This is a genomic window from Flavobacterium sp. RSP49 (genome assembly GCF_003968735.1).
In the GTDB taxonomy this organism is placed as follows: domain Bacteria; phylum Bacteroidota; class Bacteroidia; order Flavobacteriales; family Flavobacteriaceae; genus Flavobacterium.
On record NZ_RYDN01000021.1, the window covers coordinates 1 to 54,464 of the forward strand.

Here is a 54,464-nt window from a genome sequence, read left to right on the forward strand (position 1 = left end):
TTCAATCGAAGATATTTTCAAGATAAAACAATGGAAAGACTAATCATTGCTGGAGTTAATCATCAATGGAATGAATTGTAGGCAACTAAACGGACAAGCATAAAAAATTAAAATCCAGTTGTTTTTTAACTAAATCAGCATTTTTTACTTTAACGTAAATTTCATCTCCTAATTGTAATAATTTTCCAGAAGTTGCACCAGTAAGTGCGTATTGTTTTTCATCAAAGGTGTAATAATCGTCTTTTATATCCCTGATTCTACACATTCCTTCACATTTATTTTCGATAATTTCTACATAAATTCCCCATTCTGTCACACCGGAAATTACACCCAAAAATTCCTCGTCCTGATGATCTTGCATGTATTTGACCTGCATGTACTTAATAGAATCACGTTCAGCATTAGTTGCTAAACCTTCCATTGTGGACGAATGAACGCATTTTGTTTCATACGTTTCTTCATCTACTGATTTACCTCCGTCCAGATAATGTTGCAACAAACGATGCACCATCACATCCGGATAACGACGAATTGGTGATGTAAAATGCGAATAATAATCAAAAGCTAAACCATAATGTCCTATGTTATCTGTAGAATATTTAGCTTTACTCATACTTCTAATCGCAAGGGTATCAATTAAATTTTGTTCTTTTTTACCATTTACATCTTCCATTAATTTATTTAAAGCTTGTGAAATAGAACCTTGTTTAAAATCAATTTTATGTCCAAACTTAGCAATAACAGCTTGCATTGCAAAAAGTTTATCCTCATTGGGTTCATCGTGAATTCTGTAAATAAACGTTTTCTTTTGTTTTCCAATGTATTCCGCTACTTTTCTGTTGGCTAAAAGCATGAATTCTTCAATCAGATGATTGGCATCTTTCGAAACTTTAAAATAAACGCCTTGCGGTTCACCGGCTTCGTCTAAATTAAATTTCACTTCCACTTTATCAAAAGTAATAGCTCCTTCAGCCATTCTTCTTTTTCTAAGAATTTTAGCTAATTCATCCATTTTTAGCGTCGCAGCGACAATTTCTTTCGAAACTTGATACGAACTTGCCGTGATCGAAATTTCTGATGGAATCACATCGTCTTTGGTCTCTATGATATACTGCGCTTCTTCATACGCAAAACGTTGATCAGAGTAAATTACCGTTCGACCAAACCATTGGTTGATAACCTCGGATGTTTCGTTAATTTCAAATATAGCCGAAAACGTATATTTTTCTTCATTTGGTCGCAACGAACACGCAAAGTTTGATAATACTTCGGGTAACATTGGCACTACTCTATCTACTAAATAAACTGATGTTGCTCTTTGATACGCTTCATCATCCAGGATTGTTCCTTCTTGTAAATAATGCGAAACATCAGCAATGTGAATACCAATTTCGTAATTACCATTTTCTAGTTTTTTAAATGAAAGTGCATCATCAAAATCCTTCGCATCTTTTGGATCAATTGTAAAAGTCAACGTATCTCGCATATCGCGACGTTTAGCAATTTCATTTTCTTCTATTGAAGTATCAATTTTTTGTGCAAACATTTCTACTTCAATAGGAAACTCTGACGGCAAACCATATTCTGCAAGAATGGCATGAATTTCTGTATCGTGTTCCCCTGGTTTTCCTAAAACTTTTATTACGGAACCAAAAGGACTATCAGCTCTGGCCGGCCAATCTTCAATGTGTACCAAAACGACATCACCTTGTTCGGCCTCGCCTATTTTATCCTTTGGAATAAAAATATCGGTATACATTTTTGGATTTGCAGTAGAAACAAAAGCAAAATTAGCTTGAATGTCAATTACACCCACAAAATCTGTTTTATTTCTTTCAAGTACTTCAATTACTTCACCTTCGGGTCTTTTTCCTTTTCTGCGGTTGTATACATACACTTTGACAATGTCTTTATCTAAGGCGTGGTTCAAGTTATTGGTCGGGATAAAAACATCTTCTTCCATTTCAGCACAAACAAAATAAGCTGTTTTACGGCTTGTCATATCAATTTTACCCTCGTAATACTCCTTACTTTCTGCTTTTACTAAGTATTTACCCGGCTCTGATTCTATGATTTTGTTTTGCGAAGCCAGAATCTTCAAATCTTTTATAATTTGATTTCTGCTTTCGGTATCATCAAGCTCAAGTTTTGCTCCTATCTGTTTATAATTGAATGCTTTATTAGCACTTTGCGATAATATTTTTATTATTTTTTCAGAGAAATCTTTCTCTTTTTTTATCGGCTTTCTTAGTCTTTTACTCATAAATCGGTTCTTAAAAGTCTAAAATTACAAAGAAGATATCATATTACAGATTTTACGGATTATATTTATTAAAAAAATAACTTTCGTATCTTTATAAAAATTGAAAAAATGGAAGATTTCAAAATAATTAGAACCTTTAATTATTCACATGAAATTGTGGTACTAAAGCATTTATTAGAACAGGAAAAAATCAACTATTTTTTCGAAAATGAAACGTTGGTTTCCATCGATCCGTTTGGCAGTTTTGCTTATGGTGGAATTAAACTTAAAGTTCATATTAATGATTTTGAAAAGGTTCAGGAATTATTAGATAACCTGAATACAAAACTGACTATTGTTTAAATCTAAAACAGTACTTTTTTTGAAAGTTGTCAACATCTATTATTTTAAATAAAAAGAAAAATTAAATTTAAATTATTTTTTGGTTGTTATTATAGCATGTTAATAGTGGCAATAAATTTATTTTAAAAATGGTTGAAATCAAGTTTAAAGATGTTATTAAGAGTTATTAACATACTTATTTTAAGATAAAGTATTAATTTTAAAGTCTTTTTATATTTTAATTAACAATGGTTGATAATATAAAAACTAGTGGTTTTGTAAATAACTCACACAACACTATTTTGTTGATAACCCACTTTTTAATATTAATAACTATTCTAAAAATTAACGAAACTAAATTAGGATTTAAAAACTAGGTTTTGGATTACTTATTTTTTAGATATTACCCAAAAATAGTTCTAAGATTCTATCTTAAGTTATGAACATAGTACGTTAATTTAAAGTTAACTGAATATCAAGCAATTGCATTTCGTTATTAACAATGTAAAATTTTAACATTTATAATACAAAATTTATATTGATTTACAACTATTTATGGATTAAAAGGAATTATTAATAACTGTTAATTAAATAAGGATCTGATAGTTACAAAATAAAATATTAAATTCAATTTTAAAGGTATATTTAAATTGAATTTATCAAATAAATAGAACTTATTTAATTCATCAGAATAGATTACTTTATTTAAATTTGCACAACATTATTTAATACATAGTATATGAAAATCTCCATAGGAAACGATCATGCAGGTCCGGAATACAAAAAAGCAATTGTGGAAATGCTTCAAGCAAAAGGACATGAAGTAACTAATTACGGAACAGATTCAGCAGCAAGTGTAGATTATCCAGATTTTGGTCATCCTGTTGCTACAGATGTTGCAGAGGGAAAAGCTGATTTTGGAATTGTTATTTGCGGGAGTGGCAACGGAATTTCTATGACAGTCAATAAACAATCTAAAGTTCGTGCGGCTTTATGCTGGATGAAAGAAATAGCAGTTTTAGCTCGTCAACATAATGATGCTAATATTATTAGTATTCCCGCTCGGTACACTTCAATTCCACAAGCAGTAGAAATGGTTGAAGCATTTTTAAGTACTGAATTTGAAGGTGGAAGACACCAAAATAGAGTAGATAAAATTTCTTGCTAGAATTTAATTATTCCAAAATTATACAGTCCAAAAAGGATTAAAATTTGAATTACTATAATTCCGTAAAACCTCAAAAGGAAGCTTTCTTTTGAGGTTTTATGTCTAAATAGAAGCATTGCTAAACCGGAACCAATTGTTCCGCCAATAACGCTTGGCAGCAACAAATTAAGTTCTGAAATGCGTCTTTTTTGATTTACAGCTAGCTGTTTGTCAACTGCTATTATTGAAAAAGCAACCAAATTAATGAGTGCAAAATACCAGAATAAAAAAGACATAAATAATAAATTTTGACTCAAAGATACTATTTTAGTAACATGATTTTATAATCTTAAATTTAAAATGACTAACATACAATTCATATCAAAAGTCGTTGCCACTGCAGCAATAAACATTCAAAAAACAGTACAATTATTACAAGAAGATTGTACTATTCCTTTCATTTCTCGCTATCGAAAAGATACAACAGGAAATCTGGATGAGGTACAAATAGAACAAATTGCAAAGCTTCAAAAAGAATACGAAGTGATTGTAAAACGTAAAGAAGCGATTTTAAAATCGATTCAGGAACAAAATGCGCTCAGTCCAGAATTAGAAAAAAAAATACAACAAAGTTTCGATTTACAGGAATTGGAGGATTTTTATCTCCCATTCAAAAAGAAGAAAAAAACCAAAGCCGATGTGGCTAGAGAAAATGGATTGGAACCACTAGCCAAAATCATTATGGCGCAAAATAATGATGATGTCGATTTTATTTCGACAAAATATTTGAACGAAAAAGTAAGCAATGAAGCAGCAGCTCTACAAGGCGCCAGAGATATTATTGCTGAATGGATTAATGAAAATAGTTATGTTCGAAAGCAACTCCGACGATTGTACGAACGCAAAGCCATTATTACGACTAAAGTGGTAAAAACAAAGAAAGAAGATGAAAAAGCACAAAAATTTAATCAATATTTCGATTGGTCTGAGCCGTTGACTAAAACACCTTCACACAGATTATTAGCCATGTTCCGTGCCGAAAATGAAGGTTTTATTAAGGTTAAAGTAGAAGTTGATATTGATGAAGCGTATGTTATTATTGATGCGTTAGTTTTAAAAAGTGAAAATAAAACCACACCGCACGTTCAATTAGCTATCGAAGATAGTTACAAACGATTGCTGAATCCGGCGATTTCAAATGAAACTTTGCAAGAAGCTAAAGTGAAGGCTGATGCCAATTCTATTCAGGTTTTTGCGAACAATCTTGGACAGTTATTACTGGCGCCGCCGTTGGGTGAAAAACGAATTCTGGCGATTGATCCCGGTTTTAGAAGCGGATGTAAAATTGTTTGCTTGGACGAAAAAGGAGATTTGTTATACAATGAAACTATTTATCCGCATGCGCCTCAAAAAGAGGAAGCGATGGCGATGAAAAAAATTCGTTCGATGGTAAATTCGTATAAAATTGATGCTATTTCAATAGGAAACGGAACGGCTTCGCGTGAAACCGAATTCTTCATCAAGAAAATAACTTTCGACAAACCGGTCCAGGTTTTTATCGTTTCAGAAGCGGGAGCATCGGTGTATTCTGCCTCAAAAATTGCGAGAGATGAATTTCCGAATTATGATGTCACCGTTCGAGGTTCGGTTTCTATAGGTAGACGACTAAGTGATCCATTGGCCGAATTAGTAAAAATTGACCCGAAAGCCATTGGCGTAGGCCAATACCAACATGATGTGGACCAAAACAAGTTGAAAGAAGAATTGGATAATACAGTGGTTCGTTGCGTGAATTCAGTTGGGATAAACATAAACACTGCGAGCAAGCATTTATTGAGTTACGTGAGCGGAATAGGAGAGAAGCTGGCTGAAAATATAATACAATACCGCTCGGATAACGGTCCTTTTACGGATAGAAAACAACTTAAAAAAGTGCCGCGTTTGGGTGAAAAAGCGTACCAACAAGGCGTTGCTTTTATCCGAATTTCGAATGCAAAAAACCCATTGGATAATTCAGCGGTTCATCCGGAAGCCTATGGAATTGTAGAAAAAATGGCTAAAGATTTGAAATTGACGGTGCGTGATTTGATTGCCAACAAAGAGAAAATAGCTTTGATAAAACCAGAAAACTATAGTACACCAGAAATAGGTTTATTGGGATTGAAAGACATTATCAAGGAATTAGAGAAACCAGGATTAGACCCCAGACAATCAGCTAAAGTATTTGAATTTGATCCGAATGTAAAAATGATAAAAGATATAAAAACAGGAATGATTTTGCCGGGAATTGTCAATAACATTACTAATTTTGGTTGTTTTGTGGATATTGGAGTCAAAGAAAGCGGGTTGGTTCACATCTCGCAACTCAAAGCCGGTTTTGTTAGTGATGTAAATGAAGTGGTTAAATTGCACCAACATGTTCAAGTCAAAGTGACCGAAGTAGATGAGGAAAGAAAGAGAATTCAGTTGACGATGGTTATTTAAATTATAAAAAAAGGCTTTTCAAGTATGAAAAGCCTTTTTTTATTTTGTTTCGTCTACTTTTTTATCAGCTGACGGATCTTCTTTGGCTGCGTTTTTGAATTCTTTGATTCCGCTTCCTAAGCCTTTCATCAGTTCCGGGATTTTTTTACCTCCAAAAAGTAATAAAACAACCGCCAATATAATAAGGATTTCTGTAACACCTATACTACTCATAATACGATAATTTTTTGCCGAAGCAAGTTTGTAATAAACCTATCAGCAAAGGTATAGAGAATTAATTAATAGAAACTCATTTAAATTCATTTATTTTAATTTTAAAAACGTTAAAAATTTATTAAAAACGAATGCAAGATTAAGAAATATGATCCTAGAAAAGCGAATACAATCAACGACAATAATTGTTATATTTGTTAAATAATCAAAAAAGATGCCCGACAAAGGATTAAAAAGACAGAAATTAAAGGAAAATTTATTTAATAAAAGACGTTTAATCATACTAAACGAAGATACTTTTGAAGAAACTTTTTCATTGAAGCTTACCCTAATGAACGTTTTTGTGGTAGCGACTTTAGGCGCTATAATTATTACATTTGTCACCACCTTTATCATTGCATTCACTCCTTTACGAGAATTTATACCGGGCTATTCTTCTTCAAAATTGAAAAAGGATGCAATGGAATTGTCTTTAAAATCGGATTCTTTGTCACGTGCATTAAAACAAAACGAAGCCTATATCCAATCGATTCAAAAAGTGCTGACCGGAGAATTAGAATATGCAAAATTCAATAAAGATTCAATACTCGCGGAGGCAGAGGAAGCGCCTTCACAGGTTGATATGTCTGCATCAAAACAAGAATTAGAATTGAGGCAACAGGTTGCGCAGGAAGAGAAAAATGTAAATTCCCTGCGATCCTCAAACAAAGGTAAGAGTCAACCTCCAATAAAGTAAAATAGTTTTTATTACAATAAAATGGAGTGCGCCCAGCGGCTCAAACAATTAAAATCAGAAGGAAGAAATGTCAATAAAATCAATTGCAGCAAAATTATTTGCAAAAAAAATTTACAATACCACACAAGCTTGGTCTACTGATCCTATTGAAACTCAAAAAAAAGTTTTTTTACAATTAATAAAAGACGCAAATAAAACCCAATTTGGCGTAGACCATCATTTTGACCAAATTAAAAATTACGATGATTTTACAAATCAGGTTCCTGTTCGAGATTATGAAGGGTTAAAACCTTATATTGATAAGGTGGTCAAGGGGTCAGTTGATGTGCTATGGAAAGGAAAGCCACTTTATTTTGCTAAAACTTCTGGAACAACATCTGGGGCTAAGTACATTCCTTTGACAAAAGAATCCATGCCGTTTCACATTACAGCAGCCAGAAACGCTATTTTGCATTATATTCATGAAACCGGTAACGCTGATTTTGTAGATGGAAAAATGATTTTCTTGCAGGGAAGCCCGCTTCTGGAGGTGAATAATGGAATAAAATTTGGTCGTTTATCTGGAATTGTAGCGCATTTTGTTCCAAAATATTTACAAAAAAACCGAATGCCCTCTTGGGAAACCAATTGCATTGAAGACTGGGATACTAAAGTGAATGCAATTGTCGAGGAAACAATCAACGAGAACATGGCTGTGATTTCTGGAATTCCTTCCTGGGTGCAAATGTATTTTGAGAAATTGCATCAAAAAGGAGGGAAGCCTGTTGGGGAAATCTTCAAAAACTTCAATTTGTTTATTTACGGCGGTGTAAATTATGAACCGTACCGCGCCAAATTTGAAAATTTGATAGGTCGAAAAGTAGACAGTATTGAGCTGTTTCCGGCTTCGGAAGGATTTTTTGCGTACCAAGATTCACAAAAAGAAAAAGGAATGTTACTGCTTTTGAACTCGGGAATTTTTTATGAATTTATTAAATCAGACGAATTTTATACGAATCCCGAAGGTTCGGGACCAAGACGTTTTACGATTGGTGAAGTGGAACTGGGCGTCAATTACGTTTTAATCATTTCTACTAATGCAGGACTTTGGGGATATGATTTAGGCGATACCGTTCAATTTACCAGTTTAAAACCCTACAGAATTATAGTATCCGGAAGAATCAAACATTATATTTCGGCTTTTGGCGAGCATGTAATTGGCAAAGAGGTAGAAAGTGCGCTGCAGGAAGCAATTCTTGGAACCACTATTCGAATCAATGAATTTACGGTGGCACCACAAATCACTCCCGCAGACGGATTGCCGTATCATGAGTGGTGTATTGAATTTGAAAACGAACCGGAAGACAGCGTATCTTTTGCGGAAGCGCTGGACAATGCCATGCGAAAACAAAACATGTATTATGATGATTTGATTGTTGGTAAAGTGTTGCGAAAAGTGGTGATTACCAAAGTGGCTAAAAATGGCTTTCAGGACTATATGAAATCCATTGGCAAACTGGGCGGACAAAATAAAATTCCGAGGCTTTCTAATGACAGAAGTATTGTGGATTTATTAAGAAGTAAATAAATATCTTACCTTTGAAGGTTAGAAAATAAGTAGAAAATGAAAGAAACAAAAAATATATCACGCTCCAGAGCACAAGAGTCTTCGGCAGCAATTGAAAAAATGTACATCACGATGCGCCACCTTTTTAACAGGGGATTTTACAAACCGATGGGAATTTCAGGCGATACATTGCGCGAAGCATTATTAGCATTACGACCAGAAATTTATGGAAATATTGCCGAAGAAAAAGTAGAATTGAACGGACTTTTATATGTAATTGAACGTCTGCCAGTTGGAATTGAAGAATGCAGATTTATCAATTTAACTTCGGATGAAGGGTATTCTAAATCGCATTTTCAGGCAATTGTACCGCCAAAAAGGCGACGCAATTGTTACCGTATCGACGAGGAACAAATGAACGTGGAGATTACTCGTGGACGCTCAGATATTTATGATATTCTGACACATTTGACGTTTATTTTCATAGAATCACACAAAATTAGAAACAGGGTTTTACTGGATGACGCCGGTGAAGTTTCCCGCGACTGGTTCAAACTGGAACAAGCAGTTTCCCAAAAGAAGAAACTGACTCTTGTAGAAAAAGAAAAAGCTATTTCGCATGCCGCTAATATTCTGGGAAGAACATTTGAGGAAGTATTGGATATTTATGACGCATTTGGTTCAGCTGCTGCGCCAGATCGTTTCTTGCATGTCATCTTTTGGTTGGGAAAACTCGCCATTGAAGAAATTGTAGACGATAATAAGAGAACAATCACCTTTAGTCCTATTTTAAGAGAACGATTGGGACACCACATTCACGGAGAAATTTGGGCTACAAAAATTAAAGAAGTGCTAGAAGAAAACCAACTTTTAGACCGTCCAATTCATGTGATTAGTGCGAATATGCACAGTGTGATGAATTCTATTTTTGCTACGGAAGTGTTGAAAACCAAGTTCAAAGACAAATCAGATTTCTTTATTTATGAGGAATTGAGTAAATCAGGAGCAGATGCTGTGCGAAATCAAGTGGAAGAAGTTGCGTTGAAATGCGGAATGATTTCGTTGCCGGATACCTCAGGAACAAATATTGATGTTCAGATTTTTGATACCGCCAAGATGGATTGGGCAAAAACCTCATTTCAAAAGGCAAATACCGGGGATAAAAAGCCAGTATTAATTGTTATGGATTACGCATTTGGGGAACAGGCGTATGAAACAATTGATGAGTTGCTGAAACCGTTTAAAAAAGATACTTTATTGAATGTGGAATCGGTTTCTATCATGGGTAAAGCTGGGATTCTGGAAGGAGGAAAAGGGGATATTATGATTCCGAATGCACACATTAACGAAGGAACGGCAGATAATTATTTTTTCCATAATGAATTGTCGGCTGAGATGTTTGAAGGCAATGATATTGCTGTTTTTGCCGGACCCATGGTTACTGTTTTAGGAACTTCATTGCAGAACAGGGATTTATTGAAGTTTTTCCATGAGTCGACCTGGGGTGTTATCGGCCTGGAAATGGAAGGTTCTTATTACCAGAAAGCCATTCAATCAGCTTCAAAAATCAGAAAGAGTGTTCCACATGATGTGAAGGTCAGATATGCGTATTATGCCTCGGATAATCCACTGGAAACAGGAAGCACATTAGCTTCAGGCGGACTAGGAACAACAGGTGTTAAACCTACCTATTTGATTACAATTAAAATATTGGAACAAATTTTCAACGTAAAATAAAAATAAAAATGAGTGCAAATGTGCCTAATAATCCTCAAGATCAAGAAATTGATTTGATGCAAATTTCTAAAAGAATAGGAATTTTTTTTCAGAAATTGAACATGTCATTATTTAAATGCATTCGTTTTTTTATAACAAATGCCCTTATAATTTCAATTTTAGTAGTTGTTGGAGTTTCAATGGGATTTTTTTTTGATAAAACACTCAAAACATATAATCACAAGATTATTGTTACTCCAAATTTTGGAAGTACGGATTATTTATATTCAAAAATTGATTTGATCAATTCAAAAATCATTTCAAATGATACTCTTTTTATAAAAGAAGTTTTAGGTATCAAATCAACAAAAGTATTGAAGAAGATAGAAATTGACCCGATAATTGATATTTATAAATTTATTGAAGATAAAGCAGAAAATTTCGAATTACTTAAATTGATGTCTGAAGATGAAGATGTTAATAAAATAATTGAAAACAACATGACTAGTAAAAACTATACTTTTCATAAGATTTTTTTTAAGACAAATAAATTAATTACCGAAGAAGAAGTTGTTCTGCCGATATTAGATTTTTTAAATAGCACAGAATATTACAGTAAAGTTCAAAAAGCAGCTATAAATAATATTCAAATAAAGATGAACCAGAATGACACTATTATTTCACAAATTAATGAAGTTTTAAATGGGTTTTCAAATAAAGCGAATGGTTCTCAAAAAAGTGATAAATTAGTGTATTACAATGAAAACACACAGCTAAATGATGTTATTAAAACCAAAGATGCTTTGATTAACGAACAAGGAGCTCATAGGGTAGGCTTAATAAGCCTTGATAGAATTATAAAAGAAAATAGTACAATACTGAATATTGAAAACACAACTTCGATCAATGGTAAACTAAAATTTGTTTTACCAATATTGTTAATTTCTATTTTCATTCTGATTCGTTTTTTTATTGCCTTTTATAAAAAGCAATCGCTAAAAGCGCAAGTAATAGAATCTTAATTTTTTACAAATATATTTATGAAAGGAATAATATTAGCAGGAGGTTCAGGAACACGATTGCATCCGCTGACACTTGCAGTGAGTAAACAGTTGATGCCAATTTATGATAAACCGATGATTTATTATCCGTTATCTTCATTGATGTGGGCGGGAATCAGAGAGATTTTAATCATTTCGACACCACACGACCTACCATTATTCAGACAATTACTTGGGGATGGAACTAAATTAGGCTGTCGTTTTGAGTATGCGGTTCAAGAATACCCCAATGGTTTAGCGGAAGCTTTTATTATAGGCAAGGAATTTATCGGAAAAGATAAAGTCGCGCTGGTTTTGGGAGACAATATTTTTTACGGAACCGGTTTGTCTAATTTGTTACAGGCAAACAATAATCCGGACGGCGGTATTATTTATGCTTATCACGTAAATGATCCGGAGCGTTATGGCGTAGTCGATTTTGATGCCAACGGAAAAGTGCTTTCTATTGAAGAAAAACCTTTGGTGCCTAAATCAAATTACGCCGTTCCGGGAATTTATTTTTATGACAATGATGTGGTCGAAATTGCGGCCAACATACAACCGAGCCACCGAGGAGAAATAGAAATTACCGATGTTAATAAGGAATACCTGCGAAGAGGGAAGTTAAAAGTGAGTATTCTGGATCGCGGAACGGCCTGGTTTGATACAGGAACGTTCAACTCTTTGATGCAAGCTTCTCAATTTGTTCAGGTGATTGAAGAGCGTCAAGGTTTAAAAATTGGCTCTATTGAGGAAGTCGCATATAGAATGGGTTATATTGATGCCGAACAATTAAAAGCAATTGCACAGCCGTTGCTAAAAAGTGGTTACGGTACACATTTATTAGATATTATTTAAATTAAAGTATGAATTTTATACCTACTGCATTAGAGGGATGTTACATTATAGAACCTAAAATCATCAATGATGAAAGAGGTTACTTTATGGAAAGTTTCAACGAGAATACCTTTCAAAAAGGAGTTCATCAAGACGTTCATTTTGTGCAGGACAATCAATCTTTTTCGACAAAAGGAGTGCTTCGCGGATTGCATTATCAAACAGGAATTCACGCTCAAGCAAAGCTGGTGCGGGTATTACAAGGGGAAGTATTGGATATTGCAGTCGATATAAGACCCAATTCAAAAACATTTGGTGAACATATTGCCATTGTACTTTCGGCTGATAATCAAAAACAGTTTTTTGTACCAAGAGGTTTTGCCCATGGTTTTTTAGTACTGAGCGAAACAGCCACTTTTTTTTATAAATGTGATAATTTTTATAACAAAGATTCTGAAGGAGGAATTATTTATAATGATCCTCAATTAACTATAAATTGGCAATTCCCTGAAAGAGAGTTACTGATTTCCTATAAAGATAACGTATTACCAACTTTAGAAAACGCCAAAAAAGTATGGTAGTGCTTGTAACAGGGGCTAATGGACAAGTTGGGCAATCCTTGCAGTTTATCGCTACAGTTTATCCTGAAATTGAATTTGTTTTTTGTGATTCTAAAACGGTAGACATTACTCAAAAAGAAACTATTGAGCTCGTTTTCGCAAAAGTAAAACCTAATTTTTGCATCAATACTGCGGCATACACTGCAGTTGATAAAGCAGAAAGTGAACCTGATAAAGCTTTTGAAATTAATGTGAATGGGACACGAAATTTGGCAGAAGTGTGTCGGGATTTTAAAACCACATTAATTCATACTTCTACGGATTTTGTTTTTGATGGGACAAAAAAAACACCTTATACAGAAGAAGATATTCCGAATCCGCAGAGCACCTACGGTCAAACTAAATTAGATGGAGAAAAAGCCATTCAAAAAGTCCTAAAGGAACATTTTATCGTTAGGACTTCCTGGGTATATTCGCAATTCGCCAATAATTTTATGAAAACCATGTTGCGATTGGGAACTGAAAGAGATTGTTTATCCGTTGTGGATGATCAGATAGGAACACCAACGAATGCGGTCGATTTAGCGCATTTTTTGGTGCAAATTATGATACAGATTTCTCTAAATCCTCAATCAAACACCTATGGTATTTACAATTTCAGTAATGAAGGTTCTTGCAGCTGGTTTGATTTTGCCAAAAAAATATTTGAATATAATGACATAAACATTGATTTACAGCCTATTCCTACAAGTAGTTATCCAACACCTGCAGAACGACCAAAATACAGTGTTCTGGAAAAAAGTAAGATCAAAATAATTTTTGGAGTTGAGGTAAAAAATTGGGTGAATAGCCTAAAGGGATAATTTATTTTAAATCAGGTTAATTTATTGGAGTTATAGTTTTTGTGGTATTGAATAAAACAGATCAGTAGCAAGTTAAAATATAAAACACCATAGTGCCTGTATAAATAATCTTCAATAAGGCATACAATCAGAGTACTAAAAAGAAAAATTTTAAAAAGAAATACATTTGTTTTCAAACAGGTTTGTATCACGAAAATTAAGTAACAGATATAGAATAAGAATCCTATAATGCCGCTTGAAACGAGTATATAGAAATAATAATTATGAGTCAGATAATTTTGAGACTTATAAAAACTCGAGTCATAATGTTCGCCATAGCATTCATTTAATTTAGCCTGAAGGTTTTCGAAACCAATACCGTATAAAAAATTTTCTTTGGATATAGTAATGGAACAATCTAAAATTGCTTTTCTGATATTTGTTGAATCATAACTTACATTCACGGGAGGTTTATTGTAACTGTTATAAAGTTCAATAAATCGCGTTTTAATTCCAGGAGTCAGCAGTGAAAGCGCAGTAATGAGCCCTATAGTAATAGCTGTAAGAACGACCCTTTGTTTTGTTTCTATTTTTCCTCTAAACAACAACATTCCTATTAATACTAATACGAACAGGATAATAGTAAGTCGGGTTAATAGCAAAAAAGAGATTAATAAAAAGAACAGTATGTATAGAAGTTCAATATATTTTTTATCGTTTAAAACGCGATTAAAAGAATGTGCTGCACATAGGATTAATATTGTCGTGTAATAAGTAGGATGGATGGTAAAAAGAGTAAAATCATAATAAATATAATTTCTAAAACTAGAAACATTCTGAAAAACAACAAAAAATTCTGAAGAAGGACGATTGATGAAAAAGCTAAAAATATAGATTACAGCAATTAATAAACAGGTTTTTTTTAAAATTGTAAGGTATGAATTAATTTTTTCTAGCGTAAAGAACTGTTTTGGAATCAAAGAAAAAAAAACGGGAATAATCAGAAAAAAAAGAGCGTGTTGTAGTGGAGTAATACTTTTTCCAAAAGTATTGACAAAAACACTATTGACTAAGATAATCCAAAAAGGAATCGTGAGCAGCGCTGTTTTATAGTCTATAAACGAATACTCTTTGGACGCTATTTTATAGCAAATGGTATTTATACAAATAAGAATGATTATAAAACTGGAAATACTTTCCTTTAGCAAAGGAAAGATAAACAGCAGGGATAACAATACAGGAAATAATTTTAAAGTTAAGTTTTTCACGATAGGACGCTTTTTATTTTAGAATTGAAATTCTCAAGTATTTCCTGTTCAGAAAACGTATTCAAAACAAAACTTCGGGCTTTTTGTCCAATATCTTCGCAAAGAGTTGAATTGTTTTTTAATTTTAGAATTGTTTTGTAAACACCTTTGACATCATTTTCAAAGAAATAGAAACCACCTCCAGATTGATTTATAATAGTTAACACTTCAGAATTTTCATTTCCGGAAATTAGTGAAGGTTTTTTGCTTGCCATCATTCCAAGAATTTTTGAAGGCATAATAGTGTCAACAACATCTATTTTTTGAAATAAAAAATGAACGTTTGCGGAACAAAGTAAATCGTTTAGTTCCAGATAAGGGACAGGATCAAAGTAGCGAACAAAGGGAAATGATTTTAATTTCTCTTTTAGATTATTTTTATAGGCACCGTCACCAACGATTACAATTTCAATATTTTCATCTGGGAGTATTAGAACACATAATTTTTTTAAAAAATCCCAGTCTTGTTTCTCTCCAATATTTCCGGAATACAGCAAGGTGAATTTATCGTAATTTAGTATGGAATGTTTTGTACTGGTTTCAGGATTGATTATTTCTGATGACACCCAATTTGGAAAATAAAAAGAGTCAGTTTTAATTGATTTTTGCTTGATTTTATCTATCATACTTGCGCTGATGCTGCTAACTATAGCGGCTGAATTCATCATTTTTTTTTCAAATGCCATCACGCTTTTTTTAAATAGCATAAAGAATAAAGTATTGTTTTTTATTATTCCAGAATCTAGGGCTAAATCAAACTCAAAGTCTTGAATATGGATCCAAAATTTTGCTTTTTTTACTTTCGATAAAAGTAATGCTGGTAAAATACAAATTGTGAATGGAACTATACAAATTACTAAATCAGTGTTTTTGATTTTTCGTAAGTTTATACAGGTTCCATAAAATAAATCAAACATCATCATTAATCGGCCCTTTAGATTCACTATTTCAGGAACGTATTGTTTGTATCTAATAATTTCGATGTTATCAACAGTTTCTGTAAAGAAAGAAGGGAAATTGACGTAGTTTTGATGGATTTTCCACTGAGGATAATTAGGAAAACCAGTGATAATTACAACACGATATCCTTTTTTTTCAAGAAAACGAGCAAATTGAGTTGTATAGAGTCCTATGGCAGTATCCTCTGGATAAAAAAAAGCTGTAATTACAGTAATAGTTTTATTTTTAGTCATTAGCCCCACGCTTTTTAAGGATGTAAATATATACTATTAGAATATTTTTAGTAATTAAAAATATTTAAAAATATATAAAAAAAAATAATACATTTGCATCATAAAAAAAGTATAAAAATGAAAAAAGTAGTTCTATTGTTTTTAAGTAGTATTGTGTTATTGTCTTGTGGAGGTGATAAGAAAAAAGAAAATGTAGAAACAACGAATGAAGAAGTAATTTCTGATAAAGGAAATTTTTCTGTAGTTATGGATGCGGTTTATAAAAAAAATGATTCTATAGTTTTTTACTACACTCAAAATGGTTTTGAATGCACTAATGAACAAGCTATTAAGCAAGCCATTACTGGATCAGACTCGATTCAAAATATTACGATACAATTACCAGGCAATGTTATTCTTGAAAACTTTAGGATCAACTTGAGCAATAATCCTGATCAAGAAACGGTTTTATTAAGTAAATTCAGAATAAAGCGAAACGAGAATATTTTTGATATTCAACAAGTTGATTTTTCAAAATATTTAAATTTTAATGAAAATGTTTCTTGGGACGATACCTTAAAAGGATTTAAATTTATTTCTGTAAAAGACAGTTATACTCCTAGAGTATTAGGAAATCAAGGGTTAGAGTCTAAACTTACAGAAATGTAATCTGAACTATATTCAAATCACACACTTAAAGACATTTTTAGAATGTCTTTTTTTATTTATGAAAATAACCCTAGATAATATAATTTATTCCAATGTTACCCAAGGCGGTGTTTCTAATTATTGGTTTGAATTGTCAAAATATCTTTTAGAAAATCAAGAAGATCAAGTCTCGTTTTATGAGGAATACAATTGTAAATTAAATTTTCATAGACAACAACTCTTAATCCCAGAGAACAAAATAATCCTTAATAACTCACTTATAAAGTCTTCCATAAAAAGAAGGTTATCCCCGGTTGAGATAAAGACTAAAGATTATTTTTTGTATCATTCCAGTTATTACAGGCCAGTAACTGGGAGTGATTTTTTTTCTGAGATTACTACTTTACACGACTTTACCCATAATTATTATTCCAGTTTTATTAAAAGACTAGTGCATAATAAGATGAAATATAGTGCTATTAAAAGATCAAAAGGAATAATTTGTATTTCAGGAAACACATACCAGGATTTAAAAAAATTCTGTAGCCCAAGTAAGAATCAAAAAGTTGCGATTATCTATAATGGAGTAAGTAATGACTATTATCCAATTATTGAGGAACGATATGCATCAGAGAAGTATTTAAATGCTATTGGTATTGATGACCCTTATGTGTTATTTGTGGGAGGTAGAATAAATTATAAAAACTTCTCCTTTGTAATCAAACTTTTAAAAGAAATACCCGCGATTAAACTTGTTATAGTGGGCCCTAGTTTGACTAGAAGTGAGCTGAATTTATTTGACAAAGAAACGTTAAAACGAACCTGTGTTGTAAGTGACGTAAAAAATTCAGAATTAAACATACTGTATAACTTTGCGCATGCCTTACTTTATCCTTCAAGTTACGAAGGTTTTGGTATTCCTATAATTGAGGCAATGAAAGCGGGTTGCCCAGTACTTGCTCTGCAAAACTCCTCTATTATGGAAGTTTCTGGAGAGGCCGCCATTTTATTCAAGGAGTTAAACATAGGGTTATTTAAAAAAGCATTGGCTAGACTGTATGAATCAAACTTTAGAAAAGAAATAACAGAAAAAGGCTTTCTTCAAGCGGAATTTTTTAGTTGGGACAAATGCTGTAAAGAAACCTATGAGTTTTATAAAGAGATTTATTAATAACCCGATTCCTTAAAAAAGAAAAAATTAATGAATTTTTGTTTTTTTATTATCTTTATAATAAATATAAAACAACCAGATAAACATAAAGAATTCAGGAGGAAAATAGGTTCCATCTCTCAAAAGCTTGAGCAATATATAAATAAAAATTCCCTGAGCGAAGTATAATTCTTCTGATTGAAAACACTTTGAGGCTTTATAAAGGACAAATACTAAAAAAAGAAAACCTAAAATTCCAAACTCAGAACAAATTCTTGTAAATAAAGAATTAGCGTCAAAGGAATTAGCCGTTTCTTTTTTTTGCGTTCTCAGATACTCCGGGGGCCTCATTTCTTTTAAATATCGTTTCGTGTGCATATAATGATGGCTTCCTATTCCACTTCCTAAAGGGTGATCCGTAGTGTTCTTTTTGGCGATGTATAAATTACTGATTAAAACATAAGAACTTAGATTAGTATCTTCGTTAAATTTCCCGGTATTAATCACATTCAATGAATTATACGTATCATCGACGCGGAGTTTGAAAAAAGGGAATTCTCTATAAACAAAGAAAAAGATCATGGCAACTAAAGGTATTAATGTCATGAAAATCCCCGCTCTTTTCATGGTTAAATTAGGGATTATAAACATTAATGCACAACCAATATATCCTAATGAAGAATTAGAGAGTATAAGAGTGCCAAATACGATTGAGAAATTTATATAATTTTTATCTTTCAAATAATAATAACAAGCCGGAATAATTACGATTACATAATGAGCAGGTTCCTTGAAAATACTTTGCAAACGGCCGTCATTTAAATTGATATTTAAAAAGTATAGCGGATAGCCAATGACAGCAACAAAAAAAGCAATTTTGAGATACATATTCATTATTTCTTCTTTTTTGTAAAGAGAAATAAAATTGTAATAATAAGTTCCAATGATTGTGATGCCAATAATTTGTGAAACCATATAATTGTATGGAATACCAATAATGGAATACATTAGAAAACCATGGAATAAAAAAAATAAAAGTAATACTGCAAAATAAAGGTTTAAAGCAATTTTTTTTATTTTAAATAATAAATAATAATTTACAAGTAAGATCAAATAGAGGAATTTCCAATCGATAACAAAATTAAAGAAGAACGCTTCTGTAAAAATGGCAAATACGGAAGAGAAAAGTAGGTATTTCTTTATTGAAATTTTCATTACACAATAGTTCTTATTTATAAAAGATGCCGTCGACTTCTAGCTGTTTTCCTGTTTCCTTGTCATAAAAACCATTTTCTAAGGCAAGTAATTCATACCCCAGTACATTCAATTTGTTTTTCATCTTGTCAAAAGTGACTGCGCCATCATAAGATGGAATAAAAGCCATTTCTATTTGAATTCCCTTAACATGCTTCAATGAATCCTTAGCTCCAAGTAATACCATTTCTTCGTATCCTTGGGTATCTATTTTCATATAGATATTTTTATGTTTTAAATTCAAAGTATCAAAAACAGTATCTAATTTATGAATACCTATAATTTCTACAGCAATAGACCTTGCTGCAGGAGCACTTAAGGTAAGCTGCGGAAGCGGATTAAGAAGAGAACTGCTTACAGAGTTTTTAGCAATGTTTATGCTAGTTTGTCCGTCTCTTTCTCCGATGGAGTAATTGAATACCGTCCACTTAGGATCATTAGACGAAATTTTTTTAAGGGCATCAAATGCTTTTTTCATAGGCTCAAAAGAAATAATTTCACCATTGAAGCCCAAATTTCTCATCTCGGCACCATATTGTCCAATATTAGCCCCAATATCGATAATAACATTGATATCATGATGTTGTAATAATGCGATCCTTCTTGAAAGCTCGTCAGTTGGATATTTTATGATTTCAATTCTAAAGAAGGAATTTAAAAAGCGTTTTAATTGTAATAAAAAACTTTTATTCTCGTAGATAAACTTATTCATTTTTTTTAATGTTTGAAACTATTTTATAGGCTTCTAGGGGCTGTACGATACACCATACTAAAAGACACGTTACTGACGATAAAACAACACTTGAAAGCCCAAAATTTAGTTTTATAAATAGATAAGAGAGTGGAACTTTCAAAACAACACTTAAGGCTAAAAGTACTAAATAACTCTTTAAATTTCCAATGCCGTTAAAAAAGTAACTGTAGAAAGTGGTAAATATTCGTAATGCTGTCATTATTGCAACGACGATTAGTAAAAAATGTGGTACAATAAAATCGTTAGATATCCAAATTTTCATAATTGGATTTGCAAGCACTAAACACAAAGCAATGCCCAAAAGCAATAACGGATAAATAGTATTAAATTTTTTGAAACTTTTTTCCAGCCAAATTTTGTTTTTCTCTAAATATTTGTTTGCAAATAAGGACCATAAAGGAGCCATTCCCGCTGTTAAAATCATTAAAGGAAACTGAAAATATTTAGTAACAATTTCATAAGGCACAATTTCTTTGGGACCAAAAAAATAAGCCAGAATATAATTATCAGATGAAAACAGGAATAATGTTCCCACTTGAATAAGCATATATTTAGAACCTAAAGAGTACATACTTTTTCTATATTGTTTTGGGGTTTTTTGAGTACTAAAAAGACTGAAGTTTTCGGTTTTGAAAAAATACACTGAATAGATACTATTAATCACTATGCACACTATTCCATTAATACAACTGATTAAATAAAGTTTAGATTCTGCTTTTAATGATGGAAAAAAAACGAAAGGAACAACTAAAAAAAGCAAAAAAACAATTTGGTTCACGGCTATGGATTGCTCTGCAAACTTTCCTTTATGCACACTAATGAACAATGCTTTATGGGTGTTTAGTACAAAATTGACACAAAAGAAAAATATATTAATCAGAAATAACTTGATTACAAAAGTGCGTTCAAATGAAATATTTAATAGGTTATGAATATCAAAGAGGAGAAATAGTGCAGTAAATAATAAAAACACGACGAGAGAAATATAACAACAAATTAGATAAGTCGATTTTATATACGCATTGATTAATGGTGTATTACCGGTATGTTGTAATTTGGGAATTTCCGTTTTTAGAACACTCGACAGACCAAAATCCATCAATAAAATCCATTGAAATAATGTGAAAACTAAGATCCAAACGCCATAATTAGTACTGCCTAAATATAGAATTAGTAATGGTATGGAAATAAATAGACATAAGCCTGAGATTGCTTTATAAAAAGCACTCATAAAAAGATGGTTATTTAGCAAGAATCGTAATTGATTCATTTTTATTTTTGAGTAATTAAGAGTTTCCTTGAGGGGACATTTTTTTCTATTTTTCTAACTTTAGGGTATTCGTTAGTATTGTTCTCAATATTTTGTATTAATTAAAAATAGCCTTACAAAGGATAAAAAAGCTATTCGATTAGTTTTTTATTTTTGAGTGAATGTAGTCTTTTTTGAAAAGAGCTTGCAAATTATATTTTTAGATGATGAAATCCTATTATTATCATAAGAATTTGTTAATTGTTTTTTTATACCTTGCACGCAGAAATTTGACTTATGAAAAGAATACTTATTACAGGAGCAGCTGGGTTTTTAGGGTCACATCTTTGTGATCGTTTTATAAAAGAAGGTTATTTTGTTATTGGTATGGATAATCTTATAACGGGAGATCTGAAAAACATAGCACATTTATTCAAACTTGAAAACTTTGAATTTTACCACCATGACATCACTAAATTTGTTTATGTTCCGGGTGATTTAGATTATATCCTTCATTTTGCTTCACCAGCAAGTCCCATAGATTACTTAAAAATTCCAATACAAACTTTAAAAGTGGGTTCTTTAGGAACACATAATCTTTTAGGTTTGGCACGTGTGAAAAAATCAAGAATTCTTATCGCATCGACTTCTGAAGTTTATGGAGATCCTTTAGTGCATCCCCAAACTGAGGAATATTACGGCAATGTAAATACCATAGGCCCAAGAGGGGTTTACGATGAAGCCAAACGGTTTCAGGAATCAATAACTATGGCATATCATACGTTTCATGCTGTAGAAACCAGAATCGTTCGAATCTTTAATACCTACGGGCCCAGAATGAGATTAAATGACGGTAGGGTTATCCCCGCCTTTATTGGGCAGGCACTTCGTGGCGAAGACCTGACCATTTTTGGAGACGGAATGCAAACCCGCTCCTTTTGTTATGTCGATGATCAAGTTGAAGGAATCTATAGATTGCTACATTCGGATTATACGCTTCCTGTAAATATTGGTAATCCGGATGAAATTACTATCAAAGATTTTGCATCGGAGATCATTAAGTTAACAGGAACAAATCAGAAAGTTGTTTATTTTCCATTACCCATTAATGATCCTTTACAAAGACAGCCGGATATCACAAAAGCTAAAAACTTGTTAGGTTGGGAAGCAAAAGTGAATCGTGCCGAAGGAATGAAAATAACCTATGATTATTTTAAATCATTATCAAAAGAAGAACTCTCGAAAGAGGAACACAAAGATTTTACTAGCTATATAAAATAGTAGTATGCTCTATCTCTGTTTGTATCTACAAAGTGTATACTAAAAGATATAAAAAATAGTGCAAATAATTGAGTACTCATCAATAAAGAGATCGAAAATAAGTTAATAAGGGAAATAATTCTTATGATTTAGGAAAAAATAGCCTGAGAAAAACTTCATTATTAATACAATCAGTTTTTAAAAAATAGCATATAATAAATCAATTAGGATATATTCGTTAAATTATGACTGCATCTAAAATAGGAAGGTATTCAAAATACATACGACCCTTCAGCATTTTTATAGACTTAATGGTAATCACCTTAATGAGTTTATTTTTCCTAAACATTTCTAATACAAATGTCAGCTACTTTATTATTTATCAAATTTTGGGTTGGCTTTTAGTTTCTTTTTTTATGAAATTTTATGAAATCTATCGTTTTACGCCACCCCCTGACATTATTTCAAAAATTGTTAAACAAGGTGTCGTGTTCCTTTTAGTTATTATTGCTTTTTTTCCATTTTCCAAAGAAGTTATTTTTAACGGAAAAGCTATTGTCCTTTTTATTATTTCCAGTCTGTTATTAATTACATTGTCAAAATTTTTATTGTTTTATTATTTAAAAGAATATAGAATAATCACCGGACTCAATTTTAGGAGCGCCATAATAATAGGGTATTCTCCGGAGGCCATTCGCCTCAAAGAACTTTTTGAAACTAGAAACGATTACGGATATCGCTTTTTAGGATATTTTTCGGATAAAAATTCCAATAAAAACATAACTGGAAAGATAATAGATATAAAGTCCTTTGTCCTGGAAAATCAAGTGGATGAAATCTATTGCTCCTTAAATGAAATGCCTAATGAAAGTGTAGAAGATCTGATTGATTTTGCGGATGAGAATAATAAAACAATTAAATTTATTCCAGATACAAAAGAAATTTTCTCTAAAAGTTTAAAGATAGATTTTTATGAAATTTTCCCCGTTCTCTCCCTACAGAAAACAACCCTTCACGAACCGGTAAATAAAATAGTTAAAAGACTTTTTGATATTATTTTTTCACTGATTATTATTTTTGGACTCCTGTCTTGGATAATTCCCATTCTGGCTATTTTAATTAAATTAGAGTCAAGAGGGCCTGTTTTTTTTAAACAGGGTCGGCCGGGCATTGACGCAAATGAATTTTTTTGTTATAAGTTTCGTTCTATGAAAATCAATAAAACAACAGAAAAAGAGGCTTCTAAAAATGATCCACGTGTTACTAGGATTGGTAAGTTTATAAGAAAAACAAGTATTGATGAAATGCCTCAGTTTTTAAATGTACTTCTTGGTGAGATGTCCGTCGTGGGTCCCAGACCACATCTTTGGTCTCAAAATATTGTATATGGGAATAAGATAAAAAAATATATGGTTCGTCATTGTGTAAAACCCGGAATTACGGGCTTAGCTCAAGTGAGTGGTTTTAGAGGAGAAATTGAAACGGACAATGATATGATAAACAGAATAAAATTCGATATTTTTTACATAGAAAATTGGTCTTTAGTGCTGGATTTGAAAATAATTATTCAAACTATTTTCAATATATTTAAAGGCGAAGAAAAAGCATATTAATAATGGGAAAACCATTGGTATCCATAATTACGCCGTCATTCAACTCCGAAAAATTCATTGTGGAATCGATTCAATCTGTTCAGAATCAAACCTATAAAAACTGGGAAATGATTATTGTAGACGACTGCTCTACGGATAAAACGGTATCTATAGTTGAAGAAATCAAAAAAAAAGACAGCAGAATCCACCTTTTTAAACTTATAAAAAACTCAGGAACCGGAATTGCCAGAAGTACCGCTTTGGCTCAAGCTAATGGGAAATTTATTGCTTTTTTAGACGCGGATGATTTGTGGAAACCCGAAAAACTAGACAAACAACTTAATTTTATGAAAGTGAATAAGCTTCCTTTCACATTTTCATTTTATGATTGCATAAACGAAAGGGGAAACTCTTTAAACAAAAGAATTGAAGCGCCATTGCATCTTTCCTACCAACAGTTATTTTTTTGTAATTATATAGGGAATCTTACGGGAATCTATGAAGCTAATTACTTTGGAAAAATCGCTGTTTCCTCGATTCGAAAGCGCCAGGACTGGATACAATGGCTTACAGTACTCAAAAAAATAAAAACGGCACAGCCCGTTCCGGAAAGTTTAGCTTATTATCGCATCCGGGAAAATTCTATTTCGGCTTCTAAAATAGAGTTAGTAAAGCATAATTTTGCCGTGTACAGAACGCATCATCGTTTGAATTTAATTAGCGCAACACTTTGCATGATTGGGTTTTTATTTACGCAGTTAATTCTCAAACCACGTTATTCCAAGACCATTAAAGCATCGATGTAAATTGCTTCAATTTGCCTCGATTGCTTCTTTCTAAACTATTTTTTTGGATAAAAATAAATTTTAAATTCGGTTCGAGATATTGTTCAATGGCCTTTTCAATTTTTTCAATTTGTTCCAAATTTAATTCGGTTTCACTGACATATTCAATTTCAAAAGTATCTATTTTGGTTTGTTTTATCAGAAATTCTTTCACGTTTCCGTCGTCTTCGATGATGCTTTTTGTCACATAATAAAAGGTAAGTCCAGGTGATTTTTTCCCGCTGGGTAAAATGGCAACATCATTGGTCCGGCCTATTAATTTCTTGAGAATGGGTTTCTGTAATGTGCTTTTTTCGTCTAGAATTCCAAGATCGCCAATGTCATAGCGAATAAAAGGATGTGCTTTATTGAACAAGGAAGTAATCACGATTCGGCCTGAAGTACCATTTGGAACAACTCGATTATTTTCATCCAAAATTTCCACAAATAACGTTTCTGAATTCACTTGCCATTCTCCTTCCTTATTCTGAAAAGCAATCAAATCAAGTTCTGATGCACCGTATTCATTGACAATAGGAATGCCAAATTGTTTTTCCAATAGGAGTTTGTCTTCTTCAAAAAGCATTTCTGAAGTTACCATGCACACTTTCAAACTCGGACAAATTGCAGATAATACGATGTTTTTCTTTTGTAAAAATTTAGCAAACAAAACAATGGAACTTGTATACCCATTGATATAATCGAATTTTTTTGTTCGAAAATGATTCAAAAATCCTTCTAAAACAGCATCTGATAAATCAAAAATGGAGAACCGAAACCGATGGCTCAAAAAATCCTTGAAACGTTCTTTTTTGTTGCCAATAAAGTCCAACGGAATTCCATAAAAACGCGCTTGATAGGAAGTATTAAAATCAATTTCATACCAGGCAAAACGGTAAATATTTGACGCCCAAGTCAACGCATGACAAAATTTATCTTGTGCAAAAATAAAAGGAGTACCGCTGGAACCGGACGTTTTATTGATGTAACTGTTTTTAAGAGAGTAATTTTTAGAAAGCCTTTCCAGTAAAGGTTTTTGTAAATTTTGTTTGTTTAAAACAGGTAAATTTTCCCAGATTTTATGATTTTTTGAACCGACTAATTCACGATAAAAAGGATTATTTTGCAAATGAAAATGGACAATTTCTTGTTTTTTATTTTCAATAAAAACGTCATGTTCTTTTTCAGAAAAAGCTACAATTTTTCGCAATTCGGATTTAGCCTCCTTCATTGGAAAATTATTTAGCTGCAGCGATAAGTCGAAAAGTGGGAGCATTTTAAAGTGATAATTCATCAAAAATAATATTTACCAACAACTAATGACAGACAACGAACAACTTTTTAAAAATTAATTATTTTTTACGTACAAAAGCAATTATTTTTGCACCACAACTAAACACAACTACACATGACAATTTTACTACTGGGTTCGGGCGGAAGAGAACATGCTTTTGCGTGGAAAATGATTCAAAGTCCGCTTTGTGACACACTTTTTGTAGCACCAGGAAATGCTGGAACAGCTTCAATAGCTACTAATGTGGCTATTAGCCCAACTGATTTTGAAGCTATAAAAACGTTTGTTCTTCAGGAAAAAGTAGCAATGGTTGTGGTAGGACCAGAAGATCCTTTGGTAAAAGGGATTTATGATTTCTTTCTAAACGATGCTACATTAAGTCATATTCCGGTTATCGGTCCATCAAAAATGGGGGCACAACTGGAAGGAAGTAAAGAATTTGCCAAAGAATTTCTAATAAAACATAATATTCCAACGGCTGCTTACGATAGTTTTACTGCTGAAACAGTAGAAAAAGGATGTAAATTCCTAGAAACATTGGAACCGCCGTATGTTTTGAAAGCAGATGGTTTAGCTGCCGGAAAAGGGGTGTTGATTATTCAAGATTTGGCAGAAGCCAAAGAAGAATTAAGAAATATGCTCGTGCATCAAAAATTTGGTGCCGCCAGTTCTAAAGTTGTTATCGAAGAATTTCTGGACGGTATAGAATTAAGCTGTTTCGTTCTTACGGATGGAAAAAACTATAAAATCCTGCCAACTGCCAAAGATTATAAGCGTATAGGTGATGGTGATACAGGTTTAAATACAGGCGGAATGGGAGCCGTTTCTCCAGTTCCTTATGTTGATGCTGTTTTGATGGAAAAAATAGAAACACGCATTGTAAAACCTACAATTGACGGTTTCCAGAAAGACGGAATTGCATATAAAGGCTTTGTTTTTATTGGATTGATTAATGTAAAAAATGAGCCAATCGTAATAGAATATAATGTGAGAATGGGTGATCCGGAAACTGAGGTGGTTATACCGAGATTGAAAACGGATTTAGTAGAATTATTTTTGGCTGTAGCCAATGAAAAACTAGACGAAATTAATCTGGAAATTGATGAAAGAAGTGCTACTACCATTATGGTTGTTTCCGGTGGATATCCGGAGGAATTCGAAAAAGGAAAAGTAATTTCAGGATTAGAAACCATTGAAGATTCGATTGTTTTTCACGCAGGAACTACACTCGATAACGGAAATGTAGTTTCTAACGGAGGAAGGGTTTTGACTGTAACTTCGTATGGAAATGATTTTGAAGAAGCCATAAAAAAATCCTACCAAAACATAGACAAGCTACATTTTGATAAGATGTATTTTAGAAAAGATATTGGAAACGACTTAAAATAGTTTCCAGTTATCGCTCATTTTTAATTCTTATTTTAAGAAAGAGTGAGCGGTAGTATCTTGTTTTTCTGTTCCTGCTTCTTCAAAAATTTTCAATTGTTTGATCCAATATACCATTGCTGAGGCACAAATAATCATGAAAATCCAGTTAATTGTGTTTGCAGCAAACCAAGAGGTAAGCTCTAGTGAGCGTAAAAAGTCTAGAGGAGCAAATAAAATATTTACAAATAAGTATTGTATTCCTTCGAAAAATGCTTTCATAATGTATAAAATTAATTTTAGTAGTTGTCTTTTGGGAACTCTGACGGGTAAAAATTCTTATTTAGAAGAATCTTTTTGAACTTGCAGGGTTTGCTTTTTAAACAAGTATTATATTTACGAACACAAAAGTATAAAATATCCGTATGATAACAAGTATTTTTAGAAAATCTACACCATTAAATTTTTCATTGGTCGTAATTTTGATGCTGGTTTTCTTTTCTATATACCAATTTCAAGATTTATCGTGGGTGAATTCCTTTTTTTCGATCCTAAATAAAGCAGGATTGTTCTGTTTTGTAGTGGCTTCTGTTTTTATTACCGATTTTGTGGCCAAAAAAAATGGATTGAGCAAAGACAGTACCTACACGATTTTTTTTTACTTTTTGTTGTTGCTTTTTTCCCCAACTATATTCGACAATACAAATCTGATTATTTCGAATTTCTTCATTTTATTAGCCCTACGTCGATTGATTTCATTGCAGTCCCTGAAAGCTTCTAAAGAAAAAATATTTGATGCCTCATTGTGGATTTTTCTGGCTGCTTTATTTCATTTTTGGAGCATAATCTTTATCGTATTGGTTTTTATATCTATAATTTTTCATGTTTCCAGAGATTATAGAAACTGGATGTTGCCTTTTATTGCTTTTTTTATTGCAGGAATTATGTTTCTGCTTTTTGCAACAGTTTTCAACCTGAATGTGGTTGATTACGTTTTGAAAAGTGTAAAAATTAATTTTAAAATTGATTATTTCACTACCAATTATCAAAACGGCGCCTTGTCTATTTATGCAACAATCGCGCTATTTTTTCTGGTTTCGATGTTTGCCACATTATCTAACAGGCCACAAGTGGTGCACACTTCTTTCAAAAAAATTGTTGCTTCGTTTTTTATTGGGGTACTTATTTTTCTGATTTCATCAAATAAAAGCAGTGACTTATTAGTGTTTACATTTGCTCCTTTGGCCATTATGGCAACCAGTCACATTGAACTGCCTCAACTTAAACTAAAACAGGAAATGGTACTATTTGTGCTTATTGCCTGCAGCTTGTTTGCTTTTTTTACGCAATTATAGCTTTTCACCGTAGGCTAAATCACCTGCATCTCCTAAACCGGGAACAATATAACTGTGCTCATTTAGCTTTTCATCTAATGTAGCGACCCAAAGATGACAATTTTCCGGTAAATGTGCTTCCAGATGCGCGATGCCTTCAGGAGCAGCAATAACGACCGCAATGTGAATCTCTTTAGGTGTGCCTCTCTCCATCAATTTATTGTAAACCGCAACGATAGATTGACCGGTGGCAAGCATAGGATCTACTAGTACTAAATTTTTGTTGTTGATGTCAGAAATGGCCTCGTATTGCACAAGTATATCAAAGGAATCATCATGGTTTGGATGGTGCCTAAAAGCAGAAACGAAACCATTTTCGGCATAGTCAAAATAATTCAGAAAACCCAAATGTAATGGCAATCCGGCCCGTAGAATGGAACATAAAACCAATTGATCCTTGATTTCAGTGGTTTTTTTAAGGCCTAATGGTGTTTTGATTTCTACACTTTTATACTGTAATTCTTTACTCAATTCATACGCCATTATTTCACCAATACGTTCAATGTTTCTTCGGAAGCGCATGCTGTCATTGTGAACGTTCACATTTCTAATCTGCCCTAAAAAATGATTTAGGACGCTGTTTTCCTCTGATAAATAATGGATTTGCATGATCGTATTTTTGTAATTAAACTTATAGTTATTTTTATATGGTATAAAAGTATAAAAAGTATCTTTGTCTTTTAATATATAAAGATATGTTTTCAAAATTAGCGTACTCCGTATTCGAACAAAGTATCAACGATTATCATCAATTTGATAATGTGGATCAGCCCATAAATAATCCTTTCCCAAAGGATAAATTTGAACATTTGTTGTATCACAAAAACTGGATTGACACCGTGCAATGGCATTTTGAGGATATTATTCGGGATCCAAATATTGATCCGGTTGCCGCTTTGACCTTAAAAAGAAGAATCGATGCTTCTAATCAGGAACGTACAGATATGGTGGAATATATTGACAGTTATTTTCTTCAAAAATACAGTGCTGTAAAAGTAAAAGACCAAGCAAAAATCAACTCCGAAAGTCCGGCTTGGGCTTTTGATCGATTGTCGATTTTAGCCTTAAAAATTTATCACATGAATGAAGAAGCTACTCGTACAGAAGCTTCACAAGAGCACAGAGATAAATGTCAGGCTAAGTTGAATATTTTATTGGAACAAAGAACAGATTTGTCAACTGCCATTGATGATTTATTAACAGACATTAAAAATGGCAATAAATTCATGAAAGTGTACAAACAAATGAAAATGTACAACGATGATGATTTGAATCCTGTTTTGTACCAAAACAAGAAGTAATTTAAACCTTCTTTTGTCAAAAAAAATCCAACATATAGCCGTCATGAGGCTTTCCGCAATGGGAGATGTCGCCATGACGGTTCCTGTTTTACGCGCTTTTGTAAACCAGCATCCGAATGTTAAAATCACAGTGATTTCCAGACCGTTTTTCGAACCTTTTTTTGAAGGAATTCCGAATCTTTCTTTTTTTGCTTTCGATGAAAAAGTACGACACAAAGGGGTTGCAGGATTGTTGCGTTTGTTCCAAGATTTAAAAGGTTTAAACAATGATGCTTTTGCCGATTTACACAATGTCTTGCGCTCTAAAATCATTCGAAACCTTTTTGCTTTGAGCGGAAAAAAAGTAGCTTCTGCGGATAAAGGAAGAGCCGAGAAAAAAGCGCTGACCCAATCCGAAAACAAAGTGTTCCAGCAACTCCCTACGATGTTCGAAAGACACGTTAAAGTATTTGAACAACTCGGTTTTACAATTAATTTATCACATCCAGCCTTTCCTGAAAAAGCAGTTTTGAGTCCAGCCATTCTAGCGATAATTGGAGAAAAAAATCAAAAATGGATTGGAATTGCTCCTTTTGCACAATACGATTCTAAAGTGTATCCGTTGGATTTAATGCAGGAAGTAATTGACAAATTAGCTCTGGACACAACCAATACCATTTTGCTTTTTGGCGGTGGAAAAAAGGAAATCGAAATCTTAGATTCGCTTGCTGCTAATAAAGAAAACATGATTGTTGTTGCGGGGCAACTCAAATTGCGACAGGAATTACAACTCATTAGCAATCTTGATGTAATGCTTTCCATGGATTCTGGGAATGCACATATTGCAGCAATGCTAGGCGTAAAAGTGATTACACTGTGGGGCGCGACGCATCCGTATGCAGGATTTTCACCGTTTAATCAGCCATTGGAAAATTCTTTGGTTTCCGATAGAAATATGTTTCCAAAATTACCGACTTCGGTTTACGGGAATAAAAAAGTAGCTGGTTATGAAGATGCGATGCGTACGATTTTGCCGGGGACAGTAGTTTTAAAAATAAAAATGTTTTTTTGAACCATTAAGGGATTAAGAGATTTAAGATTTAATGAAAATTAATTCTTTAATGTTTCAAGAATTCAAAGCCAAATTTTTTCGTCTTGACATCGCTTCAAAACATATCTTTTTAAATTCGAAATGGTTTCCTGATAATTTGGAGCATCATACCCAAAACGTTTGTGCTCGGCTTGTTCTTTTTCGAAAGTTGGGATAGTTGGCTAATTCCTGACAAGATTCTAATAGTTGTTAATAATATTTATTAGCTTGTTTTTCTGACCATTCCTCATAAGTATACTCCCAGATTTCAGCTAAATCATTTACAGCTAAATTTGTCAAATAATATTTAGCCATTTGCTCTTTTCTTTGCTTGTAACGTTTCTAGGTGATTTTTTGGGTCAAAGTCTTTTGCAAGTCCACTATCGATTCCTTCCTGAATGGCATTTTTTAATAGTAGAACTTTATCTTCTTCTTCTTCTTCTAGCATACGAAGACCAGCCCGAATTACCTCACTTGCATTTTGAAACCGACCTTTTGAAATACTTTTTTCGACAAAAATTTCAAAATGATTTCCTAAAGAGACGGATGTATTCTTTCCCATGATTTTTTAATTTTTTACTAAAGTACCAAAAATTGGTAACAATTGAAATGTTAGTTCTGAAAATTTAACTTAACATCAAAGAGAATTAATCATTTGAGCGATTCCAATTAGGATCATTCCAATTCCAGCAAGATTTCCTTGCCATGTTTTTGTATTCTTCGAAAAAAACTTGGACAAATGCAAATCTGTACTAATGTCTTTTCTCAAATATACCAAAATTACCATTCCTAAAATAATAAAGCCTATTCACCAAAACATAGCATTCAATTTTAAGTTAATCAATGATTTCCAGTTTCTTTTAGCACAATTTTTGAGCGTTACCTGCTGACTTTTATATGTGTTTAAGGTCATACATGGGTACTCTAAATTATATGTACTACTTTGTGATAATAATTTATCGAAATATCGTGTGGATTTTGACCGTACTATTATACTACAAATCAAAACCTCCTTAAAATAAAAAAACTTCCCTTTTCAGAGAAGTTTTCGTTATCATTTAGACTATTTCCTAAACATCATCATAATCTACATAGATAGTTTCAGAGGTAGGATGCGCTTGACAGGTAAGAATAAGTCCATCTGCGATTTCTTTATCGGTAAGGATAGAATTTTTCGTCATTTCGGCAGTTCCGGAGGTAATGCGAGCCAGACAACTGCTGCAAATTCCGCCTTGGCAGGAGTACGGAGCATCAAGGCCTTGTTTTAAAGCGGCATCAAGAACAGTTTGTTTCTGTGACATTTCAAAAGTCGTTTCCTCATCATCTACCATAATGGTGATTTTGGTATGTCCACCCAATGATTTTTTTATTTGATTTTCTTCGGCAGACGGAGTGAAAAGTTCAAATTTTATAGCCGATTCCTTGACATTATTTTCTTTTAAAACATCCGAAACCGTATTGATCATTGTTTCCGGACCACACAAATAGAATTTTTCGAATTCTAATTCTTTGTGTTTGTTTTTCAAAATGAAGTTGACGGTTGATTTTTCAATTCTGCCGAATAATTCACCTTCAATTTTGGACTGACTGTATACATAGTGAACAAAGAAACGGGCCACATATTTTTGTTGTAAATCATGTAATAGTTGGTGAAACATGGTTTCTTCTGGAGTTTTATTTCCGTAAACCAAGATAAAACTGCTTTTAGGTTCGCTGCTGAGAACACTCTGAATGATGGATAAAACGGGAGTAATTCCGCTTCCGGCTACAAAAGCCGCATAATTTCTGGCGCGATCCGCATCAGCAACAAAGGTAAATTTTCCTTCTGGAGTTCCTACTTCCAGGGTATCTCCTGCTTTTAGTTTTGTATTAGCCAATTGAGAAAATGCACCACCTTTTACGGCTTTTACCGCAATGCGCAATTCGCCGCTTTCCGGAGAAGAACAAATGGAATACGCACGGCGGATCTCTTCACCGTCAAGTTTCAATTTTAAGGTTGTGTATTGACCAGCCAGATAGGTGTAAAAAGCTTTAAATTCTAATGGGACGTTAAATAAGACCGAAACCGAGTCTGTGGTTTCTCGTTTAACTTCTTTAATGTTTAATTTATAGAATGACGACATGATGTTTTTTTTGCAAATATAGTAAACAGAATAGGTTTTTTGAATTCAAAATATTTGAAATTTAACATACATCACTAAGTTATGTATAAGTTTCTTATGTATATTTGATTTTCAAAATGAGATTGCTTCGTGCCTCGCAATGACAAAAAAATGAAAAACTCACAATTATACAAAGGAAGTCTGAATACGATTATCATGAAATTGCTCGAAGAAAACGGCAAGATGTACGGATATGAAATCACTCAGAAAGTAAAGTTAATTACCCAAGGCGAACTCAACATCACCGAAGGTGCTTTATATCCGGCCTTGCACAAACTGGAAGCCGAAGGTTTGCTGGATGTGGAAATTGAAAAAGTGGATAACCGCATGCGTAAATATTACAAACTCACGGAAAGCGGAAGCAAGGAAACTGTAAACCGACTCTCAGAACTCGAAGATTTCATTCGAAACATGCAGAGTTTAGTGAACCCGAGTCCAAAATTAGAATTTTAATTTTTTGAAGATGAAACTAACCGCCGAACAAATAGACCAACTTTACCTTTTTACCCGTCAGCATTATGTAGAATATTACGATTTGCAAACGGAATTAGTCGATCATTTGGCAAACGCCATTGAAACCGAATGGCAGCAGAATCCCAAGCTTACTTTTGACGAAGTTCTACATAAAGAGTTCAGGAAGTTTGGCGTTTTTGGTTTTATGGATGTGGTAGAAAGTCGGCAAACAGCTCTAGGGAAAAAATACAATCGTATTGTATGGAGTCATTTCAAAGGGTTTTTTACTATACCTAAAATTATATTAACTGGGTTTTTGATTTTAGCAGTGTTTTATTTTCTTAAAGAATATTATACAAAAGAGATTTTTACCGCAACAATGCTTTTTTTAATTAGTAGTATGCTGACTTTTTTATTTTTTGAAAACAGAAAAATGAAGAAGCGCAAGCAGGAAACGGGAAAAATTTGGCTTTTTGAAAAGATACTATCTAATTATGGAACTTTTCCGTGGTTAATGATTTTGCCTATTCATTTTTTTAATATCATTAGAATTGATCGAATTTCAAATCCAAGTGACTTGGTACTATTTTGCATGAGCCTGTTTATAGTCTCAATGTCTTTGGCGATTTTCATTGTATTAAAAATAATCCCTTCCAAAGCTGAGGCCTATTTAAAACAAAACTATCCGGAATATAAATTAGAAAATTTGTAACGTTTTCTCATTTTGACTACCTACTATAAAACCAAAAGAACCAAACTATGATTCAAAAATTTCTTTATCTCGAATGGAAAGCATTTTTTAGATCGGCTTCCTTCGCTACTAATTTAGCTTTGAAAATCCTGATGGGTTTTGTTGCCATTTATTTCATTTTAATTTTCTTAGCATTAGGAGTCGGGGCTTTTTATATTCTGAAGAAAATGAATCTGGACCCAATTGTTACCGTTAATCAATTCATGATTTATTATGTGTTGATGGATTTAATCATCCGACTGCTGTTGCAAAAAATCCCGGTAATGAACATTCGCCCCATGTTGATTTTCCCCATAAAAAAATCCACGATTGTTCATTTCTCACTAGGGAAGACGGTTTTGTCCTTCTTCAATTTGGTACACTGTTTTTTCCTGATTCCGTTTTGTGTTGTTTTAATTATCGAAGGATACGATATAGTTTCCGTAATGCTTTGGTACACTGCAATCTTTTCTTTGCTATTCAGCAATAATTTTCTGAATATTCTACTGAGTAATAAAGATAATTTATTTGCAATTTTCTTGGCAATAGCAGCCGTTTTAGGAGGATTACACTATTACGGACTCTTTAATATTACGGAGTTTACAGCGCCATTTTTTAATGCTATTTTCAATACGTATTGGGCTTTTGCCATTCCGATTTTGGTTTTAATCGTACTATATTATATTACTTTTCAGTATTTCAAAAAGAATTTATACCTCGATGCGGGATTGTCAAACAAACATGATGAAGCCAAAACAGAAGAGCTGACTTGGTTAAACCAATTTGGAACCATAGGAACCTTCTTGAAAAACGACATTAAATTAATCAAAAGAAACAAACGATCTAAAACCACCGTGGGATTGAGCGTCATGTTCCTTTTTTATGGCTTTCTTTTCTTCACTAATGGGATTGAAGCGTATAATAATCCTACAATGCATATTTTTGCGGGGATATTCGTTTCGGGTGGATTCTTAATCACCTTCGGACAATTTGTACCGAGTTGGGACAGCGCGTATTATCCGTTAATGATGACGCAAAACATTCCGTACAAAGGCTATTTGAGTTCTAAATGGTGGCTGATGGTAATTGCTACAATTGTGACTACAACCATTGCTTCGTTCTATCTTTACTTTGGATGGCAGGTATATTTAACCATTATTGTGGGTGCCATTTATAACATTGGAGTCAATTCTCATTTAGTTTTATTGGGTGGCGCGTACACTAAAACACCAATCGATTTGAGTTCCGGGAAAGGCGCTTTTGGAGATAAAAAAGCATTCAATGTAAAAACGATGCTAATTTCACTGCCGCAATTAGGATTGCCCGTTTTACTGTATTGGGCCGGTTCTAATCTAGCAGGTACTAATGTGGGATTAGCCATAGTGGCTTCGGCAGGAGTAATAGGTTTTGCATTCAAAGACAAAGTTTTTACCTTGATTGAAAAAATCTATAAATCAGAGAAATACGCAACCATTGCGGCTTACAAACAAAAAGGATAAATAGCAATCACATTATCCAAACAACCAGTTAACCGACTAAACTTCAAAAAATGATACAAGTAAACAACCTTTCGAAAACATACAACGGAACAACCGTATTAAAAATAGATACTTTAGAAATAAAAAAAGGCGAAAGCTTTGGATTAGTAGGGAATAACGGAGCCGGAAAAACCACTTTTTTCAGTCTTTTATTAGATTTAATTCAGCCATCAACGGGAAATATTATCAACAATGACATTCAGGTAAACACCAGCGAAAACTGGAAACCGTTCACCGCTTCTTTCTTGGACGAAAGCTTTCTCATTGGGTACTTGACGCCCGAAGAATATTTTTATTTCATTGGCGATTTACGCGGACAAAACAAAGCCGATGTGGATGCTTTACTGGCAACACACGAAGAGTTTTTCAACGGAGAAATCCTCAATAACAAGAAATATTTACGCGATTTATCCAAGGGGAACCAGAAAAAAGTAGGCATCATCGCCACTTTAATTGGGAATCCGGAAGTCATTATTCTGGATGAGCCGTTTGCCAATTTAGATCCCACGACCCAATTTCGATTAAAAAAAATCATCAAGGATTTAGCGGATAATCCGGAAGTAACCGTTCTGGTTTCTAGCCACGATTTACTGCACACCGTTGAGGTCAGCAACAGGATTGTTGCGCTGCACAAAGGCGAAGTGGTCAAAGACATTCAAACTTCGGAGGAAACCTTAAAGGAATTAGAACTATTTTTTGCCGTTTAAAATTCAACGCAACAGTCGTAGACTAAACTTTTACCGCTAATTTGCTAATTGCATTTATTAATTTAAATGTTCAGTTTGCGAATTAGCGGTTTTTTTTGGGCGTAACCCTCCGTGATTGCTTCGTCGTTCCTCCTCGCAACTTCGGGTCGGGCTGTACGCTGTATCCAAGCTAAAAAGCGAGGGATGCCGCTTCCATCCCTTACGCACGATAGGAAAACCGAAATATAACACCATAATTTTCACGATAGCAAAAAGAAATGTATTTTTACCACTAAATATACTAAAACGGGTATTTACTAGTTAATTGATAAAAAACGTTTTCCATTGAAAATCAATAGATTCAAGCAGTTATTTTTCTTTTTCTTTTTTTCTTTTTTGGTAGCCTGTTCTACCAAGAGAGATACTTTTATGGCAAGAAATTCACACGCGTTAAGTACCAAGTATAATATTTTATATAACGGTCAAGTAGGATTGGATAAAGGAGTTCTGGCGGTAAATGCCAATAGCGATGATGATTTTTGGCAACTTCTGCCGGTAGAAAAAATGCAAATTGTAGAAGATTTTACTTCCACAACAAAACCTAAAAATACCGATTTTGAATTGGCAGAAGCCAAAGCGACCAAAGCCATTCAAAAACATTCGATGAACATTGGTGGCAGAGAAAAAAACAGTCAAATAGACGAAGCGTATCTGATGCTTGGAAAAGCCAGGTATTACGACCAGCGATTTGTTCCGGCACTCGATGCTTTCAATTACATTCTCTACAAATATCCAAACAGCAGCAAGATTTATGAAGCCAAAATTTGGCGGGAAAAAACAAACATGCGTCTGGGAAATGATGCTTTGGTCATAAAAAACATCAGTAAATTAGTAGAAGATCACGACCTGAAAAATCAAGTTTTTGCAGATGCAAATGCCCTTTTAGCCGCTTCTTTTTTTAATTTAGAAGAAAAAGACAGCGCTGTTGCTAAGATCAAAAACGCGATTGAATACACTAAAATAAATCAGGAAAAAGCACGATACCGTTTTGTTTTGGGACAACTGTATCAGGGATTAGGATACAAAGACAGCGCGGTTGCATCCTATCAATCCGTGATTGACATGAACCGAAAATCCGAAAGAAGATTTGTCATTCAGGCGCATGCCAAAAAAGCCGAATTGTTTGATTATGAAAAGGGAGATTTTAATTCTTTTGTTGAAACTTACGATGAATTAATAGAAGACAGAGAAAACAGGCCTTATAAAGATATGATTTTTCATCAAATGGCAGTGTTTTATGATAAACAAAACAGACAGGAACAAGCCTTAGATTTTTATAACGCCTCGTTAAAGACCAGTTCAAAAGACACCTATTTAGTAGCTTCAAATTATAGAAATTTAGGAAACCTGTATTTTAGAAATGCGGATTATCCTGTGGCGGCAAAATATTATGACAGTACCTTGGTTAAATTGAATACAAAATCAAGGGAGTTTAATAAAATACAAAAAATAAGAAGCAATCTCGATGAGGTCATTTTGTATGAAGCGCTTGCAAAGCGAAATGACAGCATTCTGAATGTGGTGGCGATGAACCCTGTGGATCGTCAAACTTATTTTGAAAAGTATATCGTTCAACTAAAAGAAAAAGAGGAAGTCAAAAGACTTTTAGCGGAGCAAAATAAAGCAAAACAGGAAAATATAGAGCGGAATAATTCGATTGGATCGGGAGATCCGGCTTCAGATCAAGAGTCCGCAAAACCCATTCGGAAATCACCCATGATGCCACCAACCATTCCCAGCGCGACGACCCAATCAGCGGGTAGTTTCTATTTTTATAATCCTACAACAGTTGCTTTTGGAAAAGTAGACTTCAAGAAAAATTGGGGCGAAAGGACTTTAAATGGGAATTGGAGACTTTCATCAGGAAATGCTAACCCAACTTTGGCTGCTGCTTCGGTTGAGGACAGTCAATCCGTTGAAAAGAAAACGGAATCAAATAAAATTATAGAAGAACATACACCAGATTTTTACCTGAAACAGCTTCCTACGGCACAAATCGAGTTAGACAGCATAGCCAAAGAACGTAATTTTGCTTACTATCAATTGGGTATTATTTATAAGGAAAAATTCAAAGAAAATAGTTTGGCTATTGCAAAATTGGAACAATTATTAAACAATAATCCAGAGGAAAAACTGGTGCTTCCAGCGATGTATAATTTGTATAAATTATATCAAATCACCGATGTAAACATGGCAGCTGCGATGAAAAAGAAGATAACAATTCGGTTTCCGGATTCGCGTTATGCACAAATAATTAACAACACCAATCCAGATGCAATTTCTCAAACTGAAACCCCGGAAAGCGTCTATGCTAAGTGGTATAAAGCATTCCAAGAAGAGCAATTTATTGCCGTTATAGAGCATTCAGACAGCTTGATTACTCAATTTTCAGGCGAGGATATTGTATCTAAATTCGAATTGCTCAAAGCAAGTGCCATTGGAAAACTAAAAGGTGTGACGGCCTACAAAAACGCATTACAAGAGGTGGCTGATAATTATCCAAATAGCGAAGAAGGCAAAGGAGCACAGGTTATTTTGAATGACCAAATCCCGTTTTTAGAGAAAATGGAGTTGAATACAACGGATTCAAATAATTGGAAAATTCTATATCAAGTAGGTTCTCGTGACGATAAAAATACAAAAGCAGTGGAAGAAAAAATTAAAATGTTCATAGCCAGTGAAAATCTTCAGAAACTATATTATTCCTATGATATTTATACGGAGAAAGAAAATTTCATTACCATTCACGGTATAAAATCACGGGTTTATGCAACTGACATAACATTGGTTTTATCAGAGAACATAAAATATAAAATCCCGGATACCGCAATAGTGGTTTCAGGTGAAAACTATAAAGTAATCCAAATCAAGAAAAATCTCGAAACGTATTTGGTACCAAAAAAGCAATAATTATGTTTGATAAAAAAGCAAAATCTTATACCGATCTTTTAGGAAAAACGAATCGGATTGTTGAAGGAACTACGATAAAAGGCGATATTATTTCGCAGGCTGATTTTAGATTAGACGGAAATTTAATTGGTAATTTTCAGTCAGAAGGAAAAATAGTGATTGGACCCGCAGGAAGTGTAACTGGAGATATTGTATGCAAAAATGCGGACATCGAAGGAAAATTTGAAGGTAAAATTCAGGTAACCGAAGTATTGAATGTAAAATCAAAGGCCAGTATTCATGGAGAAGTTATTGTAGGGAAATTAGCAGTAGAGCCAGGCGCTGATTTTAGTGCATCTTGTGCCATGAAAACAAATATTAAAAATGTAATGCAAAACGATGGACAACAAACCACCTCCGAAAAGAGCGAATAAATGGCTGCAGTTCATTAATATTCCAATTCAAATGGGAGTTATCATATTTTTGTTTTCCTATCTTGGGGACTGGTTAGACGAGAATTATCCCCATCCAAGAGTATATTACAGTAAAATTGTAGTGATGGTTGGCGTGGTTTTGGCATTGTACAATGTAATCCGTCAGGTAAACGAAATCAATAAAACGCAGTAATTTTTCAAAATAAAAAGCGTAAAAACCAATCGTAACACGTTCCGATTTTACAAATTAAAATAACGTTGCGCCTGAGTGCCTTTGCGGCAAAAAACAAATACAATGAATTTAAAAAAATACAAACCACTGCTGCCTTTATTGGTGCTTGCGGGATTGGCTTACGGTATTCATAGAGTTATTTTTTATGTTTTGCACATAAATGACACCACTTTTTACTATTCGATAGAAACCCTATACCTGCTGTTCTTGGCGTTGTCAATTATGGTATTTGTGGTTTTGCTGAAAGTGAAAGAACGAAGTTTTGATAATGTAGGCATGTCATTTCTTTTGAGCACCAGTATCAAAATGATAGTTTGTTATTTGATTTTAAAGCCTATATTGCGGGTTACAATTGAAATTAAATCAGTAGAGAAAATTAATTTTTTTATGATGTTTATTCTCTTTTTGGCAATCGAAACGATATTAACAATACGTATCTTAAACGAAAAGCAATAAATATATTTTTTAAGGAACAAATCCATCAAAAATAATTTTTTATATTCTTTTGCATATTAATAAAAGATGTACATTTGCACCAAATTTCAGAAACGTAATAAATTAAGATAATTAACTGTTATGGTGATTTCAAACAAACCACTTAGATTCATAGTAGCGACTTTAGTAGCGTGTCTTCCTTTAATTAGTTTTGCAAATCCGGAACAGGATTCTGTGAAAGTAAAAACAGAAGTTGCTCATGAGGCAGCTGAAGGAGCTCATGCTGAACCAACAGATGTAAAATCTGAAATTAAGGAATTTATCAATCATCACCTTTTAGATTCACATTCTTTTACCTTCAATGCGGATAAAGAATCAGGATCACATAATGGTTTCTCATTGCCTGTTATCCTTTGGGACAATGGTTTGCAAGTATTTTCTTCTTCAAAATTTCATTATGGTGAAGAAACAGCAGAGCACAATGGAAACTTCTACGTATTGCACCACGAAAAAATATACAAAACAGCTGCGGACGGAACTTTAACAGAAGGCGAACATGGTCATCCTACTAATGTAACGCCACTTGATTTATCCATCACTAAAAGTGTGGTTGGTATTTTGTTTGTCGCCATTTTAATGTTTATCTTGTTTAAAGGTTTAGCAAAATCATATACTAAAAACGGAGGAATCGCTTCAGGAGCCGGACGCATATTTGAACCGATTGTTTTGTATGTCAGAGACGAAATTGCCATACCAAATATTGGAGAAAAAAATTATAAGAAATACATGAGTTACTTGTTAACGATATTTTTCTTTATTTTATTTCTAAACATTTTAGGGTTAACGCCACTGGGATTCAATATAACGGGAAATATTGCTATAACAGCATCGCTGGCTATTTTGACGTATGTGATTACCACTTTCTCAGCCAATAAAAATTACTGGGCACACATTTTCTGGATGCCAGGGGTGCCAACTCCAATGAAATTTATTTTGGCGCCAATTGAATTATTGGGAACCATCATCAAACCATTTTCATTAATGATCCGTTTGTACGCTAATATTTTAGCAGGACACGTAGTTTTGATGAGTATCATTGGTTTAATGTTTATTTTTAAAAGTTGGATTGGAAGCAGTTTGTCATTTGGATTGGCATTTGTGCTTATGATTCTTGAAATATTAGTAGCTTTTTTACAAGCGTATATTTTCACTATGTTATCCGCACTTTATTTTGGAGCAGGAAACGAAGAGCATCATCACGAAAAGGCTCATCATTAAGTCGAAAGTCAAACGTCGAAGGTTTAAAGTCAACGGGACTTTATGACGTTAGACTATTAATAAGAATGTTTAATTTTTAATTTATATATTATGGAAATTCCAACTATTGTAGGAGCAGGTTTAATCGTTATCGGAGCGGGTTTAGGTATTGGTAGAATTGGTGGTTCAGCAATGGACGCTATTGCTCGTCAACCAGAAGCTTCTGGAAAAATCCAAACAGCTATGCTTATCGCAGCTGCGCTTATTGAAGGTATTGGTTTTGCTGCGTTATTCGCATCTTAATTAAAACTAAAAAAAACAATAGTTACAACGGTTGGTTGTAACTATTGTTTTTAAAATTAAAACATTACAAATTGCGATTAAAAGCAATTCATACTTTAAAATTTATAATTAGATATAATGGATAAGTTAATAAATGATTTTTCGTTTGGTTTGTTTATTTGGCAAATAGTAATATTTGTAGGATTGATATTCTTATTAAAAAAATTCGCTTGGAAACCAATTCTGGATGCAGTTAATGATAGAGAAGAAGGAATTAAAAATGCCTTACTATCTGCTGAAAACGCTAGAAAAGAAATGCAAAATCTTCAAGCTGACAACCAACGTATTTTACAAGAAGCAAGATTAGAGCGTGACAACATGCTTAAAGACGCTCGTGAAATAAAAGAGAAAATGGTTGCGGATGCAAAAAATGAAGCACAGGCTCAAGGATTAAAAATGATCGAGCAAGCGAAAGCAGCAATTGAAAGTGAAAAAAATGCAGCCATGGCCGAATTGAAATTACAAGTTTCAACATTGTCATTGAATATCGCAGAAAAAATATTGAAAGACGAATTATCTAACAAAGAAGCTCAAACTAAATTAGTTGAGAAAATGTTAGGTGATGTAAAGTTAAACTAACAATTATGGCAAGTACAAGAGCAGCAATTCGCTATGCAAAAGCAATTCTAGACTTAGCAAACTCAAAAGGTGTTGCCGAAGTTGTAAATAACGACATGAAATTGATTGCTTCGACAATTAAGGGTAATTTAGAATTGAGTACTTTTATTCAAAACCCGACCATGAAAGTGGAGGTAAAAGAAAAAGCACTGTTAGAAGTTTTTGCCGGTATAAATGGCGTAACTCAAGGGTTGTTTCATTTATTATTTGAAAACAAAAGATTCGAAATTCTAGAAGCAATTGCCATAGAGTACAGTAAATTATCGGATATTATGAATGGTATTGAAGTAGCGCAGGTTACTACAGCGATTCTTATGGATGCAGCGTTAGAAGCTAAAGTTTTGGCTAAAATTGCAACACTTTCGGATAAAAAAATCACAATAGAAAATATAGTAGATGCTTCAATCATTGGAGGATTTATTCTTAGAATAGGCGACAAGCAATACAATGCTTCAGTAGCCAACAGATTACAAGTATTAAAAAGAGAGTTAAGTAATTAGTTTTATTGCACATTTAAGTGTCTAAATTATAAATTAAGATGGCGGAAATCAAACCTGCTGAAATTTCAGCAATATTAAGAAAGCAAGTAGAAGGTTTTGAATCTGGTGCTACACTAGAAGAAGTAGGAACAGTACTTCAAGTTGGAGATGGTATTGCTCGTGTTTACGGGCTTTCGAATGTTCAATATGGAGAGTTAGTTGAATTTGACAATGGATTAGAAGCTATTGTTTTGAATCTTGAAGAAGATAATGTAGGTGTGGTACTTTTAGGACCATCTACAGGAATCAAAGAAGGTTCAACTGCTAAAAGAACACAACGTATTGCTTCTCTTAAAGTAGGAGAACAAATGGTAGGTCGTGTAGTAAACACACTTGGTTTTCCTATTGATGGAAAAGGACCAATCGGTGGAGACTTATACGAAATGCCGTTAGAAAGAAAAGCTCCTGGAGTTATCTTCCGTCAACCCGTTACTGAGCCATTACAAACAGGAATAAAAGCAGTAGATGCTATGATTCCAGTAGGTCGTGGACAACGTGAGCTAGTTATTGGTGACCGTCAAACAGGTAAATCAACTGTTTGTATCGATACTATCTTAAATCAAAAAGAATTTTACGATGCTGGGAAACCAGTATTTTGTATCTATGTTGCTATTGGACAAAAAGCTTCGACTGTAGCAGGAATTGCTAAAATGTTAGAAGAAAAAGGCGCAATGGCATATACCATTATTGTTGCGGCAAATGCTTCTGATCCAGCTCCAATGCAAGTGTATGCTCCTTTCGCAGGTGCTGCAATTGGAGAATATTTTAGAGATTCAGGACGTCCGGCTTTAATTGTTTATGATGATTTATCTAAACAAGCGGTTGCATATCGTGAGGTTTCTCTGTTATTGAGAAGACCACCGGGACGCGAAGCATATCCTGGAGACGTTTTCTACCTTCACAGTAGATTATTAGAACGTGCTTGTAAAGTAATTGCTGATGATGGAATTGCTAAAGACATGAACGATTTACCAGATTCATTGAAATCAATTGTAAAAGGTGGTGGTTCATTGACGGCGCTGCCAATTATTGAAACGCAAGCTGGTGACGTTTCTGCATACATCCCAACAAACGTAATTTCTATTACAGATGGTCAAATTTTCCTTGATGGAGATTTGTTTAACTCTGGGGTTCGTCCGGCAATTAACGTAGGTATTTCGGTATCTCGTGTTGGAGGAAATGCCCAAATTAAATCAATGAAAAAAGTAGCAGGTACTTTGAAATTGGATCAAGCACAATTCCGTGAATTAGAAGCGTTTGCTAAATTTGGTTCTGATCTTGATGCCGTTACTTTGAACGTAATTGAAAAAGGAAGAAGAAACGTTGAGATCTTGAAACAAGGTTTGAATGATCCGTATACTGTTGAAGACCAAGTTGCAATTATCTATGCTGGTTCTAAAAACTTATTGAGAAATGTTCCTGTGAATAAAGTAAGAGAATTTGAGAAAGATTTCTTGGAATTCTTGAACAACAAACACAGAGCGACTCTTGATGCTTTGAAAGCAGGAAAATTGACAGACGAAATTACAGATGTAATCGAAACTGTAGCAAAAGAATTATCAGCAAAATATAACTAAAACTAGTCAAAAGTTGTAAAGTCGAAAGTCTTAAAGTCAGTTTATCTGCTTTTGAGGACTTTAGACTTTATGACTTTACGACATTAGACTAATATAAAATGGCAAATTTAAAGGAAATCCGTAATAGAATTACTTCCGTTTCATCGACGATGCAAATTACATCGGCAATGAAAATGGTTTCTGCAGCAAAGCTAAAGAAAGCACAAGATGCAATCACAGCAATGCGCCCTTATGCCGAAAAATTAACGGAATTATTGCAAAATCTTTCTGCCACGCTTGATGGTGAGATAGGAGGAGAGTTTACCATACAACGAGAGATCAAGAAAGTATTATTAGTTGTAATAACTTCTAACAGAGGTTTAGCGGGTGCTTTTAATACGAATGCAATCAAAGAAGCAAAAAGTCGTGTTGAATTTTATACAGGGAAGCAAGTGGATATTTTTGCTATTGGCAAAAAAGGAAATGATGTTTTGAGTAAAACACATTCAGTGGTGGATAATCAAAGCGTTGTTTTTGATGACTTGACTTTTGATGCTGTAGCTAAAATTGCGGATACATTAACTGAGAAATTCGTTTCAGGAGAATATGATAAAATTGAGTTGATTTATAACCAATTTAAAAATGCCGCAACACAAATCGTTCAAACCGAACAATTTTTGCCATTGGCACCTATAAAATCTGATCTTACAGTTTCAACTGGTGATTATATTTTTGAACCTTCAAAAGAAGGAATCGTGTTGACTTTGATTCCAAAATCATTAAAAACACAATTGTACAAAGGAATTCGGGATTCATTTGCTTCAGAGCACGGAGCCCGTATGACTGCGATGCATAAAGCAACTGATAATGCAACGGAAATGAGAAATCAACTGAAATTAACATATAATAAAGCACGTCAGGCTTCTATTACTAATGAGATCTTAGAGATTGTTGGTGGTGCTGAAGCGTTGAATGGATAATAGATTATTGATTCAAAATATATAAAGAGTCACGCATAGCGTGACTCTTTTTTTGTTTAATTTTATAGTTTAAAATAATACTAGGAAGAATGCAATTAAAAATTAGAGAACTCAGCACAGTAGAAGAAATGCTTGAAAACATTGAAGTAATGCGATTTTTATACCCCACATTTACGGTAGAAAAATACCAATCGTATCTTACAGAGATGATTCCACACAACTACAAGCAAATTGCCGTTTTTGAAGGCGATGTATGTGTAGGACTCTCCGGATTATGGTCTGGGACTAAATTATGGTCTGGCAAGTACCTGGAAATTGATAATTTTATTGTGCATCCAGAACACCGCAAGAAAGGAATTGGCAAAATGTTGACGGATTATGTTGATGTATTGGCGAAGGAAACTGGTTGTACCATGATCGTTTTAGATGCCTTTACCGGAAATTTCACCGCACATCGTTTTTATTACAATCAAGGATACGTACCCAAAGGATTTCACTTTCTTAAAATTTTAAACGAAGAAGGACTAAGTTAAAGAGAAAATTATGAAAGGATATAAAATAATTTTTTCCTCTGTGATTACCGCTATCAGCCTTACTTTTTATGCTATGAAACACGAACTTCAAACGGAATTTCCTCAAGAAATACAATCAGTATTCTACCAAAAAGAGAAACTAGAAAAGAGGAATGAGGGAATTCATTTTTATATCGAATTCAAAAAACCGCTTGCGGCAAACATCACATTGGAGAAAATCTATTTTCACAATCAAGAATCTCTAGTTCAGGAAATTACACCAAAAGACTTTAAATTTTCATTTTTACAAAGCAATAAAAAAGAAGATTTGATTATGGATATAAATCCTGCCAAAGAATATGGCAATAAAGCACCGGTCGTTCAAAAATCTAAATTTGATTTAAAGCCCAATGAAGCAGTATTAAAATACAAGCTAAAAAATAAAACGTATTATTTGAAAATCTCCAATGTCTTCGAAAAACCGCTCTAATTAAAATCTTCAAATCAAATATTTTCTAAGACGAAACAGCAGTAAAAACAAAAAGGTACTGAGGTCATTTAAACCAAAGAATTGGTTATTTTTGTCGATATCAATTTAAACAAATACGCCATTTTGGGATTATATAAAAATCTTTTTAAACAGACCGCGATTTACGGATTAGCAACGGTTGTCCCGCGAATGTTTAGTTTCTTATTGGTGCCTTTATATACGGATCTACTTCCTAAAGCGGAGTATGGGAAGGTTTCCATAATTTTTGCCTCCATGATTTTCTTTAATGTCATTCTTGCATACGGAATGGAAACTGCTTTTTTTAGGTTTTATAATAAGGAAACAAACAAAAATTCAGTAGTTGAAACAGCCTCAGTGTCGATCTTCTGGACTTCACTTACCTTTTTATTCATAGCATTACTTTTTCGAAACACATTAGCGCTTTGGTCAGGAATTGATGAACAATATATTACATACACCATTTGGATTTTAGTGCTTGATGCATTGGTTATTGTTCCGTTCTCTAAATTAAGGGTCAACCAGCAACCCGTAAGATACGCCATAATCAAAATAGGAAATGTAGCCGTCAATCTTTTTCTGAACCTTTTCTTTTTGAGTTATTTACCCGCGATTGCAGAATCAAATCCGGACAGTATTTTACGCTCTTTATATCTGGAAGATTTCCAAATAGGATATATTTTTGTGTCCAATATCGCGGCGAGCTTACTTACATTTATACTGCTGTCCCCCAATTATTTCAAACTCAAATGGAATTTTGATTATTCGCTTTGGAAACGCATGATGCAATACGGTATGCCCATAATGGTCGCTGGAATCGCATTTGCCATCAACGAACAATTCGACAAAATTTTACTGGGATACTTATTGCCTCCTGACATTGCTGATGCCGAAGTGGGCGTTTATTCCGCCTGTTACAAGCTTGGTTTGTTCATGGTTTTGTACCGAACTGCCTATACTTTGGGAATCGAACCCTTCTTTTTTAGCCATTCTAATAGTAAAGATGCGCCACAAACCTACGCTACAATTACCAAATATTTTGTCATTTTTGGGTCGTTTATATTACTGTCCGTCATCGTTTTTGCCGATGTGCTCAAAGTTATTATGATCCGAGATGATTCCTATTGGGAAGCCATGAAAGTAGTACCATTAATTATTTTGGCTAATTTTTTCCTAGGCATTTACACCAACCTTTCCGTTTGGTACAAACTCATTGACAAAACGCATATTGGTGCATACATTTCTATAGTGGGAGCCATCATTACCTTAGCATTAAACTTTCTTTTAATTCCTACAATGAGTTATTACGGTTCTGCAATTGCCACCATTTCGGCTTATGGGAGCATGATGTGTATCTCCTACTATTTTGGGAATAAATATTACCCCATACCGTACGAAACCAATAAAATTGCCATGTATTTAGTGATTTCCATAGGTTTTTCAGCAGTTTCATTTTATGGCTTTAGAGAAAATTATTTAGTTGGAGTGCCGCTATTGTTAGCATTCCTATATTTTATTTACTACAACGAGAAAGAATTATTAATCAAAATATTGAACCGAAAAAAGAATTAGAATCTAGTTTTTAGGAGCTATTTCCTGCTTTTTGCTGTATCTTTTCTTTTTTAAAGAAAAAAAGAAAAGGATGCCGCTTCAATCAGGGCTAAAAAATCGAAAACAATACAAAAGAACATATACGGACAAGTAGGGACAAGTCGCGACTTGTCCCTACAGCACATCAAAATAAAAAAACAATGACAATAAACATCATCAACAAATCACAACATGCCTTGCCCAACTATGAAACCATAGCTTCGGCAGGAATGGACTTACGAGCCAACTTATCGGAATCCGTAACACTAAGACCATTGGAAAGAGCCATTGTAAAAACAGGTCTTTTCATCGAATTGCCTATAGGGTACGAAGCGCAAGTAAGACCTCGAAGCGGTCTCGCTGCTAAAAACGGAATTACGGTGTTGAACGCTCCCGGAACAGTAGATGCCGATTATCGGGGTGAAATCGGAGTTATTTTAGTAAATTTATCCAATGAAGATTTTGTTATCCAAAACGGAGAACGCATTGCACAACTCATCATCGCAAAACACGAACGTGCAGAGTGGATTCAAGTACAAGAGCTGACAGAAACCTCCAGAGGAGAAGGCGGATTTGGTAGTACGGGAGTGAAATAGATTTAATAATTTAAAGATTTAATAATTTAAAGATTTGCGATACTCTTTAAATTTTTCAATCGTTTAATCTTTCAATAAAAAAACATGAAAATAATTGTCCCAATGGCAGGCCGTGGTTCACGCCTTCGCCCACATACATTAACCATTCCTAAACCTTTAATTCCTATTGCAGGAAAACCGATTGTTCACCGTTTAGTAGAGGATATTGCAGGCGTATTAAATCAAGCGATCGAAGAAGTAGCCTTTATTATTCATGAAAGTTTTGGCAAAAAAGTAGAAGAGGAACTAATTGCTATCGCACAAAAATTAGGCGCCAAAGGCACTATTTATTACCAAAACGAAGCTTTAGGAACCGGTCACGCCATTATGTGTGCCAAAGATTCTTTGAGTGGACCAGCAGTTATCGCTTACGCAGATACGTTGATTCGGGCTGATTTCGATTTGGACCAAAATGCCGACAGCGTGATTTGGGTGAAACAAGTAGATCTGCCGGAAGCTTTTGGTGTTGTAAAACTGAATGAAGCAAATGAAATAGTAGAATTAGTAGAGAAACCGGTAACTTTTGTCTCAGATCTTGCCGTTATCGGAATTTACTATTTTAAAGATGTGGCCGTGCTGAAAAACGAATTACAATTAGTATTAGATAACAATATTATCCACGGTGGCGAATATCAAATAAATGATGGTATCAAACAAATGATGGCTAAAGGCATGAAATTTGTTCCCGGTAAAGTGGACGAATGGATGGATTGTGGCAACAAGAATGTAACCGTGGAAACCAATTCCAGAATGTTAGGATTCTTGCATAATGATGGCGAACATTTAGTGGATTTTGATGTCAAATTAGAGAATTCGACTATAATTCCGCCGTGTTATATCGGTAAAGATGTGGTGTTAATTAACGCAACTGTTGGTCCAAATGTATCGTTAGGAGATGGATGTCATGTTCAAAACAGCACGATAAAAAACAGTTTAATACAAACGCACTCTCATATCAAAAATGCGAATTTAGACAATGCGATGATTGGGAATCACGTTAGTTTCGACGGTAATTTTTCCAGTATTAGCATTGGAGATTATTCGGTATTGGAGTAAAAGGATTCAATTAATGCACTAAGCAATAAGAATAAAACAATGTTGCATTTTTTTACCATATAAGTCATGTAAGTTTAAGTTTCAATTGTGTTAGCCTTATGTAACTTAAATAATCATAAGGTCATTTAAGGTTTAATTCTTATATGACTTATATATCAAATAGTATTTCACTCATTTTTTAGTATGACATTAAATAGGTCCAACTACTTAAATGCTATAATCAAAAATAAAAATATTTAATTTTAAACATACGAGTCTTGCAAGGCTATGTGGCTTCGCTTAAATGAACTATTGGTTTTACTTGAATTAATTCAAAACTTATATGACTTATATGTTTAAACAAGTATGCGACGAAATGTTATTATTTGTAATGTTAAGTGGTATTATATAAAAAAGATTCAGGATTAAAAATACAGCATGAAAAAAAGCGCTTTCATAATTTTATTTCTCGTTTTGCAATGCAATTCGACTATGCTATGGGCGCAAGCGGAGCCAGAGGAAATCAAGCTCGATACGGATCAGTTTCAGGAACTTTTTTATGAATCGTTGTTGCAAAAAGGGATTGAGAACTATGATAAAGCAATTGTAGCTTTGGATAAAGCCAATAAAATTAAGCCCAATGATGCCGCCGTATATTATGAGTTAGGGAAGAATTATTTAGCATTAAAAGAGTATAAAAGTGCTTATAATTACTTTGAAAACGCCACTAAAATTGATCCTAAAAACAAGTGGTTCTGGATAGGAATGTATGATGTGAGTTACGAAACTAAAAATTTTACTCAGGGAATTACCGTCATCAATAAGTTGATTGAATTTGATCCCAAGTACAAAGAAGATTTGACCTCACTTTATATGGGGACTAATCAGTATGAGAAAGCTTTGGCACTGATTCAGGAACTTAATGAAACCATCGGAAAAACAGATAGAAGGGAACTATACAAAAGCCAGATTCTGTCTGTAGGAAAATTTCAGAATATGGAGATTACCAATCTGGAAGATCTGATTGCTAAAAACCCACAGGATGAGTTCAATTATATCAGTTTAATTTTTTTGTATTCGAAAAATAATGAAGAGTCAAAAGCGTTTGAAACCGTCAAAAAACTCGAAAAAGCAATCCCAGATTCGGAGTGGGCACAAGTAAGTGTATTCAAAAATTACTTGGATGCTAATGACGCACCAAAAGCCATTAAAGCAATGAATATTGTTTTGGCCAGTGCCAAAATTGATTCGAAAATTAAACACCGAATTCTGAATGAGTTTCTGGTTTTTACTGATAAAAATCCGCAATATTCGGCTGATTTAGAGAAGGCTGTCGGCTATTTTGACAAGGATACTTCCGTTGATGTTGCCAAAGAAATTGGGAAGTTTTTCCATGCAAAAAAACAATGGAACAAAGCAATTATGTATTATGAAAAATCAGCAAATAAAGAGTCTGGTGATGCCGTCGGAACGAATTTACTTTTGCTTCAAGCGCATACGGAGATGAAACAATTTGATACAGTAGCTAGGAAAGCTTCGGCACTTATGGAGACTTTTCCAACGCAGCCTCAGTTTTATTATTATGCGGGTTTAGCCAACAATCAGCTGCAACAATTTAAAAAGGCGAAGGGTTTTTTAGAAATGGGCATGGATTATGTAGTGGAGAATAAAGAGTTGGAAATCAATTTCAATATTCAACTTGGAGAAGCGTATAATGGTTTGGGAGATTTCAAGAAAAAAGACTTGTTTTTCTCTAAAGCCAATCAATTATTAAAAGAAAAAAAATAATGAAAAAAATTTCAATAGTAGTTCTACTTACTGTTTTTATGATTTCTTGTAAATCTAAAGCCATTGTGGTTGCTGCCAGTAATGAGCCCGTTGCTGAAGCGGGGTATATGTCAGCCAAAAAAATAATAGAAAATCATTATAACAATAAAAATGAATTTTCTACATTATACATTAAGTCAAGCGCGCGTTATGCGGATGACAAGCAGACCCAAAACGTTACCGCAGAAATTAAAATCAAGAAAGACGAACAAATTTTAGTAAGCATTCGTTTTCTTGGAATTACAATGGCAAAAGCATTGATTACGCCTTCCACGGTGAGCTATTACGAAAAAATCAACGGAAACTATTTTGAAGGGGATTTCAGCAGTTTAAGCCAGTGGTTAGGAACGGATTTGGATTATAATAAAATCCAGAACATGTTATTAGGTCAGGCTATTGATGATTTGACTAAAGGAAAATATCTAGAAACATTATTGGAACAAACCTATCGATTAGATGATACATCGAACAAAAACACAAAAAAATCATTCTTTTTAGATGCCGATAAATTTTTAGTTCAAAAGCAAGAAATTACACAAACTGCCGAAGAGCGAACGATCAAAGTTACATACACAGACAACAAAGTATACAACGAGACAACATTGCCTACAAGTGTTTTAATTTATACGTTTCAGAAGAAAGGAACTACCGAAATCAGTTTAGATTACAATACGGTAACTTTCAATGAAGAACTTTCTTTTCCTTATAGTGTTCCAAATGGGTACAAAAGAATTATAATTAAGTAAATTAGCAAAAATATTTTTCCGATATGCCAAAATTTCTCCTAAGCCTAATTTTAATTTGTACCACTTCATTACTATGGAGTCAGGAATCCCAACAAGAAAAATTAGAAGAACGTAAAGCTCAAATTCAAAAAGAAATTCGAGAAAATGAAAGATTACTGCAGAATGTAAAGAAAAAAGAGAAATCCGCTCTCAATGTGGTGATTATTCAAAGTACTAAAATAAGGCTTAAAGAAAAATTAATAAATACCACTGAAAAGCAAACCAAGTTGCTTAACAACGATATGTACATTAATCAGGTTCAGATCAATAAATTAAAAAAAGAATTGGGGGAACTGAAGGAGGATTATGCCGAAATGATTTTAAAATCATATAAAAGCCGTTCGTCAGAAAGTAGAGCGATGTTTTTATTGTCTTCTGAAAACTTTTTACAGGCATACAAAAGAGCGCAGTACATGAAGCAGTACACCAGTTATAGAAAAGCACAGGGCGAGGAAATTAAATCTAAGTCGACCAAGTTATTGGACTATAATGATAAATTAAACATTCAAAAAAAGGAAAAACAAAAACTGATTGCCGAAAACGAAAAGGAACGATTGGCTCTGGAAAAAGAAAAAAAAGAACAGCAAAAGGTAGTAAATTTTATCAAAAAAGATAAAAATATGATTGCCAAAGAGCTTAAGAAAAGACAACAAGAGTACAAATCAATTGACAGACAAATCAATAAATTAATTCGGGAAGCCATTGCGGCAGCCAATAGGAAAGCCGCCTTAGAAAAAGCGAAAGCCAATCCAAGTGCCCCGGTTTCCAGAGGTGCAGTGTCATCCTCTAAAATTGAGTTAACTCCTGAAGCTAAAATAGTTGCTGATAATTTTAGAGCGAATAGAGGAAGATTGCCGTATCCTGTTGAAAAAGGATATATATCATTAGGATATGGAAACCAAACCCATCCTTTGTTCAATACAATTACGGTTCACAACAGCGGTGTAGAAATCACTACGGACAATGGCGCAAGTGCCAGAGCTGTTTTTGGAGGAGAAGTAACCAGTGTCATCGTTTTGTCACCAGTAAACAAAGCGGTAATGATACAGCACGGAGATTTCTTTACGGTCTATCAAAATTTAAGTTCAGTGTCAGTCAATAAAGGAGATAAAGTGAGTATAAAGCAAAGTCTTGGAAAAGTAAGAACGAATGGCGAGACCGGAAAAACGATAATTAAATTTTTAATCCTACAAAATACAACCTATAATAATCCTTCAAGCTGGTTGTCCCCAAGATAGAAAATAGTTTGTCTTGTCCTGAATAACCGATACAGATTATTAGATAAAAATATTTAATTAAACACTTGCAAAAACGTTTTTGCAA

Annotated in this window: 55 protein-coding genes; 41 read left to right on the forward strand and 14 right to left on the reverse strand. The window is 33.6% G+C overall.

Annotation, left to right across the window (positions count from 1 at the left end; all coding sequences use genetic code 11):
* Window positions 1-85 precede the first annotated feature (85 nt).
* Window positions 86-2,263 carry a ribonuclease R gene (gene rnr / locus EKM02_RS10510; protein ID WP_126454929.1) on the reverse strand — a complete coding sequence of 726 codons (2,178 nt, stop codon included), beginning with the start codon at window positions 2,261-2,263 and terminating at the stop codon, window positions 86-88.
* A 108-nt stretch (window positions 2,264-2,371) separates the two neighbouring features.
* On the opposite strand from rnr, the gene EKM02_RS10515 reads away from it, so the two are divergent.
* Both EKM02_RS10515 and rpiB read left to right on the forward strand, forming a co-directional pair.
* Entirely contained in the window at window positions 2,372-2,605 is a 234-nt protein-coding gene (locus tag EKM02_RS10515) for a DUF2007 domain-containing protein (RefSeq protein WP_126454931.1), read from the forward strand.
* A gap of 718 nt (window positions 2,606-3,323) precedes the next feature.
* The gene (rpiB, locus tag EKM02_RS10520; RefSeq protein ID WP_126454933.1) at window positions 3,324-3,752 is read left to right on the forward strand and encodes a ribose 5-phosphate isomerase B; all 429 of its coding nucleotides are present in this window, start codon (window positions 3,324-3,326) and stop codon (window positions 3,750-3,752) included.
* Here the strand turns inward: rpiB and EKM02_RS10525 are convergent.
* Window positions 3,749-4,027 (reverse strand): DUF1294 domain-containing protein, encoded by a 279-nt coding sequence (locus tag EKM02_RS10525; protein ID WP_126454936.1) that lies wholly within the window; start codon window positions 4,025-4,027, stop codon window positions 3,749-3,751. The genes rpiB and EKM02_RS10525 overlap by 4 nt on opposite strands.
* 64 nt (window positions 4,028-4,091) lie before the next feature.
* Between EKM02_RS10525 and EKM02_RS10530 the strand changes: the two genes are divergently transcribed.
* Entirely contained in the window at window positions 4,092-6,215 is a 2,124-nt protein-coding gene (locus tag EKM02_RS10530) for a Tex family protein (protein ID WP_126454938.1), read from the forward strand.
* A gap of 39 nt (window positions 6,216-6,254) precedes the next feature.
* Here EKM02_RS10530 and tatA read toward each other — a convergent pair whose 3' ends face one another.
* The gene (tatA, locus tag EKM02_RS10535; RefSeq protein ID WP_126454940.1) at window positions 6,255-6,428 is read right to left on the reverse strand and encodes a twin-arginine translocase TatA/TatE family subunit; all 174 of its coding nucleotides are present in this window, start codon (window positions 6,426-6,428) and stop codon (window positions 6,255-6,257) included.
* Window positions 6,429-6,642: 214 nt separating this feature from the next.
* Here tatA and EKM02_RS10540 point away from each other — a divergent pair, with 214 nt between their 5' ends.
* From EKM02_RS10540 to rfbD, 7 genes are all read left to right on the forward strand, one after another.
* Window positions 6,643-7,164 carry a peptidase gene (locus EKM02_RS10540; RefSeq protein WP_126454942.1) on the forward strand — a complete coding sequence of 174 codons (522 nt, stop codon included), beginning with the start codon at window positions 6,643-6,645 and terminating at the stop codon, window positions 7,162-7,164.
* Window positions 7,165-7,231: 67 nt separating this feature from the next.
* Window positions 7,232-8,731 (forward strand): GH3 auxin-responsive promoter family protein, encoded by a 1,500-nt coding sequence (locus EKM02_RS10545; RefSeq protein ID WP_126454944.1) that lies wholly within the window; start codon window positions 7,232-7,234, stop codon window positions 8,729-8,731.
* Window positions 8,732-8,767: 36 nt separating this feature from the next.
* Window positions 8,768-10,447 (forward strand): DUF6909 family protein, encoded by a 1,680-nt coding sequence (locus tag EKM02_RS10550; RefSeq protein ID WP_126454946.1) that lies wholly within the window; start codon window positions 8,768-8,770, stop codon window positions 10,445-10,447.
* Between the two features lie 8 nt (window positions 10,448-10,455).
* The gene (locus EKM02_RS10555; RefSeq protein ID WP_126454948.1) at window positions 10,456-11,448 is read left to right on the forward strand and encodes a hypothetical protein; all 993 of its coding nucleotides are present in this window, start codon (window positions 10,456-10,458) and stop codon (window positions 11,446-11,448) included.
* An 18-nt stretch (window positions 11,449-11,466) separates the two neighbouring features.
* The gene (rfbA, locus tag EKM02_RS10560; protein WP_126454950.1) at window positions 11,467-12,324 is read left to right on the forward strand and encodes a glucose-1-phosphate thymidylyltransferase RfbA; all 858 of its coding nucleotides are present in this window, start codon (window positions 11,467-11,469) and stop codon (window positions 12,322-12,324) included.
* 8 nt (window positions 12,325-12,332) lie between these two features.
* A complete protein-coding gene (gene rfbC / locus EKM02_RS10565) occupies window positions 12,333-12,884 on the forward strand; it encodes a dTDP-4-dehydrorhamnose 3,5-epimerase (protein ID WP_126454952.1) in 552 nt (183 codons plus the stop codon).
* Window positions 12,878-13,726, forward strand: coding sequence for a dTDP-4-dehydrorhamnose reductase (gene rfbD, locus EKM02_RS10570; protein ID WP_126454954.1), 849 nt, complete (start codon window positions 12,878-12,880; stop codon window positions 13,724-13,726). Before rfbC ends, rfbD begins: the two co-directional genes overlap by 7 nt.
* 11 nt (window positions 13,727-13,737) lie before the next feature.
* Here the strand turns inward: rfbD and EKM02_RS10575 are convergent, their stop codons facing one another.
* Window positions 13,738-14,973, reverse strand: a complete 1,236-nt coding sequence (locus EKM02_RS10575) for an O-antigen ligase family protein (protein WP_158614742.1) — start codon at window positions 14,971-14,973, stop codon at window positions 13,738-13,740.
* Window positions 14,970-16,205, reverse strand: a complete 1,236-nt coding sequence (locus tag EKM02_RS10580; RefSeq protein ID WP_126454958.1) for a glycosyltransferase family 4 protein — start codon at window positions 16,203-16,205, stop codon at window positions 14,970-14,972. The genes EKM02_RS10575 and EKM02_RS10580 overlap by 4 nt, the downstream gene beginning before the upstream one ends.
* Window positions 16,206-16,322: 117 nt before the next feature.
* Here EKM02_RS10580 and EKM02_RS10585 point away from each other — a divergent pair, with 117 nt between their 5' ends.
* Entirely contained in the window at window positions 16,323-16,853 is a 531-nt protein-coding gene (locus EKM02_RS10585) for a hypothetical protein (protein WP_126454960.1), read from the forward strand.
* A gap of 58 nt (window positions 16,854-16,911) precedes the next feature.
* A complete protein-coding gene (locus EKM02_RS10590) occupies window positions 16,912-18,003 on the forward strand; it encodes a glycosyltransferase family 4 protein (RefSeq protein WP_126454962.1) in 1,092 nt (363 codons plus the stop codon).
* A 27-nt stretch (window positions 18,004-18,030) separates the two neighbouring features.
* On the opposite strand, the gene EKM02_RS10595 is transcribed toward EKM02_RS10590, so the two are convergent.
* Genes EKM02_RS10595 through EKM02_RS10605 form a run of 3 tightly spaced genes read right to left on the reverse strand, consistent with a single transcriptional unit; the run spans window position 18,031 to window position 20,561 of the window.
* A complete protein-coding gene (locus EKM02_RS10595) occupies window positions 18,031-19,197 on the reverse strand; it encodes an O-antigen ligase family protein (RefSeq protein ID WP_126454964.1) in 1,167 nt (388 codons plus the stop codon).
* A 13-nt stretch (window positions 19,198-19,210) separates the two neighbouring features.
* Complete coding sequence (locus tag EKM02_RS10600) at window positions 19,211-19,948, reverse strand: FkbM family methyltransferase (protein ID WP_126454966.1); 738 nt, start codon at window positions 19,946-19,948, stop codon at window positions 19,211-19,213.
* On the reverse strand, window positions 19,941-20,561 hold the full coding sequence (locus EKM02_RS10605) for a lipopolysaccharide biosynthesis protein (protein ID WP_126454968.1): 621 nt from the start codon (window positions 20,559-20,561) through the stop codon (window positions 19,941-19,943). The genes EKM02_RS10600 and EKM02_RS10605 overlap by 8 nt, the downstream gene beginning before the upstream one ends.
* A gap of 975 nt (window positions 20,562-21,536) precedes the next feature.
* Between EKM02_RS10605 and EKM02_RS10610 the strand changes: the two genes are divergently transcribed.
* The 3 genes from EKM02_RS10610 (at window position 21,537) to EKM02_RS10620 (ending at window position 24,897) form a co-directional block, all read left to right on the forward strand.
* On the forward strand, window positions 21,537-22,520 hold the full coding sequence (locus EKM02_RS10610; protein ID WP_126454970.1) for a UDP-glucuronic acid decarboxylase family protein: 984 nt from the start codon (window positions 21,537-21,539) through the stop codon (window positions 22,518-22,520).
* 224 nt (window positions 22,521-22,744) lie between these two features.
* Window positions 22,745-24,112, forward strand: a complete 1,368-nt coding sequence (locus EKM02_RS10615; protein WP_126454972.1) for an undecaprenyl-phosphate glucose phosphotransferase — start codon at window positions 22,745-22,747, stop codon at window positions 24,110-24,112.
* A gap of 2 nt (window positions 24,113-24,114) precedes the next feature.
* Entirely contained in the window at window positions 24,115-24,897 is a 783-nt protein-coding gene (locus EKM02_RS10620; protein ID WP_126454974.1) for a glycosyltransferase family 2 protein, read from the forward strand.
* Here the strand turns inward: EKM02_RS10620 and EKM02_RS10625 are convergent.
* Window positions 24,881-26,191: a phenylacetate--CoA ligase family protein gene (locus tag EKM02_RS10625; protein ID WP_126454976.1), complete on the reverse strand. Its 1,311-nt coding sequence runs from the start codon at window positions 26,189-26,191 to the stop codon at window positions 24,881-24,883. The two genes, EKM02_RS10620 and EKM02_RS10625, sit on opposite strands and share 17 nt — an antisense overlap.
* Window positions 26,192-26,323: 132 nt before the next feature.
* Between EKM02_RS10625 and purD the strand changes: the two genes are divergently transcribed.
* Window positions 26,324-27,598: a phosphoribosylamine--glycine ligase gene (purD, locus tag EKM02_RS10630; RefSeq protein WP_126454978.1), complete on the forward strand. Its 1,275-nt coding sequence runs from the start codon at window positions 26,324-26,326 to the stop codon at window positions 27,596-27,598.
* Between the two features lie 27 nt (window positions 27,599-27,625).
* Here purD and EKM02_RS10635 read toward each other — a convergent pair whose 3' ends face one another.
* Window positions 27,626-27,856 (reverse strand): DUF6341 family protein, encoded by a 231-nt coding sequence (locus EKM02_RS10635; RefSeq protein ID WP_126454980.1) that lies wholly within the window; start codon window positions 27,854-27,856, stop codon window positions 27,626-27,628.
* Window positions 27,857-27,999: 143 nt separating this feature from the next.
* Here EKM02_RS10635 and EKM02_RS10640 point away from each other — a divergent pair, with 143 nt between their 5' ends.
* Window positions 28,000-28,929, forward strand: coding sequence for a DUF6427 family protein (locus tag EKM02_RS10640; protein ID WP_126454982.1), 930 nt, complete (start codon window positions 28,000-28,002; stop codon window positions 28,927-28,929).
* Here EKM02_RS10640 and upp read toward each other — a convergent pair.
* The gene (gene upp, locus EKM02_RS10645) at window positions 28,924-29,577 is read right to left on the reverse strand and encodes a uracil phosphoribosyltransferase (protein WP_126454984.1); all 654 of its coding nucleotides are present in this window, start codon (window positions 29,575-29,577) and stop codon (window positions 28,924-28,926) included. The two genes, EKM02_RS10640 and upp, sit on opposite strands and share 6 nt — an antisense overlap.
* Before the next feature lie 86 nt (window positions 29,578-29,663).
* On the opposite strand from upp, the gene EKM02_RS10650 reads away from it, so the two are divergent.
* Together EKM02_RS10650 and EKM02_RS10655 are read left to right on the forward strand one after the other, a co-directional pair.
* Entirely contained in the window at window positions 29,664-30,269 is a 606-nt protein-coding gene (locus EKM02_RS10650) for a DUF4254 domain-containing protein (RefSeq protein WP_126454986.1), read from the forward strand.
* 43 nt (window positions 30,270-30,312) lie between these two features.
* Window positions 30,313-31,320 carry a glycosyltransferase family 9 protein gene (locus tag EKM02_RS10655; protein ID WP_126454988.1) on the forward strand — a complete coding sequence of 336 codons (1,008 nt, stop codon included), beginning with the start codon at window positions 30,313-30,315 and terminating at the stop codon, window positions 31,318-31,320.
* 228 nt (window positions 31,321-31,548) lie between these two features.
* Here the strand turns inward: EKM02_RS10655 and EKM02_RS10660 are convergent, their stop codons facing one another.
* The 3 genes from EKM02_RS10660 to EKM02_RS10670 all read right to left on the reverse strand — a co-directional run bounded on the left by EKM02_RS10660 (window position 31,549) and on the right by EKM02_RS10670 (window position 33,461).
* On the reverse strand, window positions 31,549-31,653 hold the full coding sequence (locus tag EKM02_RS10660) for a type II toxin-antitoxin system RelE/ParE family toxin (protein ID WP_410503691.1): 105 nt from the start codon (window positions 31,651-31,653) through the stop codon (window positions 31,549-31,551).
* The gene (locus EKM02_RS10665; RefSeq protein WP_126454990.1) at window positions 31,646-31,900 is read right to left on the reverse strand and encodes a type II toxin-antitoxin system ParD family antitoxin; all 255 of its coding nucleotides are present in this window, start codon (window positions 31,898-31,900) and stop codon (window positions 31,646-31,648) included. The genes EKM02_RS10660 and EKM02_RS10665 overlap by 8 nt, the downstream gene beginning before the upstream one ends.
* A gap of 508 nt (window positions 31,901-32,408) precedes the next feature.
* Complete coding sequence (locus tag EKM02_RS10670; RefSeq protein ID WP_126454992.1) at window positions 32,409-33,461, reverse strand: ferredoxin--NADP reductase; 1,053 nt, start codon at window positions 33,459-33,461, stop codon at window positions 32,409-32,411.
* Window positions 33,462-33,611: 150 nt separating this feature from the next.
* Between EKM02_RS10670 and EKM02_RS10675 the strand changes: the two genes are divergently transcribed.
* From EKM02_RS10675 to EKM02_RS10780, 22 genes are all read left to right on the forward strand, one after another.
* Entirely contained in the window at window positions 33,612-33,953 is a 342-nt protein-coding gene (locus EKM02_RS10675) for a PadR family transcriptional regulator (RefSeq protein ID WP_126454994.1), read from the forward strand.
* Window positions 33,954-33,963: 10 nt separating this feature from the next.
* A complete protein-coding gene (locus EKM02_RS10680; protein ID WP_126454995.1) occupies window positions 33,964-34,665 on the forward strand; it encodes a hypothetical protein in 702 nt (233 codons plus the stop codon).
* A gap of 47 nt (window positions 34,666-34,712) precedes the next feature.
* Entirely contained in the window at window positions 34,713-36,182 is a 1,470-nt protein-coding gene (locus EKM02_RS10685; protein WP_126454997.1) for a DUF5687 family protein, read from the forward strand.
* Window positions 36,183-36,232: 50 nt separating this feature from the next.
* Entirely contained in the window at window positions 36,233-36,928 is a 696-nt protein-coding gene (locus EKM02_RS10690; protein WP_126454999.1) for an ABC transporter ATP-binding protein, read from the forward strand.
* 324 nt (window positions 36,929-37,252) lie between these two features.
* Window positions 37,253-39,877 (forward strand): tetratricopeptide repeat protein, encoded by a 2,625-nt coding sequence (locus EKM02_RS10695; protein WP_317124986.1) that lies wholly within the window; start codon window positions 37,253-37,255, stop codon window positions 39,875-39,877.
* A gap of 2 nt (window positions 39,878-39,879) precedes the next feature.
* On the forward strand, window positions 39,880-40,290 hold the full coding sequence (locus tag EKM02_RS10700) for a polymer-forming cytoskeletal protein (protein WP_126455001.1): 411 nt from the start codon (window positions 39,880-39,882) through the stop codon (window positions 40,288-40,290).
* Window positions 40,256-40,483: an AtpZ/AtpI family protein gene (locus EKM02_RS10705; protein ID WP_126455003.1), complete on the forward strand. Its 228-nt coding sequence runs from the start codon at window positions 40,256-40,258 to the stop codon at window positions 40,481-40,483. Before EKM02_RS10700 ends, EKM02_RS10705 begins: the two co-directional genes overlap by 35 nt.
* 102 nt (window positions 40,484-40,585) lie before the next feature.
* On the forward strand, window positions 40,586-40,978 hold the full coding sequence (locus tag EKM02_RS10710; RefSeq protein WP_126455005.1) for a hypothetical protein: 393 nt from the start codon (window positions 40,586-40,588) through the stop codon (window positions 40,976-40,978).
* A 120-nt stretch (window positions 40,979-41,098) separates the two neighbouring features.
* Complete coding sequence (atpB, locus tag EKM02_RS10715) at window positions 41,099-42,235, forward strand: F0F1 ATP synthase subunit A (protein ID WP_126455007.1); 1,137 nt, start codon at window positions 41,099-41,101, stop codon at window positions 42,233-42,235.
* 90 nt (window positions 42,236-42,325) lie between these two features.
* Window positions 42,326-42,517 (forward strand): ATP synthase F0 subunit C, encoded by a 192-nt coding sequence (gene atpE, locus EKM02_RS10720; RefSeq protein ID WP_073353856.1) that lies wholly within the window; start codon window positions 42,326-42,328, stop codon window positions 42,515-42,517.
* A 117-nt stretch (window positions 42,518-42,634) separates the two neighbouring features.
* Entirely contained in the window at window positions 42,635-43,135 is a 501-nt protein-coding gene (locus tag EKM02_RS10725) for a F0F1 ATP synthase subunit B (RefSeq protein ID WP_126455009.1), read from the forward strand.
* 5 nt (window positions 43,136-43,140) lie between these two features.
* Window positions 43,141-43,674, forward strand: coding sequence for an ATP synthase F1 subunit delta (gene atpH / locus EKM02_RS10730; RefSeq protein WP_126455011.1), 534 nt, complete (start codon window positions 43,141-43,143; stop codon window positions 43,672-43,674).
* A gap of 38 nt (window positions 43,675-43,712) precedes the next feature.
* Window positions 43,713-45,290 (forward strand): F0F1 ATP synthase subunit alpha, encoded by a 1,578-nt coding sequence (atpA, locus tag EKM02_RS10735; protein WP_126455013.1) that lies wholly within the window; start codon window positions 43,713-43,715, stop codon window positions 45,288-45,290.
* 98 nt (window positions 45,291-45,388) lie between these two features.
* On the forward strand, window positions 45,389-46,249 hold the full coding sequence (atpG, locus tag EKM02_RS10740) for an ATP synthase F1 subunit gamma (RefSeq protein WP_126455015.1): 861 nt from the start codon (window positions 45,389-45,391) through the stop codon (window positions 46,247-46,249).
* Between the two features lie 89 nt (window positions 46,250-46,338).
* Window positions 46,339-46,782 carry a GNAT family N-acetyltransferase gene (locus tag EKM02_RS10745; protein ID WP_126455017.1) on the forward strand — a complete coding sequence of 148 codons (444 nt, stop codon included), beginning with the start codon at window positions 46,339-46,341 and terminating at the stop codon, window positions 46,780-46,782.
* Between the two features lie 10 nt (window positions 46,783-46,792).
* Window positions 46,793-47,251: a hypothetical protein gene (locus tag EKM02_RS10750; RefSeq protein WP_126455019.1), complete on the forward strand. Its 459-nt coding sequence runs from the start codon at window positions 46,793-46,795 to the stop codon at window positions 47,249-47,251.
* A 123-nt stretch (window positions 47,252-47,374) separates the two neighbouring features.
* Window positions 47,375-48,841: a lipopolysaccharide biosynthesis protein gene (locus EKM02_RS10755; protein WP_126455032.1), complete on the forward strand. Its 1,467-nt coding sequence runs from the start codon at window positions 47,375-47,377 to the stop codon at window positions 48,839-48,841.
* Window positions 48,842-49,020: 179 nt separating this feature from the next.
* A complete protein-coding gene (dut, locus tag EKM02_RS10760; protein ID WP_126455021.1) occupies window positions 49,021-49,455 on the forward strand; it encodes a dUTP diphosphatase in 435 nt (144 codons plus the stop codon).
* A gap of 84 nt (window positions 49,456-49,539) precedes the next feature.
* Entirely contained in the window at window positions 49,540-50,550 is a 1,011-nt protein-coding gene (locus EKM02_RS10765; protein WP_126455023.1) for a sugar phosphate nucleotidyltransferase, read from the forward strand.
* Window positions 50,551-50,967: 417 nt separating this feature from the next.
* Window positions 50,968-52,317 (forward strand): tetratricopeptide repeat protein, encoded by a 1,350-nt coding sequence (locus EKM02_RS10770; RefSeq protein WP_126455025.1) that lies wholly within the window; start codon window positions 50,968-50,970, stop codon window positions 52,315-52,317.
* Window positions 52,317-53,102: a DUF4292 domain-containing protein gene (locus tag EKM02_RS10775; protein WP_126455027.1), complete on the forward strand. Its 786-nt coding sequence runs from the start codon at window positions 52,317-52,319 to the stop codon at window positions 53,100-53,102. The genes EKM02_RS10770 and EKM02_RS10775 overlap by 1 nt, the downstream gene beginning before the upstream one ends.
* Before the next feature lie 23 nt (window positions 53,103-53,125).
* Window positions 53,126-54,379, forward strand: a complete 1,254-nt coding sequence (locus EKM02_RS10780) for a murein hydrolase activator EnvC family protein (protein WP_126455028.1) — start codon at window positions 53,126-53,128, stop codon at window positions 54,377-54,379.
* The last annotated feature ends 85 nt before the right edge of the window (window positions 54,380-54,464 follow it).

Bases quoted from the DNA above. Each gene is read 5' to 3' on its own strand.
- rnr (WP_126454929.1), bottom strand. From the start codon at position 2,263: ATGAGTAAAAGACTAAGAAAGCCGATAAAAAAAGAGAAAGATTTCTCT.
- EKM02_RS10515 (WP_126454931.1), top strand. From the start codon at position 2,372: ATGGAAGATTTCAAAATAATTAGAACCTTTAATTATTCACATGAAATT.
- rpiB (WP_126454933.1), top strand. From the start codon at position 3,324: ATGAAAATCTCCATAGGAAACGATCATGCAGGTCCGGAATACAAAAAA.
- EKM02_RS10525 (WP_126454936.1), bottom strand. From the start codon at position 4,027: ATGTCTTTTTTATTCTGGTATTTTGCACTCATTAATTTGGTTGCTTTT.
- EKM02_RS10530 (WP_126454938.1), top strand. From the start codon at position 4,092: ATGACTAACATACAATTCATATCAAAAGTCGTTGCCACTGCAGCAATA.
- tatA (WP_126454940.1), bottom strand. From the start codon at position 6,428: ATGAGTAGTATAGGTGTTACAGAAATCCTTATTATATTGGCGGTTGTT.
- EKM02_RS10540 (WP_126454942.1), top strand. From the start codon at position 6,643: ATGCCCGACAAAGGATTAAAAAGACAGAAATTAAAGGAAAATTTATTT.
- EKM02_RS10545 (WP_126454944.1), top strand. From the start codon at position 7,232: ATGTCAATAAAATCAATTGCAGCAAAATTATTTGCAAAAAAAATTTAC.
- EKM02_RS10550 (WP_126454946.1), top strand. From the start codon at position 8,768: ATGAAAGAAACAAAAAATATATCACGCTCCAGAGCACAAGAGTCTTCG.
- EKM02_RS10555 (WP_126454948.1), top strand. From the start codon at position 10,456: ATGAGTGCAAATGTGCCTAATAATCCTCAAGATCAAGAAATTGATTTG.
- rfbA (WP_126454950.1), top strand. From the start codon at position 11,467: ATGAAAGGAATAATATTAGCAGGAGGTTCAGGAACACGATTGCATCCG.
- rfbC (WP_126454952.1), top strand. From the start codon at position 12,333: ATGAATTTTATACCTACTGCATTAGAGGGATGTTACATTATAGAACCT.
- rfbD (WP_126454954.1), top strand. From the start codon at position 12,878: ATGGTAGTGCTTGTAACAGGGGCTAATGGACAAGTTGGGCAATCCTTG.
- EKM02_RS10580 (WP_126454958.1), bottom strand. From the start codon at position 16,205: ATGACTAAAAATAAAACTATTACTGTAATTACAGCTTTTTTTTATCCA.
- EKM02_RS10585 (WP_126454960.1), top strand. From the start codon at position 16,323: ATGAAAAAAGTAGTTCTATTGTTTTTAAGTAGTATTGTGTTATTGTCT.
- EKM02_RS10590 (WP_126454962.1), top strand. From the start codon at position 16,912: ATGAAAATAACCCTAGATAATATAATTTATTCCAATGTTACCCAAGGC.
- EKM02_RS10595 (WP_126454964.1), bottom strand. From the start codon at position 19,197: ATGAAAATTTCAATAAAGAAATACCTACTTTTCTCTTCCGTATTTGCC.
- EKM02_RS10600 (WP_126454966.1), bottom strand. From the start codon at position 19,948: ATGAATAAGTTTATCTACGAGAATAAAAGTTTTTTATTACAATTAAAA.
- EKM02_RS10605 (WP_126454968.1), bottom strand. From the start codon at position 20,561: ATGTACTCTTTAGGTTCTAAATATATGCTTATTCAAGTGGGAACATTA.
- EKM02_RS10610 (WP_126454970.1), top strand. From the start codon at position 21,537: ATGAAAAGAATACTTATTACAGGAGCAGCTGGGTTTTTAGGGTCACAT.
- EKM02_RS10615 (WP_126454972.1), top strand. From the start codon at position 22,745: ATGACTGCATCTAAAATAGGAAGGTATTCAAAATACATACGACCCTTC.
- EKM02_RS10620 (WP_126454974.1), top strand. From the start codon at position 24,115: ATGGGAAAACCATTGGTATCCATAATTACGCCGTCATTCAACTCCGAA.
- EKM02_RS10625 (WP_126454976.1), bottom strand. From the start codon at position 26,191: ATGCTCCCACTTTTCGACTTATCGCTGCAGCTAAATAATTTTCCAATG.
- purD (WP_126454978.1), top strand. From the start codon at position 26,324: ATGACAATTTTACTACTGGGTTCGGGCGGAAGAGAACATGCTTTTGCG.
- EKM02_RS10635 (WP_126454980.1), bottom strand. From the start codon at position 27,856: ATGAAAGCATTTTTCGAAGGAATACAATACTTATTTGTAAATATTTTA.
- EKM02_RS10640 (WP_126454982.1), top strand. From the start codon at position 28,000: ATGATAACAAGTATTTTTAGAAAATCTACACCATTAAATTTTTCATTG.
- upp (WP_126454984.1), bottom strand. From the start codon at position 29,577: ATGCAAATCCATTATTTATCAGAGGAAAACAGCGTCCTAAATCATTTT.
- EKM02_RS10650 (WP_126454986.1), top strand. From the start codon at position 29,664: ATGTTTTCAAAATTAGCGTACTCCGTATTCGAACAAAGTATCAACGAT.
- EKM02_RS10655 (WP_126454988.1), top strand. From the start codon at position 30,313: ATGAGGCTTTCCGCAATGGGAGATGTCGCCATGACGGTTCCTGTTTTA.
- EKM02_RS10660 (WP_410503691.1), bottom strand. From the start codon at position 31,653: ATGGCTAAATATTATTTGACAAATTTAGCTGTAAATGATTTAGCTGAA.
- EKM02_RS10665 (WP_126454990.1), bottom strand. From the start codon at position 31,900: ATGGGAAAGAATACATCCGTCTCTTTAGGAAATCATTTTGAAATTTTT.
- EKM02_RS10670 (WP_126454992.1), bottom strand. From the start codon at position 33,461: ATGTCGTCATTCTATAAATTAAACATTAAAGAAGTTAAACGAGAAACC.
- EKM02_RS10675 (WP_126454994.1), top strand. From the start codon at position 33,612: ATGAAAAACTCACAATTATACAAAGGAAGTCTGAATACGATTATCATG.
- EKM02_RS10680 (WP_126454995.1), top strand. From the start codon at position 33,964: ATGAAACTAACCGCCGAACAAATAGACCAACTTTACCTTTTTACCCGT.
- EKM02_RS10685 (WP_126454997.1), top strand. From the start codon at position 34,713: ATGATTCAAAAATTTCTTTATCTCGAATGGAAAGCATTTTTTAGATCG.
- EKM02_RS10690 (WP_126454999.1), top strand. From the start codon at position 36,233: ATGATACAAGTAAACAACCTTTCGAAAACATACAACGGAACAACCGTA.
- EKM02_RS10700 (WP_126455001.1), top strand. From the start codon at position 39,880: ATGTTTGATAAAAAAGCAAAATCTTATACCGATCTTTTAGGAAAAACG.
- EKM02_RS10705 (WP_126455003.1), top strand. From the start codon at position 40,256: ATGGACAACAAACCACCTCCGAAAAGAGCGAATAAATGGCTGCAGTTC.
- EKM02_RS10710 (WP_126455005.1), top strand. From the start codon at position 40,586: ATGAATTTAAAAAAATACAAACCACTGCTGCCTTTATTGGTGCTTGCG.
- atpB (WP_126455007.1), top strand. From the start codon at position 41,099: ATGGTGATTTCAAACAAACCACTTAGATTCATAGTAGCGACTTTAGTA.
- atpE (WP_073353856.1), top strand. From the start codon at position 42,326: ATGGAAATTCCAACTATTGTAGGAGCAGGTTTAATCGTTATCGGAGCG.
- EKM02_RS10725 (WP_126455009.1), top strand. From the start codon at position 42,635: ATGGATAAGTTAATAAATGATTTTTCGTTTGGTTTGTTTATTTGGCAA.
- atpH (WP_126455011.1), top strand. From the start codon at position 43,141: ATGGCAAGTACAAGAGCAGCAATTCGCTATGCAAAAGCAATTCTAGAC.
- atpA (WP_126455013.1), top strand. From the start codon at position 43,713: ATGGCGGAAATCAAACCTGCTGAAATTTCAGCAATATTAAGAAAGCAA.
- atpG (WP_126455015.1), top strand. From the start codon at position 45,389: ATGGCAAATTTAAAGGAAATCCGTAATAGAATTACTTCCGTTTCATCG.
- EKM02_RS10745 (WP_126455017.1), top strand. From the start codon at position 46,339: ATGCAATTAAAAATTAGAGAACTCAGCACAGTAGAAGAAATGCTTGAA.
- EKM02_RS10750 (WP_126455019.1), top strand. From the start codon at position 46,793: ATGAAAGGATATAAAATAATTTTTTCCTCTGTGATTACCGCTATCAGC.
- dut (WP_126455021.1), top strand. From the start codon at position 49,021: ATGACAATAAACATCATCAACAAATCACAACATGCCTTGCCCAACTAT.
- EKM02_RS10765 (WP_126455023.1), top strand. From the start codon at position 49,540: ATGAAAATAATTGTCCCAATGGCAGGCCGTGGTTCACGCCTTCGCCCA.
- EKM02_RS10770 (WP_126455025.1), top strand. From the start codon at position 50,968: ATGAAAAAAAGCGCTTTCATAATTTTATTTCTCGTTTTGCAATGCAAT.
- EKM02_RS10775 (WP_126455027.1), top strand. From the start codon at position 52,317: ATGAAAAAAATTTCAATAGTAGTTCTACTTACTGTTTTTATGATTTCT.
- EKM02_RS10780 (WP_126455028.1), top strand. From the start codon at position 53,126: ATGCCAAAATTTCTCCTAAGCCTAATTTTAATTTGTACCACTTCATTA.